This window comes from Bacillus sp. MMSF_3328, from assembly GCF_030733525.1.
Taxonomy (GTDB): Bacteria; Bacillota; Bacilli; order Bacillales; family Cytobacillaceae; genus Bacillus_AB; species Bacillus_AB infantis.
Genome location: NZ_JASHIV010000005.1, coordinates 57672 through 115342, shown reverse-complemented (window position 1 = coordinate 115342; position 57671 = coordinate 57672). Strand labels below are relative to the sequence as shown.

Here is a 57671-nt window from a genome sequence, read left to right as displayed (position 1 = left end):
TCCGCAAAGGGGACAAGATGGCTGGACTGGTAGTCGACTCGTTTATTGGACAGCAGGAGATCGTGCTTAAATCACTCGGAGGCTATCTGAATGATATTTTTGCAATTTCCGGAGCTACGATCCTTGGGGATGGACAGGTTGCATTGATTGTTGACTGCAATGCTTTAATAAATTAATAGACTGGCATGAAAGCTACTGCCAATTCAGGGAGTGTATGAAATGAGTGAAACAATGACCGCAGATTTAAAACTGATCATTTTCTTATTAAAAGATAAAGAATATGCGATACCGGTCTCTCAAGTAAGATCAATCGAGAAAGTACAGCATATTACAAGAGTGCCCGGGGCAGCCTCCTCTGTCAAAGGAGTGATCAATCTGCGCGGCGTGGTTACCCCGATCATTGACCTGAGGACAAGATTCGGTCTTGAACAGAAAGAGTATAGTGACAGCACAAGGGTCATCATCGCCTCGGCCGATGAGATGGAAGTCGGCCTCGTGGTTGACGGGGCCAATGATGTGATCGACGTATCAGAAGATTCTATAGAACCATCGCCGAACGTGATCGGCGCCGAGGAGGCGGAGTTCATAAGCGGTGTCGTCAAAGTGGAAAAACGCCTGCTGATCCTGATCGACCTTGGAAAGATTCTGGAAGGCGGAGAAATGAAGCTGGCAGGCCATGAGTAAGCAGACCGGCAGCTTCCTGCACGGCATTTCATCCCTGCACCTGGACCTGCTGAAGGAGATCGGCAATATCGGGGCAGGGCATGCAGCAACCGCGCTGTCGACTTTGCTGGATAAAAAGATTGATATGAGAGTCCCGAATGTTAAGATCGTCTCATTTGATGAAATGATGGAAATGGCCGGGGGCCCGGAAAATGTAGTGGCCAGCGTTTTTCTGAGAATCGAGGGCGATGCCCCCGGAAGCATGTTCTTCATCCTTCCGGTGGAGCAGGCCGAATCCTTCATCCGGCAGATGACTGCTGATGACAGATTTCAGCTGGCAGAACCGCCTTTTGATGAAATAGGGCTGTCAGCTCTGCAGGAAATGGGCAATATTCTGGCAGGCTCCTATTTGTCCTCACTCTCTGATTTTACAAATCTTTCACTCTATCCTTCAGTGCCTGCACTCGGAATCGATATGGCAGGAGCGATCATCAGCTTCGGCCTTATAGAGCTTTCCCAGGTGAGCGACAGTGCAATTGTCATCGAGACAACTTTGACTGAAGTGGCACCAGCTGTCACGCATACATTAAAAGGCCATTTTTTTCTGCTGCCGGACCCCTGCTCCTTTGAAGTGATTTTCAGCTCTTTGGGAGTATTGGGCGATGAATGAAATTGCCAGCATCATCAAGGTCGGTATAGCAGATTTGAAAATCGCATCTATGCCTGACATACTGCGCACCTCGGGACTTGGCTCCTGCGTAGGAGCAGCGGTATATGACCAGTCATCAGGCCTCGCGGGAATGGCACATATCATGCTTCCTGATTCTTCCCTTGCGCGAGCCGGTTCAATCAATAAGCTGAAGTACGCCGATACAGCGATCGAAGAACTCGTAAGGCAGATGGTCCGGCACGGGGCAAGTCCGGGATTTCTCAGGGCCAAGATTGCCGGAGGGGCGCAGATGTTCCAATTTTCTTCAGGAAGCGACCTTATGAGAATCGGGCCGAGAAATGTGGAAGCAGTCAAAATAGCCCTGCAAGTGCATAATATCAGGCTGATTGCAGAGGATGTCGGAGGAAACAGCGGAAGGACAATAGAATTCAACACGAAGACGTCCATGCTGCAGATCAAAACGGTCAACAAAGGGGTCACTGAGCTGTAGGGCAGCCCTGCTCGAACATGAAAACAATTCTAATAGCTTCATCCCCGGGCACAATCCATCTCCAGAAAAAAGTCAGCCATTTGAATGGGGCTGATTTTTTTCCGCTTTTGGCCCAGTGAAAAAGCGGGATGAGCTGACTGAGGATATATAGGAAATGTTTCCTGAATCTGAGAATTTCAACTGCTGCAATATTAATAGGAAAGCAATTTTGATATAATTTACAAATACTACACCGGGCTTGCGCTTAAGGAGGTATACGTACGAATGCATGGACAATCATCTGATGAACAAGCATATTGGGCATTATGGCAGCAAAGCCGTGATGCTGAGGCCGGCAATTCCCTTGTAAAAAGATATATGCCTCTAGTGAGCTATCATGTTCAGAGAATCTCTGCCGGCCTCCCGAAAAATGTTTCCAGGGATGAGCTGAGGAGCCTCGGCTTGATGGGGTTGTATGATGCGCTTGAAAAGTTCGATCCCACAAGGGACCTGAAGTTTGATACGTACGCTTCCTTCCGGATCAGAGGATCGATTATAGATGGCCTGAGAAAAGAGGACTGGCTTCCAAGGAGCACAAGGGAAAAAGCAAAAAAGATCGAAGCTGCAGCGGAAAGGCTGGAGCAGCATCTAATGAGAAAGGCGACGGCGGCTGAAATCGGGAAAGAAGTGGACCTGCACGAAGATGAAGTGCAGACGGTCATGAGCGAGCATTTTTTCGCAAATGTCCTTTCAATGGATGAACAGCCTCAGGATCAGGATGAGAAGGATGGAGCAACCTATATCCTTAAAGACCATCGCGCAGTGGTCCCGGAGGAGAAGGTGGCAAAAGATGAACTCCTGTCAGAGATGTCCGATGCGGTTTCCTGCCTGAATGAAAAAGAACAATTGGTCATCAGCCTTTTCTATAAAGAAGAGCTGACACTGACAGAGATTGGCCAGGTGATGGGGCTTTCCACTTCAAGGATATCCCAGATCCATACGAAAGCCATATTCAGCTTGAGGCATACACTTCAAAAGATCATGTAAATGGCTTGGCCCGAGGGTATCATGCACTGCTGATAACAGCAGGAGCGATCTGAAGGGAAGTGTCCGATATGAGTTTGAAGCTGATTGAAATGCAGGTTGCCCTTCCAAGGATGCAGGATGCATCCAAGATCCAGGAGCAGCTGCAGCAGAGAGGACAAATGATGAACGACCAGGCGGCAAGGGCTGTGCAGAAGCAGGAGGAGAAGGACAGGAAGTCGGTCGTGAAGAAGCATTCCCGGCTTCAGGCCGGCTGGCAGAAGGAACGGAGCCCAAACAGCGGCGGATCGCTGCCTGAAAAGGAAAAGGAAGAAAAGGATGAAATCGTAAAAGAGGTTCATCCCTACAAAGGAACATCAATTGATTTTAGAAGATAGAGGGATTCAATGACTATTTTTCTGCTGGCAGTCAGTTTGATTATCAATCTGATTCTCATTTTTGCAGTAGCACTATTGTATATGCGCCAAAATCGCCTTTTTGAAATGGAGAAAAGGCAGGGGCAGTCATTCAGGGAAGTGGAAGATGCAATAAACGCTTTCATAGTAGAAATAAAAGAAGATAACGACAAGCTGCTGAGGAACATTCAAAAAAGCTCACAGCCTGCAGGGGATGTTCATTCTAAAACAAATGGGACTGCGGCTGCCCAAGCTGCAGATGCCGGTGCGGGCAGAGTGAAAGGTCCTCCCGCACCCAATCTGAGAAAAGGTTCCTCGATGCAGAAGAAGGCTGCCCAGGCGTACAGCCAAAAGAAGGAGCCGATGCCGGAGGATTATATGCTTTTCCCCGAGGATATTGTCGAGCTCGGAGAAGCCTCCCGGAGCGGGGCTGAACCTTCCCCGGCAGAACCTGAAGAAAGCGGACAGGCAGGCGGATCCATCCTGGAACAGGCCCAAACCCTTCACGATCAGGGGTTTGCCGAAGAGGAGATAGCCAGGAAACTTGGCAGGGGGAAAACTGAAATATCATTATTATTGAAATTTCGTCAAAATCGGCAGGAATAACTTGATTGTAAAAGTCACTTGTGCTATATTTACTCATGGTGTTAATACACACGCCTATGGATTCAGGCAATTGGTGCTGTTTTGTACAGTTTTTGACTGAAGATGATATGGGCGGAGGCAAACAAACCATTAGGAGGAACTAACATGTCAGTAATTTCAATGAAACAGCTGCTTGAAGCTGGTGTACACTTCGGTCACCAGACTCGCCGCTGGAACCCTAAGATGAAGAAATATATCTTCACTGAGCGTAACGGCATCTACATCATCGACCTTCAGAAGACGGTCAAGAAAGTAGAAGAAGCTTATAACTACGTGAAAGAACTTGCTGGTAACGGCGGAACAATCCTTTTCGTTGGTACAAAGAAGCAAGCTCAGGATTCTGTTAAGGAAGAAGCTCTCCGTTCTGGTATGTACTTTGTAAACCAGCGCTGGTTAGGCGGAACTTTAACTAACTTTGAAACAATCCAGAAGCGTATCACTCGCTTGAAGGACATCGAAAGAATGTCTGAAGACGGAACTTTCGAAGTGCTTCCTAAGAAAGAAGTTGTACAGTTAAGAAAAGAACAAGAACGTCTTGAAAAATTCCTTGGCGGAATTAAAGATATGAAGACTCTTCCAGACGCTCTATTCATCATTGACCCGCGCAAAGAGCGCATTGCAGTTGCAGAAGCTCACAAGCTGAACATCCCTATCGTCGGCATCGTTGATACAAACTGCGATCCGGACGAAATCGATGTTGTTATCCCTGCAAACGATGATGCTATCCGCGCTGTTAAGCTTCTGACAGGTAAAATGGCTGATGCTATCCTTGAAGCTAAGCAAGGGGAAGAAGTAACAACTGCTTAATGTCTGTAAAGGTGATAATAGGGAGCACCCTTTATCACCTTTTTTTAAAGAAAATATGAAAATTACATATATTTAAGGAGGATTTCACTATGGCAATTACTGCTCAACTCGTTAAAGAATTGCGTGAAAAGACTGGCGCTGGAATGATGGACTGCAAAAAGGCGCTTCAGGAAACAGATGGTGATATGGAAAAAGCAATCGATTTCCTTCGCGAAAAAGGTATCGCTAAAGCTGCTAAAAAATCTGACCGCATCGCGGCAGAAGGGACAACTTACATCCTTGCACAAGGCAATGAAGCTGTCATCCTTGAAGTGAACTCTGAAACAGATTTCGTTGCAAAAAACGAAGGCTTCCAGGTTCTTGTAAAAGAATTGGCAGAGCACCTGCTTAAAAACAAGCCTGCTTCTGCTGAAGAAGCTGCTTCACAAACAATGGAAAACGGTGCGACTGTAGAAGCGCACATCAATGCTGCAATCGCTAAGATCGGAGAAAAGCTTTCCCTTCGCCGTTTTGAAGTGAAAAGCAAGACTGACAGCGACGCATTCGGTGCTTACCTGCACATGGGCGGACGCATTGGCGTTCTGACTGTTCTTGAAGGTTCAACTGATGAGCAGGCTGCTAAAGACGTAGCTATGCACATTGCTGCATTGAACCCTAAATATGTGTCACGCGATGAAGTTTCTGCTGAAGAAGTAGAGCGCGAGCGCCAGGTTCTGACTCAGCAGGCTTTAAACGAAGGCAAGCCTGAAAACATTGTTGCAAAAATGGTAGAAGGCCGTTTGAGCAAATATTTTGAAGACGTTTGTGTCCTTGACCAGGCATTCGTTAAGAATCCTGACCAAAAGGTTCGCGACTTCGTAAAATCAACTGGCGGAACTCTTAGCGAATTCGTTCGCTACGAAGTAGGAGAAGGCATTGAAAAGCGCGAAGACAACTTTGCGGAAGAAGTTATGAACCAGGTGAAAAAATAATAGATAAAAGCCGTTGAATCTGCTTTTATGAAGGTAATCGGGGAACACATTGTGTTCCCTCTTTTTCAAGAAATCATGTAATTCCAATACATATGGAGGTTCTTATGAGCAGCCCTAAATACAAACGAGTTGTCTTAAAATTAAGCGGTGAAGCTTTAGCAGGAGAGCAGGGCTTCGGCATTAATCCTTCTGTCATCAAGTCGGTTGCACAGCAGGTGAAGGAAGTTTCCGATCTTGGGGTCGAAGTGGCGGTCGTCGTAGGCGGCGGCAACATCTGGCGCGGGAAGATCGGGGAAGAGATGGGGATGGACAGGGCGAATGCAGACTATATGGGCATGCTTGCAACTGTCATGAATTCCCTTGCCCTTCAGGACAGCCTTGAAATGCTGGATGTTGAATCACGCGTTCAGACATCCATCGAAATGCGCCAGGTTGCAGAGCCTTATATCCGCAGGCGTGCAATCCGCCATCTGGAAAAAAAGCGTGTCGTAATCTTCGCAGCCGGTACTGGCAACCCGTATTTTTCAACAGATACTACAGCAGCATTGCGTGCTGCTGAAATCGAAGCAGAAGTTATCTTAATGGCGAAAAATAATGTAGATGGGGTATACTCCGCAGATCCTCGGCTAGATGTAAATGCGGTTAAATATGAAGAATTGTCTTATCTGGATGTCCTGAAAGAGGGGCTTGCCGTAATGGATTCAACAGCTTCCTCCTTATGCATGGACAATAATATTCCGCTTATTGTATTCTCAATTATGGATAACGGCAATATTAAGCGTGCCGTATGCGGTGAAAAAATCGGAACGATCGTCAGGGGGAATAAATAATGCCAAAACAAGTTATTTCAAACTCGAAGGAACGTATGACAAAAGCAATCCAGGCGTATTCACGGGAGCTTGCAAGCATCCGCGCAGGCCGGGCAAGCGCTTCGCTGCTTGACAGGATCACTGTGGATTATTATGGGGCGCCTACACCGGTCAACCAGCTTGCTGGAATTTCCGTGCCTGAGGCCCGCCTTCTCGTCATCCAGCCTTATGATAAGAGCATTCTTGGAGAAATCGAAAAGGCGATCATTAAATCTGACCTTGGCCTGAATCCTACGAATGACGGGAATCTGCTTCGCCTTGCCATCCCTGCCCTGACTGAGGAACGCAGGAAAGAGCTTGTGAAGGTAGTCAAAAAAGAATCAGAAGATGCAAAGGTCGCAATCCGCAACATCCGCCGCGATGCCAACGATGATCTGAAGAAGCTGGAGAAAAACGGCGAGATTACTGAAGATGACCTTCGCGGCTACTCAGATGACATCCAGAAGATGACAGATGAGCATATCACAAAGGTCGACAGCATCACAAAAGACAAAGAAAAAGAAATTCTTGAGGTTTAATTCTTTTTCCGGTGTTATATCAGCTAAATATACAAGAACCCTCTATGTATATAGGGGGTTTTTTTGCTCATATGGCGATATGGAGCATAATTATGGCATCCTGCCATAATGTGCTGCTTCTTGTATTCTTATTTTTATTATGTTTACATATTCTTTTTTATAGAGATATCTTCATTTATTTTTGGTATGATAAGAACGTGCGGATTTTGGGAACAGGCAAATCGTACATTTTGGGGAAAGATCTTTTTTCGGAGGATAAGAGAAACGCATTTTGAAGGAGCCGTCTTATGTTAAATAAAATTAAAAAATGGAAGAACCAAGCACCTTCTTCCGATCTCCGAGAGCGCATAATAAAAATAAGGGAACAAAAAGTACCTTCTCATGTAGCGATAATAATGGATGGGAATGGCCGCTGGGCCAAAAAGCGGGCCCTGCCGAGAATAGCAGGGCACCATGAAGGGATGAAGGTGGTCAGGAGGACGACTAAGCTTGCCAACGAGCTCGGAATCAAGACTCTGACCCTTTACGCTTTTTCGACTGAGAACTGGAAACGGCCGAAGCTTGAAGTCGATTATCTCATGAAGCTTCCGGAAGAATTCCTGGGAACTTTCCTTCCAGAGCTGGTTGAGGAAAATGTCCGTGTCCAGATGATAGGCTATAAAGATAAGCTTCCGGGCCATACACTCAGAGCGATTGAAAAGGCAATGGAAGAAACAAAGGACAATGATGGCCTCATTCTGAACTTTGCTCTCAATTACGGCAGCCGGGCAGAAATACTCGAAGCCGTCAAACGGGTCTTAAATGATTGCCAAAGTGGCATAATGGAAGAAAGCGAACTGAATGAAGAAGCTTTTTCAGCCTACCTAATGACTGAAGGGCTGGAAGATCCCGATCTTCTGATCCGGACAAGCGGAGAAATCCGCCTGAGCAATTTCATGCTGTGGCAGCTGGCTTATACGGAGTTCTGGTTCACAGATGTATTATGGCCGGACTTCACTGAGGGAGAATTGCTCGAGGCCATTGAGGTGTTCCAAAACCGTCAGAGGCGGTTCGGAGGAGTATAATAAAGGTGTTGAAAACTAGATGAAGCAAAGAATCATAACAGCGATCATTTTTGGAGCTATACTAATCCCTGTTGTCATATACGGAGGGACACCGGTTGTGCTGCTTGCCTATGTGCTTGCCGCCGCGGCTTTATTTGAAGTATTGAAAATGCGCAGGCTTAAGATGTTATCAGTGCCCGGCATTATTACACTTGCTCTATTATGGGGGCTGATGCTTCCTGATGGTGCACAGGAATGGCCGGCATTGCAGTTTGCTGCCGGATCAAAGACAGAAATCGGGATGCTTGCTGTCCTGCTTTTGCTGACCTATACCGTGGCATCAAAGAACAGATTTACTTTTGATGATGCAGCCTTTTCAATTCTTGCATCCATATATGTGGGGATTGGCTTTTACTATTTTATTGAAACACGTGAAGCAGGCATTTTATTTATCTTTTTCTCTTTATTCATTGTATGGGCAACAGATTCCGGTGCCTATTTTATCGGGAAAGCCATGGGGAAAAACAAGCTGTGGCCTGAAATCAGTCCGAATAAAACGGTGGAAGGCTTTATAGGCGGGGTCGTATGTGCGGTCGCCGTTGCAGTTCTGTTCGTCCTGCTGACTGATATAGACGCGACACTGCTGCAGCTTACTTTCATCACGATTGTTCTGTCTATCTTCGGCCAAATAGGAGATCTGGCAGAATCGGCGCTTAAAAGGCATTATGAAGTGAAAGATTCCGGGACAATCCTTCCCGGGCACGGCGGCATCCTGGACAGGTTTGACAGCCTTTTATTCGTATGGCCGCTTCTGCATTTCTTCCAGCTGCTTAACTAGCCGGGAGAGTCTAGCTTGTTGAAACAATAGGAGTTGAACAATAGTGAAATATATTAGTTTAATGGGGGCAACCGGTTCTATCGGCACCCAGACCCTTGATGTCATAAGGGAGCATCCAGAGCAATTCAGGCTGGCCAGCATGAGCATCGGCAGAAACCTTGAACTTGGCAGGAAAATTATTTCGGAATTCAAACCTGAGCTGGTAGCGGCTGCAGAGAAGAATGATGCAGACACACTCGCAGGCGAGTTCCCGGGAATTAAGTTTGCTTATGGCCAGGAAGGGCTTATAGAAACAGCCGTACATCCAAAAGCAGATGTCCTCGTTAACGCTGTCCTTGGCAGCGTCGGCCTTCAGCCGACACTTCAGGCCATTGAAGCAAAGAAAACAATTGCGATTGCCAACAAGGAAACACTTGTCACTGCAGGCCATATCGTCATGGATGCAGCCAGGAGAAACGGTGTGGAGCTTCTTCCTGTCGACAGTGAGCACTCCGCTATCTTCCAGGCGCTTCAGGGGGAAAAAGAGAAGAATATCGATAAACTCATCCTTACAGCGTCCGGGGGAAGCTTCCGAGATAATACAAGGGAAGAACTCAAAGATGTGACTGTTGAACAGGCTTTAAACCATCCAAACTGGTCTATGGGAGCTAAAATAACCATTGATTCTGCAACAATGATGAATAAAGGTCTTGAAGTGATAGAGGCCCATTGGCTGTTTTCTATAGCATATGAAAAAATTGAGGTCCTTCTTCATAAGGAAAGCATCATCCATTCTATGGTGGAATTCCATGACAGCTCTGTCATCGCCCAGCTGGGGACGCCGGATATGAGGGTGCCGATACAGTACGCCCTGACATATCCGGACCGCCTTCCCCACCGGACCGGCAAGAAGCTTAATCTGGCAGAAATCGGACAGCTTCATTTCCAGGAGATGGATTACAGCCGATTCCGCTGCCTGCAATTCGCATTTGATGCCGGCAGGCGGGGAGGCACACTTCCTGCTGTCCTGAACGCAGCTAACGAAGCGGCGGTTGCAGCTTTCCTGGAAGGTAAAATCACTTTCCTCCAGATAGAGGATTTAGTCGAAAAGGCTATGGAAAAGCATGCTGTTTCAGATAACCCGGGCCTCGAGGAAATCCAGGAAGTTGATCGTCAGACAAGGCAGCTGGTAAACTCGCTTCTATAAGCTGGTGTTCAGTACAGGAAAGAGTAGATCCAAAGAGGGTTTTGGCGCTTGAAGATTGCCGGCTTTCCGGCTCCATGCGCCATCCGCTTGCGGGAAAGCCGGCTGGCGAAAAGTCAAATAAAAACCTATCAGCCTGTTACCCTTGAAGCCTGCAGGATGAGGGCCAGGCAGACTATCCCGCACGGCGCGGGCAGCTTTCGCTTTTCTTACTGAACAACCTCTAAAAAAAGGTGGTTATATTTTTGGATACTGTGATAGCCTTTATTATCATTTTCGGAGCCCTTGTTTTTTTCCATGAGTTGGGGCACTTTGTATTCGCCAAAAGGGCCGGCATTCTTTGCCGTGAATTTGCCATAGGTTTCGGCCCCAAGGTGTTCTCCCATAAAAAAGGAGAAACTGTCTACACCATCCGTCTGCTTCCGATTGGGGGATTTGTCAGGATGGCAGGGGAAGATCCTGAAATGGTGGAAATCAAACCGGGCTATCGTGTTGGTTTGATTTTGGATAATGACGAACGGGTCAGCAAAATCATCCTTAATAATAAAGATAAATATCCGGATGCAAGGCCGATTGAAGTGGAATATGCCGACATCGAGCATGATCTTGTCATCCGCGGCTATGCCGAGGGTGAAGAGGAAGAAAGGCTTGTTTCATATCCGATCAACAAGGATGCTCTCCTTGTCGAGGATGGTGTGGAAACGCTCATCGCCCCGTATGACAGGCAGTTTGCTTCCAAGACGCTCGGACAGAGGACCATGGCCATATTTGCCGGACCGATGATGAACTTCATCCTTGCATTTGTCGTATTTGTACTGATCGGTCTTCTTCAAGGGATGCCGACAAACGAACCTGAGCTTGGCCGGCTGACGCCTGATGGAGCTGCGAAGGAATCTGGCCTCCTTGAAGGAGATCAGGTCCAGAGCATCAATGGCGCTGAAATCTCTAGCTGGAACGATGTGGTGGAAATCATCCAGAAGAGTCCAGGTAAAGAGCTGGATTTCATCCTGAGCCGCGACGGAGAAGAGCTTGAAATCCCTGTAACTCCTGAGGCAAGGGAAGTTGAAGGGGAAAAAGGCAAAGAAACCATTGGCATAATCGGCGTGTACAGCCCGATGGAGAAATCTCCGCTGAAAGCCATCGCTTATGGTGCAGAAGAAACATACACATGGACGAAAGAAATTTTCGTCATGCTTGGTAAGCTTGTCACAGGCCAGTTCTCCATTGATGCTTTATCAGGCCCTGTCGGCATTTATGTATCAACAGATACAGTGGCTAAATCAGGCATCTATTATCTGATGAAATGGGCAGGAATACTGAGCATCAACCTTGGAATCATGAATCTGCTCCCAATTCCGGCACTTGATGGCGGAAGGCTTATGTTTTTTGCAGTGGAAGCATTGCGGGGCAAGCCGATCGACCGCAACAAGGAAGGGATGGTCCATTTTATCGGATTCGCCCTCCTTATGCTGCTGATGCTTGTTGTCACATGGAATGATATCCAGCGTTTCTTCCTGCAATAGAATAAAATAAACATCTGCGGCTATCTCCAGAACCGGCGATAGCCCAGTTTTTTCTCCGGATACCCGGGAAACAGGACAAGCCCTTACACTGATTAAGAATCAATATATGAAACGAAGAGGTGCTGATTATGAAGCAAAGCATGACACTTATCCCAACTTTAAGAGAAGTACCGGCAGATGCCGAGGTCAGAAGCCACCAGCTTCTCCTCAGGGCAGGATTCATCCGCCAGAACGCAGCGGGTGTATACAGCTATCTGCCAATGGCACGAAAAGTGCTGCAGAAAATCGAGGCCATCGTCCGGGAAGAAATGGATGACGCAGGGGCGAGCGAACTGTTGATGCCGGCGCTCCAGCAGGCTGAGCTGTGGCAGGAATCAGGAAGATGGTATACATACGGGCCAGAGCTTATGAGATTAAAGGATCGTAATGACCGGGAGTTTGCTTTGGGTGCAACCCATGAAGAAGTAATCACCAGCCTGGTACGTGACGAAGTAAAATCATATAAAAGACTGCCATTGACGCTTTATCAGATCCAGACAAAATTCAGGGATGAACAGAGGCCGCGTTTCGGAATTCTGCGCGGGCGCGAATTCATCATGAAAGATGCGTACTCTTTCCATTCTTCACAGGAAAGCCTTGATGAAGTTTACAGCAGGCTCTTTACAGCCTACTCTAATATCTTTACACGCTGCGGACTGAACTTCAGGGCAGTTATTGCTGATTCTGGCGCTATGGGCGGAAAAGATACCCATGAATTCATGGTGCTTTCCGATATCGGGGAAGATACGATTGCTTATTCCGATGCTTCGGATTATGCTGCCAATGTTGAAATGGCACCAGTCATCAACGCCTATGCGAAAAGTGATGCCGCTCCAAAGGAATTGGAAAAGGTCCAGACGGAAAATCAAAGGTCGATTGAAGAAGTGTCTTCATTCCTGAATGTGTCAAGCGAGGAATGCATTAAATCCCTTCTTTTCAAGGTTGATGACAAATATGTGCTGGTTCTTGTCCGCGGTGACCACGAGGTAAACGATATTAAACTGAAGAACCTCTTCTCAGCTGCTTCGGCTGAATTGGCTTCTCCGGAAGAAACACGCAGCATCCTTGGCTGTTCTGTAGGATCACTGGGCCCAATCGGCGCTAAAGATGTTGAAATTGTTGCAGACCATGCTGTGGAAGCAGTAGTGAACGGCGTATGCGGTGCGAATGAAGAAGGATTCCACTATATCAATGTCAATGCCGGACGCGATTTTGAAGTCTCTCAATTTGCCGATCTCCGCTTTATCCAGGAAGGCGACCTCTCGCCGGATGGAAACGGCAAAATCCTTTTTGCAAAGGGCATTGAAGTCGGCCATGTCTTCAAACTTGGCACCCGCTACAGTGAAGCAATGAATGCCGTTTACCTTGACGAGAACGGCCGTACCCAGCCGATGATCATGGGCTGCTATGGCATCGGGGTATCCCGTATCCTTGCAGCAATCGCCGAACAGTACAACGATGACAAAGGCTTCATATGGCCGGCAGATCTCGCGCCATTCAAGGTTCACGTCATTGCCGTTAACATGAAGGACGAAGCTCAGGCAGGCCTCGGAGAAGAGCTTTACAAAGAACTCCGTGGAAATGGCTATGAAGTACTCTTTGACGACAGGCCCGAAAGAGCCGGCGTAAAATTTGCCGACGCCGACCTCATCGGACTTCCAGTCAGAATAACAGCCGGCAAAAAAGCCTCCGAAGGCATCGTCGAAGTAAAAGTAAGAAGCACAGGCGAAATGGAAGAAATCCACAAAGACCAGCTATTAGAGCATATTGCGTCCATCCTTACTTCACAAAAGTAATTTAAGACTATAGACGGATCCCGCTGCGGGGTCCGTTTTCATTTGGGGAAAATAGTTAGTGAAAGATTCATTTCTATGTAGGATATTAAAAGTTATTAGAACTGCAAAAAAAATATAAAAGCCTGTTGATTGGAGTGGAAGGCACGAAGACTCCTGTGGGAAATAGCGGCAAGGCTGAGACCCCGCAGCGCGCAAACGTGAGGAGGCTCAGCGTCGCCCCGCGGAAAGCGGAGTGCCTGGAACGGAAATCAACACCCCATATAAAAGCAGAAACAATTTGCAGGAATAGAGCATAGGAATTTGGTTTTTAGAAATTTAATACGCAAAAAAAGTTCAAAGCCCCTGTTGAATAGAGTGAAAGGCACGCAGACTCCTGTTTGGAGATAGCGGCAAGGCTGAGATCCCGCAAGAGCTTGCTCTGAGGAGGCTCAGCGTCGCCCTACGGAAAGCGAAGTGGCCTGGAACGGAAATCAACACCCCATTCAATACCGGAAACAAATTGCAGGAATCCGAGCAGGAGGAATTTGATTTTTCAAAAATTAATACGCAAAAAAAGTTCAAAGCCCCTGTTGATTGGAGTGGAAGGCACGAAGACTCCTGTGGGAAATAGCGGCAAGGCTGAGACCCCGCAAGAGCCTGCTCTGAGGAGGCTCAGCGTCGCCCCACGGAAAGCGAAGTGCCTGCAACGCAAATCAACAGACTCATATACAGCAGGCATTTTTCTGCAAATCACAACCAAATTACTCCAGGGGTTAGATATCATTGTTCTAATTGATAATGTAAAAGACTTTAAAAAGTAGACATGCCAAATTAAAACCAACTTCATTTTCACACTATTTCTTTTTCAAAACACACCCACTCTTTATGGTATAATGACTAATGTTTCTAACCAAAAAAACAATCACAAATAGAAAATAGATTTTAAGGATAGGAGAGAGAACGATGAGCGATGCCACAGGCAAAAAAGAGCGATTCCACCTCTTGCTCCAGCAGCTTCAACTCACAGAAGATGCCTTTGTAAAGCATTTCGAAAATGCGCAAATAGACAAAGTAGTAATAGAAAAGCAAGCGAAGAAATGGCATTTCTACTTCATGTTTGACAGCATCCTGCCATGCAGTGTCTTCAGCCGGTTTTCTGTCCAGCTTGAAAAAACATTTTCACATATAGCAAACACTTCTTTTACGATAGAAGTGGCAGACCAGAACTTCACACAAGAGCTTCTCCTGGATTACTGGAAAAGCTGCATCCAGGAAATCGAGGGGATATCACCTCCGCTGATCAAGCTTCTGAATGAACAGACGCCGAAGGTTCAGGGAACGAAGGTCATATTGAATGTCCGCAATGAAATGGAAGGGCTGGCGATCAAGCGGAAGTATGCCGGCATGATAGCGAATGTCTTCCAGACATTTGGCTTTCCCATGCTGACAATCGATACAGAAATAAATGCCGATTCCTCATCAAACGCCGAATATGAGCAATTCCTGAAGGCAAAGCAGCAGGAAGATCAGGAACGGGGCCGCCAGGCAATGATCGATATGCAGAAAAAAGAAGCCGAGGGAGATTCAGGCTCCGGCGAACTGCAGGGACCGCTTTCTATCGGCCTTACCATCAAGGACGATGCCGACTTCAGGCGTCTTGAGGAAATTGTCGATGAAGAGCGCAGGGTTGCGGTTGAAGGCTTTATTTTTGCAGCTGAAACGAAGGAGCTCCGAAGCGGCAGGACCTTACTGACCTTTAAGGTCACAGACTATACAAGCTCCATCATGGTCAAAATGTTCTCGCGCGATAAAGAAGATGCAGCCCTGTTCCAGCATGTCCAAAAAGGCATGTGGGTGAAGGTGCGCGGAAGCATTCAGAACGATACTTTTGTTCGCGACCTGGTCATGATCGGAAACGACATTAATGAGATTAAGCCGGTCCTGAGAAAAGACACGGCACCGGAAGACGAGAAACGGGTCGAGCTTCACCTTCATACGCCTATGAGCCAGATGGACGCAGTTTCATCGGTAAGTGCGCTGGTATCACAGGCGAAAAAATGGGGCCATAAGGCGATTGCCATTACAGACCATGCCGTGGCGCAGTCATTCCCTGAGGCATTTGGTGCCGGAAAGAAAAATGATATTAAAATCCTTTACGGAGTCGAAATCAATCTGATTGATGACGGCGTTCCGATTGCCTATAATTCTGCCCCGATCCCTCTGGCAGAAGGTACGTATATCGTCTTTGACGTCGAAACAACAGGGCTTTCCGCTGTTTATGACACGATCATCGAGCTTGCGGCTGTCAAAATACATGACGGCGAAATCATAGACAGATTCGAATCATTTGCGAACCCGCATCATCCTCTGTCAGCGACAACGATAGATTTAACAGGCATCACGGATGACGATGTCAGGAATGCCCCAGAGGTAGAAGAGGTGCTCCGCAGGTTTAAAGAGTGGTCCCAGAATGATATCCTGGTTGCCCATAACGCTTCATTTGATATGGGCTTTTTGAATACAGGGTATAAAAGATATGGTCTCGGCAAAGCCGCCAACCCTGTCATCGACACTCTGGAACTAGCAAGATTCCTGCTTCCTGAGATGAAGAACCACCGCCTGAACACATTGGCAAAGAAATTCGATGTTGAGCTCACACAGCATCACAGAGCCATTTATGATGCTGAAGCTACAGGTTATCTATTGATCAAGATGCTCAAAGAGGTTATGCAAAAAGGCATTGAATATCATAATCAGCTTAATGACAATATGGGCAAGGGCAATGCCTACCAAAGGGCGCGTCCGTACCATTGCACACTGCTGGCCCAAACAGAGGCGGGCCTTAAGAATTTATTTAAACTTGTATCCATTTCACATATGAACTATTTTTACCGGGTTCCGAGGGTTCCCCGTTCATTGCTTGAAAAGTACAGGGAAGGTATCCTTGTCGGCTCTGGATGCGACCGCGGCGAGGTTTTTGAAGCGATGATGCAGAAGGGGCCGGAAGAAGCTGAAGATCTGGCTTCCTTTTACGACTATCTTGAAGTCCATCCAAAAGCTGTCTATGCACACCTGATTGAATTGGAGCTGGTCAGGGATGAAAAAGCACTGGAAGAAATCATTTCGAATATCGTGAAGCTTGGTGAAAAGCTGGACATCCCTGTCGCAGCTACCGGGAATGTCCATTACTTGAATCCTGTTGATAAAATATACAGGAAGATCCTGATCAATTCACAGGGCGGCGCCAATCCGCTGAACCGCCACCAGCTCCCGGATGTACATTTCCGGACAACCAATGAAATGCTCGACGCCTTCTCCTTCCTCGGCAAGGAAAAGGCAAAGGAAATTGTTGTCGAAAACACGAATAAAGTTGCCGACATGATAGATTCCATTAAACCGATCAAGGACGACTTGTACACTCCGAAAATCGATGGTGCGGATGAAGAAATGCGCAATATGAGCTATGACATGGCAAGGCGGATTTACGGGGATGAACTGCCGGAAATCGTCGAGGCCAGGCTTGAAAAAGAGCTTAAGAGCATCATTGGACATGGATTTGCCGTTATTTATCTCATCTCTCATAAGCTAGTAAAAAAATCGCTGAATGATGGGTATCTCGTTGGTTCGCGGGGATCGGTCGGTTCTTCTTTTGTCGCAACCATGACCGAGATTACGGAAGTAAACCCGCTGCCGCCGCATTATGTCTGCCCGGCCTGCAAGCATTCCGAGTTCTTTAACGACGGCTCTGTCGGATCGGGCTTTGATCTTCCTGACAAAAACTGCCCGACCTGCGATATTCCCTACCGCAAAGACGGCCATGACATCCCGTTTGAAACGTTCCTTGGATTCAAAGGGGACAAAGTCCCTGATATTGACTTGAACTTCTCAGGCGAATATCAGCCGAGGGCACATAATTACACAAAGGTATTGTTCGGTGAAGACAATGTTTACCGTGCGGGAACGATCGGCACTGTAGCAGATAAAACGGCTTACGGATATGTTAAGGCATATCAGCAGGACAACAACCTGCAGATCCGCGGTGCAGAGATTGACCGCCTTGCATCAGGATGCACAGGCGTAAAAAGAACGACCGGCCAGCATCCGGGGGGTATCATCGTTGTCCCTGACTATATGGATATCTTCGATTTCTCGCCGATCCAGTTTCCGGCCGATGACAGAACATCTGAATGGAAGACGACCCATTTTGACTTCCATTCGATTCATGATAATCTCCTGAAGCTCGATATACTCGGGCATGATGACCCGACTGTCATCAGGATGCTCCAGGATCTGAGCGGGATCGACCCTAAGACAATACCGACTGATGATCCCGAGGTCATGAAGATTTTCTCCGGAACTGAATCATTGGGCGTTACTCAAGATCAGATCATGTGTAAAACAGGGACGCTTGGCATACCGGAATTCGGGACGCGCTTTGTCCGCCAGATGCTTGAGGATACAAAGCCGACCACCTTCTCTGAGCTTGTCCAGATATCAGGCCTGTCGCACGGGACGGATGTATGGCTCGGCAATGCACAGGAGCTTATCCATAACAGCATCTGTACTCTGAGTGAAGTAATAGGCTGCCGTGATGACATTATGGTCTATCTGATCTATCAGGGGCTGGAGCCTGCCTTTGCCTTTAAGATTATGGAGTCGGTCCGTAAAGGAAAGGGACTCTCTGATGATATGGAAGAAGAAATGCGAAAAAATGAAGTGCCGGAATGGTATATTGATTCCTGCAAAAAGATAAAATATATGTTCCCGAAAGCACATGCTGCCGCCTATGTGCTGATGGCTGTCCGGATCGCTTATTTCAAAGTCCACCATGCCCTCCTTTACTATGCGGCTTACTTTACGGTCAGGGCTGAAGACTTTGATGTGGAAGCAATGGTCCGCGGATCCCAGGCGATCAGGGCGAAGATCGAGGAAATCAATGCAAAAGGACTTGACGCATCTCCAAAGGAAAAGAACCTTCTTACCGTCATGGAGCTTGCTCTGGAAATGAACGAACGCGGCTATAAATTCTCGAAAGTGGACTTATACCGTTCGGATGCAACTGATTTCATCATCGACGGCGATTCTCTCATCCCGCCATTCAATGCAATACCGGGGCTTGGCACAAATGCAGCCCTTAACATTGTAAAGGCAAGGGGAGAAGGGGAGTTTCTTTCTAAAGAAGATCTCCAGCAAAGAGGAAGGATTTCCAAAACAATCCTTGAGTACCTGGATAATCACGGCTGCCTGGAGTCGCTCCCTGATCAAAACCAGCTGTCATTATTCTAAACCAGACGTTTGGCTGCTGACTCTGCTGGCATGGCAAACCCTTGCCAGCACGGCTATTCCATTTGCATAAAAAATTTGGTTATGGTATAGTTTTATTGGAAATACTAAGGATAACTCTCGAAAAAGAGTGGGGCAACCCACTCTTTCGTGTTGTGTACGCTAATTTCTGAACGCTTCTCCAGGCATCTGCTCTGTGAAAGAAGCATGTTCCGGCTGAAAGCCCCCCCCTTAGAGGGGGGTCTCTTTAAATGCCGGGGCCGGGCTTTTTACAGGCATGGGCCTGAGCATCCCGGGATATTACATACGGGTTTAAGGATGCCTTAACACCAAAGGAGGGAAATTATGAGCAAAGTGACTGAAACCGTCGAAGAGCTGGTCACCCCTATTGTGGATGAACTCAATCTGGAGCTGGTTGATATTGAATATGTGAAAGAAGGAAAAGAGTGGTTCCTTCGCGTATTTATTGATAAGGAGCAGGGTGTCGACATTGAAGAATGCGGCCTTGTCAGCGAAAGGCTCAGCGAAAAGCTCGACGAACTCGATCCTATTCCTTATAACTATTTCCTGGAAGTCTCATCGCCGGGTGCTGAACGCCCTCTGAAAAAAGAGAAGGACTATAAAAGTGCAATCGGAAAAAATGTCCTCATTAAAACGTATGAACCAATAGATGGCGAAAAAACGTTTGAAGGTAAGCTCACTCAATTTGATGGTGAGACAGTGACTGTGGAAGTCAGGGTCAAAACAAGAATAAAAACAATTTCCATTCCTTATGAAAAAGTGGCCAATGCCCGTTTGGCAGTTACTTTCTCATAAGGAAGAAACGAGATTTAGGAGATTAAAGGGGGATACAATCTCATGAGCAGTGAATTGCTGGATGCTCTGACGTTGCTGGAAAAAGAAAAAGGAATTTCTCGGGATATCATTATTGAGGCCATTGAAGCTGCCTTGATTTCAGCTTACCGCCGAAACTTCAACCAGGCGCAAAATGTCCGCATCGATTTGAACCTTGGAAGCGGAACGATGAGGGTTTTTGCCCGCAAGGAAGTAGTAGAGCAGGTCTTTGACCCGCGTCTTGAAATCAGCCTTGATGAAGCCAAGGGCATCAACCCGAATTATCAGGTTGAAGATGTGGTTGAATTAGAGGTCACTCCGAAGGACTTCGGCCGAATCGCTGCACAGACTGCGAAGCAGGTTGTAACACAGCGTGTCCGTGAGGCAGAGCGCGGGATCATCTATTCAGAATTCATCGACCGCGAAGAAGACATCATGACCGGGATCGTACAGAGGCAGGACCCTAAATTCATTTACGTCAGCCTCGGCAAGATCGAAGCCATCCTTCCGGCCAATGAGCAGATGCCGAATGAACAATATAAGCCTCATGACAGGATCAAGGTTTTTATCACGAAAGTTGAGAAAACGACTAAAGGGCCGCAGATTTTTGTTTCCCGGACGCATCCTGGCTTATTGAAGCGCCTGTTTGAAATTGAAGTGCCTGAAATTTATGACGGCACCGTTGAAATTAAATCGGTTTCAAGGGAAGCGGGAGACCGTTCCAAGATCTCAGTTCATGCTGACAACAGCGAAGTCGATCCGGTTGGATCCTGCGTAGGTCCAAAAGGGACTCGTGTACAGGCAGTCGTCAATGAGCTGAAAGGCGAGAAGATCGACATTGTTAAATGGTCGCCGGATCCGGTTGTCTTTGTAGCCAATGCATTGAGCCCTTCCAAGGTGCTGGATGTTATTGTGAATGAAGAAGATAAGGCAACAACCGTAATCGTGCCGGATTACCAGCTTTCGCTTGCAATCGGGAAGCGCGGGCAGAATGCGCGCCTTGCTGCCAAGCTGACCGGCTGGAAAATCGACATTAAATCTGAGACTGAAGCCCGTGAATCAGGCATTTTCCCTCGTGAAGAGTCACTTCTTACTTTTGATGAAGAAGATTACGCTGATGATGCGGATTATGATACTGATACAGACTTCACTGCGGAAGAAGAGGCAGATTTTGAATCTGATTATGACGCAGATGAAGACAGGGAGTAAGAAAGGGTGAATGATCGTGAACAAGAATAAAAAGGTTCCCATGCGTAAATGTGTCGCTACCGGTGAAATGAAGCCGAAAAAAGAACTGGTTCGCATCGTTCGCTCTAAGGAAGGCGAGGTCTCTTTGGATCTGACCGGGAAAAAGTCAGGCCGGGGAGCTTATCTTTCCAGAGATAAAGAAGCAGTCTTATCAGCACAAAAGAAAAACATACTCTCAAATCATCTGGATGCAGCAGTGGATGATTCTATATATGAAGAGCTTTTAGAGCTCATAGAGAAGGAGAAACGACTATCCTGATGAACTCAAATCAATGGATGTCATTGCTTGGCTTGGCCAATCGAGCACGCAAGATCATATCGGGTGAAGAGCTCTCCGTCAAAGAAATAAGGGGCGGCAAGGCGAAGCTCGTGCTGCTGTCAGCAGATGCGTCTGCGAATACAGCAAAAAAAGTGACAGACAAATGTAAATCCTATAACGTTCCATATAAAATAGTGGAAAATCGTCACCTTCTTGGTCAAGCGATCGGAAAAGAAGCACGTGTAGTTGTGGCTGTCCTTGACAGCGGGTTTGCAAAAAAACTGTTGACGCTGCTCGATTAATTCTACCGGGGGTGAAAATATGAGTAAAATGCGCGTCTATGAATATGCAAAGAAATTCAATATTTCAAGCAAAGACGTTATTACAAAATTGAAAGACATGAACGTGGAAGTTTCAAACCATATGACAACGATTGAAAACGATGCTGTTAAAAAGCTGGATGAAATTTTCGGCAAAAAGGCCGACACTAAACCAGCCAGGCCTAATCAGTCAGCAGGAAATCAAAAGCCGCAGCAGAACAGCCAGCCAAGGCCAAAAGCTTCAGGCGAGCAGAACAGCAATAGCAGCAGCCGCGACAAAGCAAGGCCATCTGCACCGGCAAACCGTTCAGGCGGCGGCAATCAATCCAAGTCATTTGGAAACAATAACAACAATAACAGCAGCCGCGGCAATAACAACAATAACCGCAATAAGAACAACAACAATAACAATAATAAAAACCGCAACAACCGCAATAACCAGAATAAAGGGAAGCAGCATACTAACCATGCTCCTCAGCCCCGCAAAGAAAAAGAACTTCCGGCTAAAATCACCTTCAGTGATTCATTGACTGTGGCGGAGCTCGCTAAGAAGCTTCACCGTGAACCTTCAGAAATCATCAAAAAGCTCTTTATGCTTGGCGTAATGGCTACGATCAACCAGGATCTTGACAAAGATGCCATCGAGCTGATTGCCGGTGAATACGGCGTGGAAGTAGAGGAAGAAATCCTCATCGATACAACTGACCTTGAGGTTTACTTCACAGAAGATGAAAGTGCTGAACTGTCTGAAAGGCCGTCTGTCGTAACGATCATGGGCCACGTTGACCATGGTAAAACGACTCTTCTTGACAGCATCAGGAACACAAAGGTGACTGCAGGCGAGGCTGGCGGAATCACCCAGCATATCGGTGCTTATCAGGTAGAAGAAAACGGCAAGAAGATCACTTTCCTTGATACACCGGGACACGCCGCGTTTACGACTATGCGTGCCCGTGGAGCAAAGATCACGGATATTACAATCCTGGTTGTTGCAGCTGACGACGGAGTTATGCCTCAGACTGTAGAAGCAATCAACCATGCAAAGGCAGCCGAGGTGCCGATCATCGTTGCCGTCAACAAAATGGATAAGCCTGCTGCCAATCCTGACCGCGTGATGCAGGAACTGACAGAGCACGGACTTGTGCCTGAAGCGTGGGGCGGAGAAACGATCTTTGTTCCGCTTTCAGCCCTGACAGGAGATGGAATCGACTCCCTGCTTGAGATGATCCTTCTTGTCAGCGAGGTTGAAGAATACAAAGCCAACCCTGACCGCAATGCAGTCGGAACGGTCATTGAAGCACAGCTTGACAAAGGCAGGGGTTCAGTTGCTACCCTTCTTGTCCAGAATGGAACACTTAAGGTCGGCGATCCAATCGTAGTCGGCACGACGTTTGGACGTGTGCGTGCAATGGTCAATGATCTTGGCCGCCGCGTCAAAGAAGCAGGTCCATCCACACCGGTTGAAATCACTGGTCTGAATGATGTGCCGCTTGCAGGCGACCGCTTTGTCGTATTCAAGGATGAAAAAACAGCCCGCCAGGTCGGCGAAGTGCGTTCACAGCAGGCGATCCAGGCCCAGAGAAGCGAAAAGACGCGCGTCAGCCTTGATAACTTGTTTGAACATATGAAACAAGGGGAAATGAAAGATCTAAACATCATTATCAAAGCGGATGTTCAAGGGTCCGCCGAGGCGCTTGCAGCTGCCTTGAATAAGATAGATGTTGAAGGTGTCAATGTAAGGATCATTCATACAGCAGTCGGTGCGATCAATGAATCAGACATCACCCTTGCCGCTGCTTCAAATGCCATTGTCATCGGCTTTAACGTAAGGCCTGATAATAATGCGAAGCGTGCAGCAGATACTGAGGAAGTGGATGTTCGCCTCCACAGAATCATCTACAAAGTGATCGACGAGATCGAATCAGCCATGAAAGGCATGCTTGATCCGGAATTCGAAGAGAAAGTCATCGGCCAGGCTGAGATCCGCCAAACCTTCAAGGTATCAAAGGTTGGAACGATTGCCGGCTCCTATGTTACAGATGGAAAAATCACACGTGACAGCGGCATTCGCCTCATCCGAGACGGAGTGGTCATTTTTGAAGGCGAAATCGATGCCCTCAAACGCTTTAAGGATGACGCGAAAGAAGTCAGCCAGGGTTACGAGTGCGGAATTACCATCAAAAACTTCAATGATGTAAAAGAAGGCGACGTTGTCGAAGCATATATCATGGAAGAAGTGGAACGTTAATGGTAGTTGGCCTTGCAGCCTGCGAATGCATGATTTATGATGCACATTCTTTAAAAGAAAAAAGGGCTGTTCTGCAGAGAATCATCATGCGGCTCAGGCAGAGGCATAATCTGTCTGTTGCTGAAGTTGATTTCCAGGATACGTGGCAGAGGACCAAAATTGCCGTTGCGGCAGTTGCTTCTGCCCGTGTCTCCGCTGAAGCGGAGCTGCAGAACGCTCTCAAGCTAATCGATTCGTTTCCGGAAATAGAACGGACAATCACAGATATAGAGTGGCTTTAACAAGAGGTGATCATATGAGCCATAGAGCAAACAGAGTTGGAGAACAAATGAAGAAAGAGCTTGGAGAGATCATTGGCCGAAAGATCAAGGATCCCCGCATTGGCTTTGTGACTGTAACTGATGTTGCTGTTACCGGAGACCTGCAGCAGGCAACCGTGTATATCTCGGTTCTCGGCGATGAAGAGAAAAGGGAAAACACGCTCAAAGGACTTGCCAAAGCAAAAGGGTTCATCCGTTCAGAAATTGGACAGCGCATCCGGCTTCGCAAAACACCTGAAATCATCTTTGAGTTTGATGAATCAATCGATTATGGAAATCGCATTGATACACTTCTTCATAAAATCCAGGAAGAAGGCCAATCTAAAGAAGAACAGGATAAAGAATAAGCTTCCGGAAAAGGATAGACTCTGGTCTATCCTTTTTTTGGCTGTCCAGGCCGGGGAGCCAGCGTACATATAGTATTGGAGGGGTATGGAAATGGAAGGAATCATACCGTTATTTAAACCTAAAGGGATGACATCCCATGATTGTGTATTCAAGCTGCGCAAAATCCTGAGGATGAAAAGGATCGGCCACACCGGCACACTTGATCCGGATGTGACGGGAGTCCTTCCCATCTGCATTGGCAGGGCCACAAAAGTCGCGGAATATATCACCGATGCAGGAAAGGCTTATGAGGGCGAAGTCACACTCGGCTTTTCCACTTCAACAGAAGACGCATCTGGTGAAAAAATTGAAGAAAAACCTGTTGCCGGTAGAGTTACAAGAGCACAAGTCATCGATGTCCTTGAGAATCTAAAGGGTGAGATCACACAGACGCCGCCTATGTACTCTGCTGTAAAGGTGAATGGCAAAAGGCTTTATGAATATGCCAGAAAAGGAATCGAGGTAGAGAGGCCGACACGAAAGGTCAGCATCTACTCAATCGAGCTGCTGAGCGAGGAGCAGGAATTTGAAGGGCCCAATCCTTCTTTCCGCTTCCGGGTCGAATGCAGCAAAGGGACTTACATCCGTACGCTTGCTGTAATGATCGGTGAAGCGCTGGGTTATCCTGCCCATATGTCGGGCCTTGAAAGAATCCGCTCAGCCTCTTTTGCGAAAGAAGAGTGCCTGACATTCGAAGACATTGAAGCTCTTCAGGAAAGCGGTGAGCTTGCAGCAAAAATCAGGCCGCTCGAAGAGGGGATTTCTCATTTGCCGAAATACACGATTAGTGATACAGTTGCAGAGAAAGTAAAAAATGGAGCACTTCTGAATATACCGGATTTCCTGGAGAAAGAAACAGGCCCGATTGTCGTCCAGACAGAGGCAGGGACTGCCCTGGCCATCTATCTTCACCATCCGGCAAAGCCCGGACTTATGAAGCCGTCAAAAGTGCTTAGAAACGAAGCATAGTATCCAGCAATAGAAAAAGGTGAGTATCATCAATGGAAGTCATTGCTATTAAACATCCCCATCAATTTGCCAGAACGGATTTTCCCGGGCTGTCCATGGCCCTGGGTTATTTTGACGGGGTTCATCTCGGACATCAGAAAGTCATTCTTGAAGCGAAAAAAGCGGCAGAGCAAAAAGGGCTGAAAAGCGCAGTCATGACCTTTGATCCCCACCCTTCTGTCGTACTGGGGAAAAGCGTACAGCATATAGAGTATATAACGCCTTTTGAAGATAAAATCAAAGAGATATCGAAGCTTGGCGCCGATTATTTATTTGTCGTCGAATTCAGCAGCAGCTTTGCCAGCCTGCTTCCCCAGGAGTTTGCTGACCAATACCTGATCGGCCTCAATGCCAGGCATATAGTGGCTGGTTTCGACTACAGCTATGGCAGGATGGGCAAAGGCACAATGGAGACCCTTCCGTTTCATTCAAGGGAAGAATTTACATACACCGTGGTCGACAAGCTCACAGACGGCACGGAAAAAATCAGTTCCACCCTCATCCGCCAGAAAATCAGAGAGGGGCATACAGAAGAACTTCCGGGACTGCTGGGCAGATATTATACCACGCGCGGCACTGTCATCCATGGAGATAAGCGGGGCAGGACGATCGGCTTTCCAACCGCAAACATCGACATCGGAACCAGCTATATCTATCCGCCGACAGGGGTGTATGCCGCCAGGATGCGGGTTGATGGGAGCTGGGTAGAAGGCGTCTGCAATGTCGGCTATAAACCGACATTCAATAAGCCGGCTGCCGACCGGCCCTCAATAGAGGTCCACCTCTTCGATTTCAGCAGGGAAATTTACGGCTCTGAAGTAGAGATAGAATGGCACCGCTATTTGCGTTCAGAGAGGAAGTTCTCAGGCGTAGATGAACTGGTTGCCCAAATTTCGAGGGATAAAGACGCAGCTGTCGGCTACTTTGAAAATAATGAAGGTTTAACTTGATTTTTGTCCTGAAAAGCTGTATTCTTATAAACGTACCAAAAATAAGAACCTTTGCTTGGCAAGTCGAGTCACCGACGCTTGCTCAGTGACAGGGGATAAACATTAGGAGGTGAACAGGATGGCAATCACTCAAGAACGTAAAAATGAACTGATCAATGAGTACAAAACTCATGAGAACGATACTGGATCTCCAGAAGTTCAAATCGCTGTCCTTACAGAATCAATCAACAACTTAAACGATCACTTACGCACTCACAAGAAAGACCACCATTCACGCCGCGGTCTTCTTAAGATGGTAGGTAGACGCCGTAACCTATTGACTTACCTGCGTAACAAGGATGTTACTCGTTACCGTGAGTTAATCACTAAGCTTGGTTTACGCCGATAGTATTGAAAGCGGGATTTTTTCCCGCTTTTTTATCGTCTTTAAGTGATATTTACAGAAAGCCGGCTTATAAAAAAGCAGGCTTTCTGTATACATAGATTGATTTTTTACATAGAAATTGTGCATACTAAATACAACTATGTCTTTTTTTGATTTATAAAAGAATTTTACGATGGTTTAGGCTAATACAATAATTCGCTAAACCTCTAAAAAGTTTACACGCAGAGAGGGGTTTATAAAGCAATGGGACAAGATAAGAAGATTTATTCCTTGGACTGGGCCGGACGTACGCTTACAGTGGAAATCGGGCAGCTTGCAAAGCAGGCCAATGGAGCAGCGCTGATCCGTTATGGAGATACAGCAGTCCTCAGTACAGCAACAGCATCAAAAGAGCCAAAAAACCTTGACTTCTTCCCGCTGACAGTCAATTACGAAGAACGCTTGTATGCAGTTGGGAAAATACCTGGAGGCTTCATTAAACGTGAAGGCCGTCCAAGTGAAAAGGCCATTCTGGCCAGCCGCCTGATCGACAGGCCGATCCGCCCGCTGTTTGCTGACGGTTTCCGCAATGAGGTCCAGGTTGTAAGTATGGTAATGAGCGTTGATCAGGACTGCTCTTCCGAGATGGCCGCTATGTTTGGTTCATCTTTGGCACTGAGTGTTTCTGATATCCCGTTCGGCGGCCCGATTGCGGGTGTCACAGTAGGGCGCATCAATGGCGAGTTTGTCATTAACCCGACTGTGGAGCAGCAGAATGAGAGCGATATGCATCTTGTTGTAGCAGGTACAAAGGATGCCATCAACATGGTTGAAGCCGGTGCAGATGAAGTGCCGGAAGAAACAATGCTTGAAGCCATTATGTATGGCCATGAAGAAATCAAACGCCTGATTTCCTTCCAGGAACAGATCGTTTCCGAAGTCGGAAAAGAAAAAACAGAAATCAAATTATATGAAATAGATGCTGACATTGAATCCAAGGTCCGCGAAGCAGCCGAAAAGGACATGGTTTCAGCGATTCAGGTGCAGGAAAAGCATGCGCGTGAATCGGCCATTAAAACGGTGAAAGATGCAGTATTGGCACAATATGAAGAGCAGGAAGCAGACGATGAGACCATCAAACAGGTGAAAAAGGTGCTGGACAAGCTTGTCAAAGCTGAAGTCCGCAGACTGATCACTGAAGAAAAGGTTCGCCCGGACGGCCGCGGCCTTGATGTAATCCGTCCCCTGTCTTCTGAAATCGGCCTGCTGCCGCGCACACACGGTTCAGGGCTGTTTACAAGGGGACAGACCCAGGCTCTGAGCATCTGTACGCTTGGCGCACTCGGTGATGTTCAGATCCTTGACGGACTTGGCATCGAAGAAGAGAAACGCTTTATGCACCACTATAATTTCCCTAACTTCAGCGTAGGGGAAACTGGGCCGATGAGAGGTCCGGGACGCCGTGAAATCGGGCATGGAGCTCTTGGTGAACGTGCTCTTGAGCCGGTTATCCCGAATGAAAAGGATTTCCCTTATACAGTCCGCCTGGTTTCAGAGGTTCTTGAATCGAACGGCTCTACTTCCCAGGCAAGCATCTGTGCGAGCACACTTGCGATGATGGATGCCGGTGTTCCGATTAAGGCTCCTGTAGCAGGCATCGCCATGGGGCTTATCAAGTCAGGCGACTATTACTCAATCCTTACTGATATCCAGGGGATGGAAGACCATCTTGGAGACATGGACTTTAAGGTGGCAGGTACATCCAAGGGTGTAACAGCTCTGCAGATGGATATCAAGATTGAGGGGCTTTCCCGCGAAATCCTTGAAGAAGCGCTCCAGCAGGCGAAAGCAGGCAGGATGCAAATCCTCGACTCTATGCTTGCAACCATTGCAGAGCCGAAGAAGGAACTTTCCAGATATGCGCCTAAGATCCTGACGATGACAATCAATCCGGACAAAATCCGCGATGTTATCGGGCCAAGCGGAAAGCAGATCAATAAGATCATTGAAGAAACTGGCGTCAAAATCGACATCGAGCAGGATGGAACTGTCTTCATTTCTTCTGTAGACCAGGAAATGAACGACAAGGCCAAGAAGATCATCGAAGACATCGTCCGCGAGGTTGAAGTCGGCCAGATGTACCTTGGTAAGGTCAAGAGAATTGAAAAGTTCGGTGCCTTTGTTGAAATCTTCAACGGAAAAGACGGACTGGTTCATATTTCCGAGCTTGCCGAAGAGCGCGTAGGCAAAGTGGAGGACGTCCTGTCACTTGGAGACGAATTGCTTGTAAAAGTAACAGAAATCGACAAGCAGGGCAGAGTCAACCTTTCCCGCAAAGCAGTTCTGAAGGAACAGCGCGAAAAGCAGGAGAAGGCACAGGATTAATTTTTACCGGTTCATCATAAGATGAAGGCTTGGCCGGCATGCCGGGGACGCAGACGAATTGCAGCTTCCTGCCGGCTTTGGCTTCAGCCGGATTTTAAAGCCAGGGAGATCCCTGGCTTTTTCTATACATACAGAACCATGGCATCTGCAGCCCTCAGTATATTTCCAGCCGCTGTTCTACCCTGTCCACCCTTCACATAAAAATTAGTGAAGGAGGGCTGAGAAAATGAAGAAATTAGCTGGTATGCTGCTGATCGGTGCTTTTTCACTGATGCTGGTCAATAACCCTTTTACAGATCTTTATGTATCGCAGCTGAAAATGGATAGCCTTGCTGTCACAGCAGAGTCAGATTCTCTTATACAAAGGATAGAGAAGGAATCTGAGAACTATTACATAGCTCCACAAGATGCCAGGATCGACCCGGTCTGGAAGGCTATACCCGGCTACAATGGGGTAAAGGTTGATGTAGAGGCATCGTATAAAAAAATGAAGGGCGAGAAGAAATTCGATCCCGACAAATTGGTGCTGGAGCAGATTGAACCAGAAAAGAAACTGGGTGATTTGCCTCCTGCCCCCATTTATAAAGGAAATCCCGACAAACCTATGGTATCTTTCATCATAAACGTTGCATGGGGAAACGAGTACTTATCGGGGATGCTTGCCACTTTGAAGAAACATAAGGTAACAGCCACTTTTTTTCTTGAAGGAAGATGGGTCCAGCAGAATCCTGAGCTTGCCAAGATGATTACCGAAGCAGGGCATGAAGCCGGGAATCATTCCTTTACCCATCCGGATATGAAAACCATATCCTCGGCCCGCATCAGGGAAGAGATTGAAAAGACCAACCAGGTCATTAAAGCAACAACCGGACAAGAAGTCACCTGGTTTGCTCCCCCAAGCGGAAGCTACCGGGATGAAACGGTCAGGATTGCAGCTGAAAAGAAACTGAAGACGGTCATGTGGAGCCTCGATACAGTCGACTGGCGGAAGCCTTCCCCGGAAGAGCTGCTGAACAGAGTGGTCCCAAAGGTGCATAATGGAGCAATCATTTTAATGCATCCAACCGATTCTACAGCTAAGTCACTCGACAGTATGATCACGCAAATCAAAGGAAAAGACTTTGATATTGCCTCAGTTTCAAGATTGTTAAGCGAAGAGCGTATTATGGATAAAAAGTGATAGATAAACAGGATTTTGGAAAAAATAACAATAATGAGCTATACTAACTAAACCGCGCTAAATGCACCAGGATAGAGAACAGGAGGAGTTGCTTTGATAAAGAAATATACATGCCAAAATGGTGTAAGAGTAGTTCTGGAAAATATACCGACGGTCCGTTCAGTTGCAATCGGTGTCTGGATCGGGACCGGTTCAAGGAATGAGCATCCCGGCAATAACGGAGTTTCTCATTTTCTGGAGCATATGTTCTTTAAAGGGACAAAAACAAGGACAGCCAGGGAGATAGCAGAATCCTTTGACAGCATTGGCGGCCAGGTTAATGCATTCACATCAAAGGAATACACATGCTATTATGCCAAGGTTCTTGATACACACTCAAAATTTGCACTTGATGTACTGGCAGATATGTTCTTTAATTCCACCTTTGTGGATGAAGAATTAAATAAAGAGAAAAATGTTGTGCTCGAGGAAATCAAGATGTATGAAGATACGCCAGATGATATCGTCCATGATCTTCTTGGAAAGGCTATATATGAGAGCCATCCGCTTGGCTACCCGATCCTCGGGACTGAGGAAACATTGGAGACCTTTAAAGGGGACACATTAAGGGAGTACATGCATGAAACTTATACGCCTGAAAATGTTGTCATCTCCATTGCCGGCAATATCTCCGATTCTTTCATCCAGGAAGTGGAGAAGCTGTTCGGCTCCTATGAAGCCGGGAAGCAGGAAAGAAATCAGGAAATGCCTGTTTTTCATTCAAACCGGGTCTCACGGAAAAAAGAGACTGAACAGGCTCATCTATGCTTAGGCTATGAAGGGCTTCCAGTCGGCCATAAAGATATGTACAGCCTGATTCTTCTGAACAATATCCTTGGCGGAAGCATGAGCAGCCGCCTGTTCCAGGACGTTAGAGAACAAAGAGGACTGGCATACTCTGTCTTTTCTTATCACTCTTCATTCCAGGATACGGGAATGGTTACGATTTACGGCGGAACCGGAGCCAAGCAGCTGGATGTACTGTTTGAAACAATCCAGGAAACGCTTGCTACATTGAAGAGGGACGGCATCACTGAGAAAGAGCTGAAAAACAGCAAGGAACAGATGAAGGGAAGCCTGATGCTGAGCCTTGAAAGCACAAACAGCCGCATGAGCCGCAATGGCAAGAACGAACTGCTGCTCGGAAGGCACCGTTCACTCGATGAGATAGTCGAACAAATTGATAAAGTCTCAGAAGCGGGAGTCAACGAAATGGCAAACTCCATCTTCTCAGACCAATTCTCTGTTTCATTGATCAGCCCTGACGGCGTACTGCCAAAGAATCTGGCTTAAATAGAGAAGTGACTTGAACCCGGCGTGAGTGCCGGGTTTTTGTTATGTTTTGGCCAAAGCTCAGATGGAACTTTGGGGAAACTGGATAGAGGAGGCATCAACTGCTGCCAATTGAGCCCCTATGAGTGATTGGTGGAATAGAGGGTGCCAGTGAGCGGTCAACTAAGGCCCTCTGTGAGCCAGTTTGCTGGATAGAGGGTGCTAGTGGGACCGACTATGGCCTTCTGAAAGTCATTTTGCGGAATAGAGGGTGTTAGTGAGCGGTCAACTAAGGCCCTCTGAGAGCCAGTTTGACTGGATAGAGGGTGTTAGTGCGGTTGACTAAGGCCTTCTGAGAGCCAGAATGCCTGATAGAGGGTGTTAGTACGGCTGACTAAGGCCCTCTGAGAGCCAGTTTGGCTGGATAGAGGGTGTTAGACCGGCCGACTAAGGCCTTCTGAAAGTCATTTTGCTGGATAGAGGGTGTTAGTGGGACCGACTAAGGCCCTCTGAAAGTCATTTTGCGGAATAGAGGGTGCTAGTGCAGCTTACTAAAGCCTTCTGAGAGCCACAATGCTTGATAGAGGGTGTTAGTCCGGACCGACTAAGGCCTTCTGAAAGTCATTTTGCGGGATAGAGGGTGTTAGTCCGGCCGACTAAAGCCTTCTGAAAGTCAATTTACAAAATAGAGGGTGTTAGTCCAGCTGACTAAGGCCCTCTGAAAGTCATTTTTCAGAATAGAGGGTGCCAGTGCCTCCAGCAAAAACCCTCAACCTTGCCCCCCTATGTTTTTATCAATCGAAAAGATGGAATGCTTCTAAAATCAATTTCCTGCCGTAAATATATATTGAGGACAAAGACTGGGGGGATTTGCGTGAGACTCAGTGAGCTGAGCGGGAAGGAAATAGTTGATGCGAAAAAAGCTGAGCGCCTTGGAGTGCTGGGCCAGACTGACCTTGAAATAAATGAAAAGGACGGACAAATCAAGGCCCTCCTCATTCCGTCGCTGAAATGGTTCGGCCTGAAGCGTCAGGGAGGGGAAATTACAGTGCCCTGGCAGCATATCAAGAAAATCGGCAATGATATGATTATCATTGATATGCCTGAAGATGACAGCTGATCAGCAGAACAAGGCGTGGCGGCCGTTAGTGAAGCATGCGGCTGCTGGCAAAAGGGGTGCGGAATGATCTTTCATTCTGCACCCCTTTTGTTTTGCCATTATGGACTTTTGATAGTGTTCTCTCAGACAAGCGTCCTCCGCATTGGTTTAGGTTTATGTTCAGCATTATCTGTCCGCCCATATTTCTGCCTTAAAAAACTCACCTTATCTGGGTTGCTGTCATAGGATGTTGGAGTAGTTATGTATGAGACTTTAGATTCCTGTAAGATTCTTTAGAAGAAGGTGAATATTTCATGCTGACAGGGATGCAAATAGCAGTGATGGGCGGGGATGCCCGGCAGCTGGAGATCATCAGGAAGCTGACAGAACTGGATGCCAGGCTCTTGCTGATTGGCTTTGAGCAGCTGGATCATGCTTTTACCGGAGCATCGAAGGAGAAAGTGGATGAAGTAGATTTTTCAGCTCTGGATAGCATAATCCTGCCTGTGCCAGGCACCAATCTGGAAGGGCAGGTTGAGACTATATTTTCAAATGAGAAAGTGTTTTTAACAGAAGATATGATCGCCCAAACACAGCCGCACTGCACCATATATTCCGGCATTACAAATTCCTATCTGGATGCTATCACCAGTCAGAATGACAGAAGGCTGGTGCAGCTGTTTGAGAGGGACGACATTGCCATCTATAATTCGATTCCGACTGTTGAAGGGACGATCATGATGGCCATCCAGCACACTGATTTTACCATTCACGGATCCAATGTGGTGGTGCTTGGCCTGGGCAGAGTCGGTATGAGTGTGGCAAGAACCTTTCACTCTTTAGGGGCAAAGGTAAAGGTTGGCGCAAGAAAAAGCGAGCATATTGCGAGAATTACTGAAATGGGGCTCACTCCGTTCCATTTGGATGATATTCAGTCATTTGTCAAAGATACGGACATTTGCATTAACACCATACCGCATCTGATTGTCAGTGCTTCGGTCATCAGCAAGATGCCGGTCCATACCTTGATCATTGATCTGGCATCAAAGCCTGGCGGGACAGATTTCCGCTATGCCGAAAAGAGGGGCATCAAGGCATTGCTGGCCCCGGGACTTCCAGGAATTGTTGCCCCGAAAACAGCAGGGCAGATTCTGGCCAATGTGCTGGCCCTTCTGCTGGCCGATGACATTCAAAATAAAAGGGGGCAATACCATGACGCTTAAAGGTAAAAAGATCGGGTTTGGCCTTACTGGTTCACATTGTACTTATGATGCTGTATTCCCTGAGATTGAAAAGCTTGTCAATGCAGGAGCAGAGGTGCTCCCGGTTGTCACCGGCACTGTTCAGAATACTGAAACGAGATTTGGTGCGGGGGAGGATTGGATTGCGAGAATCGAGAACCTGACTGGCAATAAGGTGATCGATTCGATTGTAAAGGCAGAACCCCTCGGACCGAAGATACCGCTGGACTGCATGGTCATTGCGCCATTGACAGGAAACTCCATGAGCAAGTTCGCCAATGCGATGACAGATTCCCCGGTCCTGATGGCGGCAAAGGCAACGCTCAGGAACCAGAGTCCTGTTGTAGTCGGCATCTCCACAAATGATGCCCTTGGGCTGAACGGAATGAATCTGATGAGGCTGATGGCAGTGAAGAATATTTACTTCATCCCATTCGGACAGGATGATCCAGTTAAGAAGCCCAATTCCATGGTTGCCAGAATGACCCTGCTTTCAGAAACGATTGAAGCGGCCATCACGGGAAAACAGCTCCAGCCGGTCATTGTTGAACGCTATAAAGACGGCAACTGATCTCTGCACCTTCCATCATAAAAAAGTTTATTTCTTTAACGGGTGAATATGTTAAAATGAAAATATTAAATATGAGTTTGTCCAGCTATTCAATCATTGGACCATCATCTCATATACTGGAAGCATAGTGAATGCTATACTACAATAAGAATGGCGGTGGCGAAGAAATCAACAGCTGCCGTCCTCTTATATTGCCTGTAAAAGAAAAAGCAGCCTAAAATCGATTAATCATTTTGTATGCTGGAAGGGGAAGTTTTGGATGGAGAACAAAAAAGGATTTCACGTTGCAGTCGTCGGAGCTACCGGAGCTGTTGGACAGCAGATGCTGCAGACTTTAGAAAGCAGAGATTTCCCTGTATCGAAATTAACTTTACTATCTTCTGCCCGCTCAGCCGGCACAAAGGTAAGTTATAAAGGAAATGAATATATAGTGGAAGAAGCGAAGCCGGAGAGCTTTGCCGGTGTAGATATCGCATTATTCTCAGCAGGCGGCGGCGTTTCAAAAGAGCTCGCTCCGCATGCTGTTGAGCATGGCGCCATTGTGGTTGATAATACAAGCGCATTCCGCATGTCGGAAAACGTGCCGCTCGTTGTCCCTGAGGTGAATGAAGAAGACCTTAAGAAGCATAATGGGATTATCGCCAATCCGAACTGCTCTACCATTCAGATGGTTGCAGCCCTTGAACCGCTGCGGAAGAAGCATGGCTTGAGCAAGGTCATTGTTTCTACGTATCAGGCTGTTTCCGGTTCTGGCGCTGCGGCAGTTGAAGAGCTGTACAGCCAGACTAAGGCGATCATTAATAATGAAGAGCATGAGCCGAAGATCCTTCCGGTCAAAGGCGACAAAAAGCATTATCAGATTGCCTTTAATGCCATCCCTCAAATTGATATGTTCCAGGATAATGGATTTACATTTGAAGAAATGAAAATGATCAACGAAACAAAAAAAATCATGGATATGCCTGATCTTCAGGTGGCGGCTACCTGTGTCCGCCTGCCTGTAGCAACCGGCCACTCGGAGTCAGTATACTTTGAGCTGGAAGCCGGAGGTGTGGATGCACAGGAAATCAAAGACATCCTTAAGGATGCCCCTGGTGTTGTGCTTCAGGATGATCCTGAAAACCAAATCTACCCGATGCCTGCAGATTGTGTAGGCAAAAACGATATCTTTGTCGGCCGGATCCGCAAGGACCTTGACAATGACAAAGGCTTCCACATGTGGGTAGTCTCTGATAACCTGTTGAAAGGCGCTGCCTGGAATTCTGTGCAGATCGCTGAAAGCTTAATCAAACTGGAATTGGTGAAATAAGTGGAAACGGATATTTTTGAGGTGTTACGATGAAGATAATCGTCCAGAAGTTCGGAGGCACATCCGTACGGGATGACAGCAGCCGGGCGCACGCAAAAAGGCATATTAAAAAAGCTTTGTCGGAAGGCTATAAAGTAGTGGCTGTTGTTTCCGCAATGGGGCGGCAGGGAGATCCGTACGCAACTGATACCCTCTTATCGCTGATCGGCGGGAGCGGCAGCAAAATCAGCAAGCGGGAAAATGATCTTCTTTTATCATGCGGCGAAACCATTTCGAGCATTGTGTTCACCAATATGCTGAAGGAAGAAGGCATCGAGGCATCCGCATTGACGGGTGCACAGGCCGGCTTCAGGACCAACAGCGATTTCACGAACGCGAAGATCATTGAAATGAAATGCGACAGATTGCTCAGGGAGCTTGAGGAATCCGATGTCGTCGTAGTGGCAGGCTTCCAGGGAGCAGCCAAGAATGGCGATATCACGACCATCGGCAGAGGCGGGAGCGATACATCAGCCGCTGCTCTCGGGGCTGCGCTTCAGGCAGAGTGGATTGATATCTTTACAGATGTAGAAGGCATCATGACGGCCGACCCGCGCATCGCCGAGAATGCAAGGGCGCTTTCAGTGGTCACCTATACAGAGGTCTGCAATCTTGCCTATCAGGGAGCCAAGGTCATCCATCCCCGTGCGGTGGAGATCGCCATGCAGGCCAAGGTGCCGATCAGAATCAGGTCCACTTATTCCGACGGACTTGGAACACTGGTCACAAGCATCAATAAAAACAGCCGCGGCAGCGATATTAAAGAGCGCCCTGTAACCGGCATCGCGCATTTGTCCAATGTGACGCAGATCAAGGTCTTTGCCAAAAAGGACCAGTACAACCTGCAGGCAGAGGTCTTCAAAGCAATGGCCAATGAACAGATCAGCGTCGATTTTATCAATATTTCGCCGAACGGCGTTGTATATACCGTTTCTGAGGATATGGCTGACAAAGCGGTCAAAACGCTTGAGCAGCTGGGCCATGAGCCGGTGCTTGAGCGGCATTGTGCCAAGGTTTCCGTTGTGGGAGCAGGAATGGCGGGAGTACCGGGTGTCACTTCAAAGATTGTCACGGCACTTTCAGAGGAAAGCATCAGAATCCTCCAGTCAGCGGACAGCCATACAACCATCTGGGTGCTGGTCAAGCAGAAGGATCTTGTCAAGGCAGTCAATGCCCTTCATGATGCCTTTCAGCTTGAGCATGAGTCCTTAGAATTCGAACAGACAGATATATAGGCAGGGAGTTGTAAAGAATGGTTCTATTTGGAAGAGTTTCTACAGCAATGGTGACGCCTTTTGATAAAAAAGGCCATGTGGATTTTACAAAAACAACGCAGCTTATCAACCATTTAATCGAGAACGGAACAGATTCCCTCGTGGTTGCCGGCACAACAGGGGAATCGCCGACACTGACAAAAGAAGAAAAGCTGGCTCTGTTCAAGCATGTCGTCAAAGTGGTCGACAAAAGAATCCCTATCATTGCAGGAACAGGCAGCAATGATACGTATGCTTCTGTTGAGATGACAAAGAAAGCGGAGCAGATCGGTGTGGATGCCGTTATGGTCGTTGCTCCGTATTATAATAAACCAAACCAGGAAGGATTGTACCAGCACTTCAAAACGGTTGCTGAAAGCACATCCCTGCCTGTCATGGTTTACAATATCCCGGGAAGGTCTGTAGTCAATATCGCGCCGGAAACAGTGATCAGATTGTCACAGATTCCTAACATCAAGGCTGTCAAAGAAGCGAGCGGCGATTTGAACAGCATGACAGCGATCATTGCCGGCACTGATGAAGACTTCCTTCTTTATTCTGGAGACGATGGATTGACGCTTCCAGCGATGGCGATAGGCGCAGCAGGAGTGGTTTCTGTAGCTTCTCATGTGATCGGGATTGAAATGCAGAGCATGATCTCTTCTTTCCTTGAGGGAAATGTCGGAGAAGCTGCTGCCAAGCATCAGAAGCTCCTTCCGCTCATGGAAGGCCTCTTTGCCGCACCAAGTCCGGTCCCAGTCAAGACTGCGCTTCAGCTGAAGGGCATCGACACAGGTTCAGTAAGGCTGCCGCTTGTTCCTCTTACCGAACAGGAAAGAGCCGCACTGCTCAACTTGTTCCAAAACTAAATAAAACGATCCCTATCAGGCCGGAGAGCATTGCTCCCGGTCTTTTCCTATAGAGATGACCGCTGCCCCCAATACGAAAAAATAAAATTGGTTGTCATAAAATTCATTAATCAAGTATAATGGGTGTAACTGAACTCGTCCGATTATGCAATACATTTTTTGAATATTCTTTCATAGATAAAAGCGGCCTTGAATAGGGGCTGCTTTGCCATAAAGCAGGCCAGCTGTGAGGAAGGCCAGAAACCAGTGTGGGCTGCTCCGGATTCAGGAAGGAAGAGTGATGGCTTATCCTAGGAAATAGGTTTGCCTGTCAGATCCGTTCCTAAGCCGGTCCCGGCTTTAGGCCGCCATCATGTTTTTTTGCTGAACCATGCAGTCAGTATACATAAAAGTTTTAAGGACGTTTTCTGTTTATAAGCGTGTTAAGCTATACAGCTATATATATTAAAAAGGCTCGCCCCTGTCCGGGGCACAGCCGAAACAGCATTGGAGGAGCTTTTAGGTGAATAATAGAAAAAATGAAAGCATCAGGCTGATCGCCCTCGGCGGCGTCGGGGAAATCGGCAAAAATATGTACCTTGCAGAAGTGGATGAAGATCTGTACGTCATCGACGCAGGGCTAATGTTTCCGGAGAACGAAATGCTTGGGATTGATATTGTGATTCCCGATGTTTCCTATCTGGTACAGAATAAAGACAGAATCCGTGGCATTTTCCTGACACATGGACATGAGGACCACATTGGGGCTCTTTCTTATGTGCTTAAAAAGGTATCTGTCCCCGTCTATGGCACAAAGCTGACCCTTGCTTTGGCCAAGGCGAAGATGAAGGAGCAGGACTACAGGGGCAAAGCAGAACTGATTGAAATCAATTCCGATTCAGTGCTTGAATTTGAACATTCGAGTGTATCATTTTTCCGGACCAATCACAGCATCCCTGATTCAGTCGGAATATGCATCCATACTTCAGAGGGAAGCATCGTCTACACTGGCGACTTTAAGTTTGACCAGGCTGCTCCTGAATTGTACAAAGCGGAGATTGGAAAAATGGCCGGAATCGGCGACAATGGGGTATTATGCCTTCTGTCAGACAGTACAGATGCAGAAAGGCCCGGATACTCAACATCCGAGGCAGTCGTGCAAAAAGCGATGGCACATGCATTCTATAGCGCAAAAGGAAGGGTCATCGCAGCCTGCTTTGCTTCTGATTTAATTCAGATACAGCATATATTCGATGCGGCAGAGGAAAGCGGCAGGAAAGTTGCTGTGGCAGGGAAGAGCATCCAAAAGGTATATGACCTGGCAGTCCAGCTCGGTTATTTGGCTGTCAAAGATGATATCCTCATACCTTTATCAGAGCTTGGCAGCTTCAGGGACCATGAAGTGGTCATCCTGACGGCCGGCTCCCAGGGCGAGCCGATCGAGGCGCTGCAGAAAATGGCGAAAAGGACCCACAGGCAGGTAACGATCCAGGAAGGTGACACCGTCTACCTCGCTGCTGCCCCGATCAGAGGGGGAGAAGTGTTCATCTATAAGACGATGGATATGCTTTACAGGGCCGGAGCGACCGTGATCACCGGAAAGAACAGTGCCACTGCATCAAGCCATGGAAGCCAGGAAGAATTGAAATTCATGATCAATCTGATGAAGCCGAAACATTTCATCCCTGTGCATGGAGAATATAAAACCCTGAAATCGCATGGAAAGCTAGCAGCAGAATGCGGAATCAGCCAGGACTCGATCCTCATTCCTGAAAAAGGGGATGTCTTTGAAATCAAGGATGGCAGAATCAAGCAAAGCGGCCGGGTGCCGGCTGGAAATGTACTCATTGACGGGATCGGCGTTGGTGATGTCGGGAATATCGTCCTGAGGGACAGAAGGCTGCTTTCACAGGACGGGATCTTGATCGTTGTCGTGACGCTGAACCGCCATGATAAGCAGATAGCGGCAGGGCCTGAAATCATTTCACGCGGTTTTGTATACGTGCGGGAATCTGAAAAGCTGCTGGTTCAGGCAGCCGATATGGTCAAGGAAATCGTCCATCGCGGCTCCCAGAAAGAAAGTTTTGACTGGGCTGCTGTCAAACAGGATATGCGCGATGAGCTCAATCAATTCTTCTACGAAAAAACAAAGCGCCGTCCGATGATCCTGCCGATCATCATGGAAGTGAAGCAATAGATTACAGCATATGTTAAGAGGCTATGAAGCAGCTGCTTCATGGCCTTTATTTTGATTAAAACTGTAAATCCTCCCGCGGGAAAGAATTGCCCGTTTTTTGGCTGTGCCGGAATGAAAAAGGCATTGGCGTCCATACTAACGATATTAAGCCTTGAAAGGAGAATACAGGATGGATGAGAATTTTTTTCAAAATGCCAATGAAGGCGGAGGAAGTCCGGAACAGCCCAAGGAAGATAAACCATCAGCACTGATGGAAAAAATACAGCAGCTGGGCCAGACGAATGTGCCCCAGCTTTCACAGGATACAACCATTCATTGTTTGACGATCGTCGGACAAATCGAAGGGCATCTTCAGCTGCCGCCGCAAAATAAAACGACGAAATATGAGCATCTGATCCCCCAGATTGTAGCAATAGAGCAAAACCCAAAAATTGAAGGGCTGCTGGTGATCCTGAATACAGTGGGGGGAGACGTAGAGGCCGGGCTGGCCATTTCTGAAATGCTTGCTTCCCTTTCTAAGCCGACCGTATCAATCGTACTTGGAGGCGGGCATAGCATCGGTGTTCCGATTGCTGTATCCTGTGACTATAGTTTTATAGCGGAAACGGCAACAATGACGATCCATCCGATCCGCCTGACTGGATTGGTCATCGGGGTCCCGCAGACTTTTGAATATCTGGACAAGATGCAGGATAGGGTCATCAATTTTGTGACAGGGCATTCAAAGGTGTCTGAGCAGCAATTCAAGGACCTGATGTTTGCAAAAGGAAATCTGACCAGGGATATTGGAACGAATGTAGTCGGTGCAGATGCGGTATCCTACGGCTTGATTGATGCAGTCGGCGGTGTCGGGCCGGCCCTTAAGAAGCTGAATGAGCTGATTGACCTGAACAAAGGCAAGGAAGAGGGGCTGGTGCAATGATTTTATACACATCGATGCCCCAGGAGCTGATTTTCCAGCCGGAAGAAAGCGCATTTGCCAGACAAAAATTCCTTTCTTTTGAAGGGATACCTGTGCTTGCCGAAGCTGTCGGTGATATGCCCCAGCAATATACAGTGATAAGGGTCATGAGCACAGACCCGAATCATTTTCTGGATGATAGATGCATGCCCGGTTCTAAAATTACAATAGTATAACCCAAAATCCGGGCTATATGCTATAATATTGTTATACTACTAAGAGCAGCCATATGGCTGCTTTCCTTGTCATGCTGCGGCTTTCAAGGAAGCAGCGGTGCGGCCGGATTGCCGGGATGGAGAAAGGGCAGTTCCGTTTATGCTCCGCCTTTTTAGGGCTCGGCAGTCTGCCGGGTTTTCTTTGTTTTAAGATGAGTGGCGGACGTCTGCCGCATACCGGCTGAGGCAATAATGAATCAGGATAGAAATCTGCAGTACAGGGTGATGAAATGGCAAAAAGAAAAAGAAGGCAATCGAAGAGCAAAGAAAAACTGAAAAAAACTGTGCAATATGAACTGACTGGATTGATAATGATTGCTCTGTCAGTGATTTCAATAGCAAAACTCGGTGCGGTCGGGACATCGATCGTCATGTTCTTCCGTTTTTTCATGGGAGAATGGTACATACTGGGACTTCTGGGGATGGCTGTGTATGGAGGATATCTGATGTGGAAAAGGGAACGGCCGTATCTTTTCCATACTAAGCTGATGGGGCTGTACCTGGTCATCGCGTCCATGCTGCTTCTCAGCCATGTGACACTTTTCCAGCTGCTTTCAAACGGCGGCAAGTTTGAAGATCCAAGCGTCATCGGCAACACATGGGAGCTATTCTGGATGGAGGCAGGCGGCGAAACGAGCACGACCGATCTCGGCGGCGGCATGGTTGGCTCGGTGCTGTTTGCGATGTCTTACTTCTTGTTTGATGAAGCCGGCACAAAGCTGATTGCTGCTTTACTGATTATAATCGGGCTTGTGCTGCTGACCGGAAAGACCTTTGGGGAAGCCGCAGGCAAGCTGTTTATCTCCATTTGGGGCTTCATCAAAAAGCAATGGGAAGCGTTTTTGGAAGATATGAAGGAATCGAAGCGTAAATTCCGTGAAAGAAGCGATGAGCGGAGGCAGAGGCAGGAAGAGCTGCGCCAGTCAGCCGAAGAGCGGGAGCCTGAACCGTCCGCCAATATTTCCCAGCCGCCGCTGCCGGCTGAAGAAGAGCCTTCGCCTGAACCGATCATTTCAAGCTTCGCTGAGCGGGCTTACCAGCAGCAGCCCGAACCCGTGCCGGAAGCAGCAAAACGGAAGTCCAAGCCGGGCGGCGAAGAGGCAGCAGAGGAAGAGTCTGCACCAGCCATCACTTTTACAGAGGTGGAAAATGTGGACTATGAGCTTCCTCCGCTGAGCCTTCTTACTCTGCCGAGGCAGGCGGATCAAAGCGGTGAGTATGAACAGATACATGCCAATGCCGCCAAGCTTGAGCGCACCTTCCAGAGCTTCGGGGTCAAGGCCCGGGTTACTCAGGTCCATTTAGGGCCGGCAGTAACCAAGTATGAGGTCCATCCCGATGTGGGCGTGAAGGTAAGCAAAATCGTAAGTTTAAGTGATGACCTGGCCCTTGCCCTTGCAGCAAAGGGAATCAGGATCGAGGCCCCGATCCCTGGCAAATCGGCGGTGGGGATTGAAGTGCCGAATACAGAGGTTGCCATGGTGTCTCTGCGTGAAGTGCTGGAGTCCAAGCAGAACGACAGGCCGGACAGCAAGCTGATGATCGGCCTTGGCCGCGATATCACAGGCGAAGCTGTCCTGGCTGAGCTGAATAAGATGCCCCATTTGCTTGTTGCCGGGGCAACGGGCAGCGGGAAAAGTGTCTGCATCAATGGCATTATCACAAGCATCCTGATGCGCGCCAAGCCGCATGAAGTGAAATTGATGATGATCGACCCGAAAATGGTCGAGCTGAATGTGTATAACGGTGCGCCCCATCTGCTGGCACCTGTTGTCACCGATCCAAAGAAAGCGTCACAGGCGCTGAAAAAAGTGGTCAGTGAGATGGAAAGGCGCTACGAATTATTTTCCCATACAGGGACCCGGAACATTGAAGGCTATAATGAGCATGTTAAACGGCATAATGCAGAAGAAGAGGCACAGCAGCCCCTCCTGCCTTATATCGTCGTCATTGTGGACGAGCTGGCAGACCTGATGATGGTGGCATCCTCGGACGTTGAGGATGCCATTACAAGGCTCGCACAGATGGCGAGGGCCGCAGGGATCCATTTGATCATCGCGACCCAGCGTCCATCTGTAGATGTCATCACAGGTGTCATCAAGGCGAATATTCCTTCAAGGATCGCTTTTGCAGTATCCTCCATGACTGATTCCAGGACCATCCTGGACATGGGAGGAGCAGAAAAGCTCCTTGGACGGGGGGATATGCTGTTCCTTCCTGTCGGCGCTTCTAAGCCGGTCAGGGTCCAGGGCGCTTTTCTTTCCGACGAAGAAGTTGAAGAGGTAGTCGATTTCGTCATTTCCCAGCAGAAAGCGCAGTATCAGGAAGAGATGATCCCCGATGATGTGCCGGAAACGGCGTCAGAGGTTGATGATGACCTTTACGAAGAAGCGGTGGAGCTAATAGTGGAGATGCAGACTGCATCCGTCAGCATGCTTCAGAGGCGCTTCAGAATCGGCTATACCCGGGCGGCAAGGCTCATTGATGAAATGGAGCTGAGGGGGATTGTAGGACCATACGAAGGCAGCAAGCCTAGGGCGGTCCTGGTTGCCAAGGCATCAGAGGAAGCAAGTTCATAATCGGAAAAAAACCGGTCGGGGAGACCGGTTTTTTTTTTGAGCTGAAAAAAAGATAGCAGAACAGAAGCGAATAAGGTTATACTATTAAAAGCGCTTTCATAGTATTGGAGGGCCGGCACTATTTTTATAGTCAGCGAGTCTTGCGTTATGGAAGAAATTTCAATTTAGTTAGGGAATAAATAACAGGAAAGCGCTTAAAAAAGAATGGTTTTTCCTAGTATTTCCGTTTCTGAATCGGGGGATTTTTAAGTGTTTTCTGATAAAGGGATCTAAACCACCTTTTTTCGACAAATTCTCGAAATTCTATTTATTTATTAAATAAAAAGTGTTATAGTATTTTCGATTAGTAGGAATCATTAAACATCAGAGGTCTGATGTCTTGAGAAAAAAGGTTGGAGGAACCCTGCATGTCAATTAAGTCAGATAACCGGCATCTATACCTGCAAGTCATCGATCGATTAAAGCAGGACATTGAAGAAGGGCTCTATAAAGAAAGAGAAAAGCTTCCTTCTGAATTTGACCTTGCAAAGCAGCTTGGAGTAAGCAGAGCTACACTGCGTGAAGCGCTCCGTATTCTTGAAGAAGAAAACGTGATTATCCGCAGGCATGGTGTAGGAACCTTTGTGAATGCAAAGCCTCTCTTCACTTCAGGAATCGAGCAGCTTAACAGCGTGACCAATATGATTCTGCAGGCAGGGATGAAACCAGGAACCGTATTCTTAAGCTCAGTCACTCAGGGGCCGACCGAAGAGGATGTGCGTCGTTTCTCATGTTCGGCGGAGGAAGGGATTGTGGTTATCGAAAGGGTCAGGACAGCGAATGGGGAGCCTGTAGTCTACTGTGTGGACAAGCTGCCGGAAAAGATACTCCCGGAAAGCTTCACGCATGACCAGGAATCGATTTTTAATGTGCTCGAAGAAGAAGCCAATAAAAAAATCACCTATGCCGTTGCCCAGATTGAACCGATCGGCTACCACGAGAAGATTTCCCCGATTCTAGAATGTGAACCGGAAACTGCACTGCTTGTGTTAAAGCAGATGCATTACGACGAAATGGATGAACCAGTCCTTTACTCGGTGAATTATTTTAAGGCCGACAAGTTCAGCTTCCATGTCCTTCGCAGGAGAATATAATTTTTTTGCGGAAGTGAAAGCGAAAACAAATCTGTTTTTCAGAATATTCCTGCTAAAATTTCAAACAAATTCCTTGGGGGGTACAAACCTTGAAAAAGCGTAAATTTGGTTTGGCGCTGTCACTTGTTCTTGCAGCCGGCACGATTCTTGGTGCTTGCGGAAACAGTGAAGAAAAAGACGATGCAGCTGGTGATGGCGGCACAGACAAAGAAAAAGCATTCTCTGTTGCAATGGTAACTGATGTCGGCGGTGTTGATGATAAATCATTCAACCAATCTGCCTGGGAAGGTCTTCAGGCATTTGGTGAAGAAAACGGCCTGGAAAAAGGCAAAGGCGGCTTTGACTATCTTCAGTCACAATCAGACGCTGATTACGCAACAAACCTGAACAACCTTGTTCGCCAAGACTTTGATGTTGTATTCGGTATTGGATTCATGATGCAGGGAGCTGTTGATGAAATCGCTCAGCAGCAGAAAGATGCCCACTTCGCGATCGTTGATGCAGAAGTACAGCAGCCTAACGTTGCAAGCATCCTTTTCAAAGAGCAGGAAGCTTCTTTCCTTGCTGGGATTGCAGCTGGTCTAACAACTAAATCAAACAAAATCGGCTTCATCGGCGGTATTGAAGGAGCAGTTATCGAGCGCTTCGAATCCGGCTTCCTTGCAGGTGTACAGGCGATCAACCCTGAAGCACAAGTAGATGTACAGTACGCTGGCGCATTTGATAAAGCTGAACTTGGCCAGACAATTGCTGCTAAGATGTACTCTTCTGGAGCAGATGTTATTTTCCACGCTGCCGGAGGAACTGGTAACGGACTATTCAAAGAAGCACGCGACCTTAAGCAGAAAGATCCTTCTAAAGAAATCTGGGCAATCGGCGTTGACTCCGACCAGACAGCTGAAGGTGTTGTCGGCGACCATAACGTCATCATCACTTCTGCACTTAAGCGCGTTGACAATGCAGTGAAAGACCTTTCAACAAAAGCTATGGAAGGCAACTTCCCTGGCGGCGAAATCACTACTTACGGTTTAGCTGAAGACGGTGTAGGCCTTGCAGAAATCAATGACGAAGTTTCTGTGAAATCCGACATCGAAGCTGCTGTAACTGAGTGGCAGGATAAAATCAAGAGCGGCGATGTTGTTGTACCTGGTACAAGAGCTGAGCTTGAAAACTTCAAGGCTGAATAATACAAAAAGGGAATAAGGGGGTTGTAAGGCCCACTTATTCCTTTTTAATGCAAATTGCAGGCTGGAACATTAATTGAAGAGCAGAATGATTCTGCCTTTCACTTAGTGTTTTAGATATCTTCTCTGAAATATAGATGTTTAAGAAACCTTGAAAACCGGAATGCAAAGCCGCAGGCCGGAGGAATCGGCACCTGCCGGATTTTTTTACAGCTTCTAAGGTATGACCTCTTACTACTATATTTTCTATTAATTTGTGCGAGGAGTGGAAGAATGGAATACGTTATTGAAATGCTCAATATCCGCAAAGAATTTCCGGGCATCGTCGCAAACGACAATATTACTCTTCAATTGAAGAAGGGTGAGATCCACGCTCTCTTAGGTGAGAACGGGGCAGGAAAATCAACGCTGATGAACGTGCTGTTTGGCCTGTATCAGCCTGAAAAAGGTGAAATCCGCGTCAACGGAAAGCCGGTCAGCATCACTAACCCGAACATAGCCAATGACCTTGGCATCGGCATGGTCCATCAGCACTTCATGCTGGTCGACACGTTTACTGTCACTGAAAATATCATTCTCGGAAAAGAAACAACAACCGCCGGGAGAATCGATATTAAAAAAGCTGAACAGGAAGTAAGGGAAATCTCTGAGCGCTACGGCTTATCCGTAGATCCCCAGGCAAAGATATCCGATATTTCTGTAGGGATGCAGCAGCGTGTTGAAATCCTGAAGACGTTATACAGGGGAGCTGAAATCCTGATTTTTGATGAGCCGACCGCTGTTCTGACTCCGCAGGAAATCGGCGAGCTGATCCAGATTTTCCGGACATTGATCAAGGAAGGCAAATCTATTATCCTGATCACGCACAAGCTGAAAGAGATCATGGAGGTCTGCGACAGGGTTACAGTCATCCGCAAAGGTGTCGGCATCGGAACAGTCAACGTAAGCGAGACAGACCCGAATGCGCTGGCAAGCCTGATGGTCGGACGTGAAGTCACGTTCAAGACAGATAAGAAGGCTGCAGATCCAAAAGAGGTTGCATTTGAAATCAATGGGCTTACGGTTAAAGATTCGAGGGGCGTCCCTGTTGTAAACAATCTCAATTTAAAGATAAAAGCAGGCGAAATTGTCGGAATTGCCGGTGTTGACGGCAATGGACAAACAGAGCTGATCGAAGCGATCACCGGACTGAGAAAAGCAGAGGACGGCACCATCAGCCTGAACGGAAAAAATATCAGAAATCTGTCTCCAAGGAAAATCACTGAAAGCGGGATCGGCCATATTCCTCAGGACAGGCATAAGCACGGACTTGTGCTGGATTTTCCGATTGGCGATAATATCGTGCTGCAGACATACTACAAAAAGCCTTTCTCCAGGTATGGTGTATTAAACTTTAAAGAGATTTACGATAAGGCCCGCAAGCTGATAAAAGAATATGATGTCAGAACGCCGACTGAGTATACAGAGGCAAGGGCATTGTCAGGCGGAAACCAGCAAAAAGCGATCATCGGCCGTGAAATTGACCGCGACCCTGATTTGCTCATCGCTGCCCAGCCGACAAGGGGCCTTGATGTAGGGGCCATTGAATTCATCCATAAGCGCCTGATTGAGCAGCGTGATAACGGCAAAGCCGTTCTGCTTCTTTCTTTCGAGCTGGATGAAATCATGAATGTCAGCGACCGGATTGCCGTTATTTATGAAGGTGAGATTGTAGCGGTCGTAGATCCGGCTGAAACGACAGAGCAGGAACTGGGGCTGCTGATGGCAGGGTCGAAAAGAAAGGAAGCGGGTGAAAAGTCTAATGTCTAGTCGTTTGAAAAATATAATGATTCCTTTAATAGCGGTTCTGCTGGGAGTTATTGTCGGCACCATCATCATGATTGCGACAGGCTATGATGCGGTTGCCGGTTATACAGCATTGTGGAACGGAGCATTTGGCGAAGTGTATTACACTGGTGAGGTCGTCCGCCAGGTAACGCCATATATATTGGCCGGTTTGGCTGTAGCGTTTGCATTCAGGACAGGGCTGTTCAATATAGGTGTCGAAGGGCAGCTGATTGTCGGATGGCTTGCGGCTGTCTGGGTCGGGCTTGCCTTCGATGATCTCCCTAAGTTCATTCATCTTCCGCTTGCTGTACTGGCAGCAGCGGCAGCAGGTGCACTTTGGGCATTCATCCCTGGCTTGCTGAAGGCTAAGTTCAAGGTTCACGAAGTTATCGTGACCATCATGATGAACTATATTGCCTTGCATGTAACAAACTATATTGTTCGTTCAGTATTGACTGACAATGCGGACAGAACTGAAAATATCGCAGAGTCAGCTTCTCTGAGATCACCATTCTTTGAAAGCATCACTGACTATTCAAGGCTTCACTGGGGAATTTTGATTGCACTCGTTTGTGTGTTCATCATGTGGTTCCTGCTGGAGAAGACTTCCAAAGGATATGAATTGAAGGCAGTAGGCTTTAACCAGCATGCATCCCAGTATGCCGGAATGAATGTAAGCTCTAATATTATTTTATCAATGGTCATTTCAGGTGCTTTTGCAGGGCTTGCCGGTGCAATGGAAGGTCTGGGCACCTTTGGCTATGCAGCAATCAAAGGCGGGTTCACCGGCGTCGGTTTTGATGGAATCGCAGTTGCGCTCCTAGGGGCAAACGGTCCGATCGGAATCGTGTTTGCCGCTATCCTGTTCGGCGGCCTTAAAGTAGGGGCACTGAATATGCCTCTTGAGGCCGGAGTGCCGAATGAACTGGTAGATATCATCATCGCGCTGATTGTATTCTTTGTAGCAGCCAGCTACATGATTCGCATCGTCATTGATAAGTTTGGCAAGAAGGGGGTGAAATAAGTGGGCTTTATGGATATTTTGCTGATCATTGTTCCTTCCACGCTATTATGGGCGGCACCGCTTATTTTCACTGCATTGGGCGGAAATTTCTCTGAGCGCTCCGGTGTTGTCAACATCGGACTCGAAGGATTAATGGTTATAGGAGCGTTCACTGCAATCGTATTTAACCTGACATTTGTTGATTCACTGGGAAAAGCAACTCCATGGCTCGCTTTGGTCGCAGCGCTGGTTGTCGGCGGACTGTTCGCCCTCATCCATGCGGTAGCTTCCATCACATTCCGGGCTGATCAGACTGTTTCCGGGGTAGCCATCAACCTGCTGGCAATCGGACTTGCATTATTCCTTGTCAAGTTCATCTATGATAAAGGCCAGACAGATATCATCCAGGTGGGCTTCAGCAAGGTCGATATACCATTATTAAGCGATATACCAATCATAGGGGAAATCCTTTTCTCCAATACCTATTATACATCCTTTGTTGCTATCATCATCGCTTTCATTGCATGGTATGTGATGTTCAAAACGCCATTCGGCCTCCGTCTGAGATCAGTCGGTGAACATCCGATGGCTGCTGATACGATGGGCATCAATGTAACAAGAATGCGTTATATCGGCGTAGTCATCTCAGGTGCGCTTGCAGGTGTCGGCGGCGGAGTTTATGCACAGTCGATTTCTTCTGACTTCGGGCACGCTACCATCAGCGGGCAGGGCTTTATGGCTTTGGCAGCACTGATCTTCGGTAAATGGCATCCGCTTGGAGCAATGGGCGCTGCTTTGTTCTTCGGCTTTGCCCAGAGCTTGAGCATTGTAGGCTCCAGCCTGCCGCTGCTTGAGAACATTCCGAATGTTTATCTGCTGATTGCGCCTTATGTCCTGACCATCCTGGCATTGACAGGCTTCATCGGCCGCGCAGATGCACCGAAGGCACTCGGTACTCCATATATAAAAGGAAAAAGATAATCATACTGAACCCGGTCATGCAGGCCGGGTTTTTCAATTGTTTTGATAGATTGCCATTTAAGGAAAAAATTAACTGAATAGATTGACTCTTGGAAAAACCTGCCTTAAAATTAAATAGTTAATATTCTATCATTTCTGATCGGGGCCGTCATATGCCAAAATCCTTGTTTTTCGATGATTATCATACAGATAAGATTGTTTCCTATAGCAGATGGTTCTTTCTCCTTCTGGTCCTCTTCATAAGCCATTCACCAGCTGCTCCATTTCAGGCAGAGAAGACAGCGCTTCCGGCAGTCCTTGCCGTATTTTCCTTCATCTATATTACAGCTGCCCATATATGTACAAGCTTTATAAAAAACGGAAAAGCAAGCAGGCGCCTTGCGGCTGTATGGACTGGCTGCGACCATATTGCTGCAGCTGTCCTGTATATGATTTCTGGAGACGGGGCTGCCGTCTTTTATCCACTGGCCATCCTGCTTACCGTGACTGCAGCCATCAGGATGCGCACTAAAGGTGCACTGTTTTCAGCATTGTTCTTTTCAGCTTCTATTCTGGCCGGGACAGATTTAGGGCAAGATGCAGAACACCTTCTTCTTCCATTGGGGAGCCTCTGGATAACCGGAATTCTGGCCGGTGGTGCCGCTGTCAGGGAAACGAGGCAAAAGTCTCAGATCGAAAAATTAAAAAGAATGGTGTACACAGATTTCCTAACCGGGCTTGCCAATAGAAGAGCATTCCATGAGCACCTGAACCTTATAGAAAAAACAGCGGAACCCTGCTTCATCCTTTTAGCTGATGTAGATAATTTCAAAGGTATCAACGACTATTACGGCCATCTTGAAGGCGATGAAGTGCTGAAAAAGCTGGGCCGCACTTTCATGAGGGCTGAAAAGCTGAACGGCTGCAGAATTTACCGCTATGGAGGAGAAGAATTTGCCTTCCTTATCCCTGGGAACCGCGAGGAAAAGGTCATTAACATCCTGACGGGCCTTCTGGACAGTGTGGCTCAGGAGGTTATGGCCGGAGGGAAACAGCCTGTCACAATGAGCTTTGGCGCCAGTTTCTTAAGCAGCGGAAATACAAAGCTTGCACTTGAAGAAGCCGATGCCCTGCTTTACCAGGCCAAAACCAGCGGGAAAAGCAGGGCCATTTTCAGCAGCGGCCTTATCATGAAGAATACGCTGCCATCAAAAAAAATCATGAGTGCCAATAGCGGATAAGTATAATCTAAGAGCAGTCTCCATAAAAGGGGCTGCTTTGTTTATCACAAAAATACCCTCTTTGGCATACCTTCCCTGCGCATCAATCATTTGCTATCTCAATTTAGGAAACGTTATAGTTAGAATATGTTTTATTTTTATGGAGAAGATTAAAAAATAACCTGAGCAGCGTCTACATAAGATAAGAAAAGCGCAAGCGCCTTGCTCACCCCCGACAAGCACAAGACGAACCTCCCGGAAAGGCGTTCTTTGCCTTTTTGGGAGGATTGGCTTGTGACCTCGAGGGGGTAGGCGCTGGAGCTAGACAGTAATCAAATTAGAAAAAAATATACTATCTTATCTTTTGGAAAAGCAGGAATTTAGGAGGATGTATATGGCCGTTATGGATGAAATCGTAAAAAAGATGGAAGGGTATGACCTCCATATAGTCAAGACCGGCAAATTCAAAACCAATACACTGATTTGGAAAATGAAAGCTCCTCTTCAAAAAGAAGATGCGACTCTAAGAGCACTTTTCCCGTATGTCCTGCAGAGCAGTTCAAGCAGATTTCCAGCCACAGGGCTTCTCCGCTCGCATCTTGATGATTTATACGGCGCCAGTCTGTATGTGGATTTGGCAAAAAAGGGCGAGTACCATGTTGTTACTTTTTCAATGGATATCGCCAATGAGAAATTTCTTTCGGATCCGGCACCATTGTTAAGGAAGGCTTTTGAATTCCTTGCTGAAATCCTGCTGAAGCCAAATGCGCAGGATGGGAAATTCAATGAGGAAACAGTCAGACAGGAAAAAAGGACGCAAAAGCAGCGGATTCAATCTGTGTTTGATGATAAAATGAGATATTCCAATTTCAGGCTTGTTGAAGAAATGTGCAAAGGGGAGCCTTATGCCCTCCATGTAAACGGAGAAATGGACGAAGTCGACAGCATCACCCCTGAAAAGCTTTACCAATATTATGAACGGGCATTTGCAGAAGATCAGCTCGATTTTTATGTGATCGGTGACGTTGATCCTGGCGAAGTTGAAGCGATGGCAGGGGAGTATCTCAAGTTCTCTCCGAGAGAGCCTAAGCAGCTTCCGCGCGGTTCTTCCGCTGAAGGTGGGGATGTAAATGAAGTCAAAGAAATCCAGGATGTAAAACAAGGGAAGCTCAACATAGGCTACCGGACCAATATCCTCTATGGAGATAAAGATTACTACGCCCTCCAGGTTTTCAACGGCATTTTCGGCGGCTTTTCACATTCGAAGCTGTTTATCAATGTCAGGGAAAAAGCAAGCCTTGCCTATTACGTCGCCAGCAGGCTTGAAAGCCATAAAGGATTGATGATGGTCATGTCCGGCATCGATAATAAAAACTATGACCAGGCAGTCGGCATTATAAAAGACCAGATGGAAGCCATGGTAAACGGCGACTTTACGGAAGAAGAAATGGCACAGACAAAGGCAGTGATCAAGAATCAGCTGCTTGAAACGATCGACACTGCCAGGGGGATGACAGAGATCCTTTATCATAACGTAGTTGCCGGCCAGGAAATTTCCCTTGACCTGTGGATGGATGAGATGGACAAAGCCACGAAAGAAGATATTGTCGCCGCAGCAAAGAAAATCAGCATGGATACCGTATATTTCTTAACAGGAACGGAGGCGGGCGAATAAATGGAAACGATCGTTTTTGACCAATTGAAAGAAAAATTATATTACGAAAAAATGGCCAATGGCCTTGATGTCTATATACTGCCAAAGCAGGGCTTTAACAAAACTTATGCCACCTTTACAACCAAATACGGCTCAGTGGACAATCACTTTGTCCCGCTTGGACAGGAGGAGTTTGTGAAGGTTCCTGATGGCATCGCCCACTTCCTTGAGCATAAATTGTTTGAAAAAGAGGACGGCGACGTTTTCCAGCAGTTCAGCAAACAGGGCGCTTCTGCCAATGCTTTTACCTCTTTCACAAGGACAGCATATCTGTTTTCCAGCACCTCAGACGTTGAACGGAACCTGGAGACACTGATTGACTTTGTCCAGGATCCTTATTTTACGGAAAAGACCGTAGAAAAGGAGAAAGGCATCATCGGGCAGGAAATCACCATGTATGATGACAATCCGGACTGGCGCCTTTATTTCGGCCTCATCCAGAATATGTATCAGAATCATCCTGTAAAAATTGATATTGCCGGAACAGTGGAATCAATCTCCCATATTACCAAGGATCTATTGTATGAATGCTATAACACCTTCTACCACCCGAGCAATATGCTGCTGTTTGTTACCGGTCCGGTTGATCCTGAAGCGATTATGGGGCAGATCAGGAGCAACCAGGAGAAAAAGGAATATAGTGACCAGCCGGCAATCGAACGCAGGTTTGAGCAGGAAATGACCGGTGTTGCGGAGAAGAAGCAGGTTCTGAAGATGAATGTGCAAAGCTCTAAATGCTTATTGGGCGTCAAAGCGCTTAATGTGAAGCAGGAAGGCGCTGAAATGCTGAAGAATGAGCTGACGCTGAATGTTATGCTGGATATCCTGTTCGGCAAAAGCTCCAAAAATTACGAAACGCTGTACAGGGAAGGGCTTATTGATGAAACCTTCTCGTATGATTATACACAAGAGCAGGGATTCGGCTTTGCGATGCTTGGAGGGGACACAAGCGATCCGGATCAGCTTGCCGGCACATTGAGGAGCATGCTGGTTGAAGCAAAGACTGGCGATGTATTCAGCCAGGAAGCGCTGGACAGAACGAAAAAGAAAAAAATCGGAGCATTCCTCCGTTCCGTCAATTCGCCCGAATATATCGCCAACCAGTTCACCCGTTATGCTTTCAATGAAATGGACCTGTTCGAAGTGGTGCCTGAAATCGAGAAAATCAGTTTAGAACAGCTGAAAGAGACAGCAAATGTTTTTCTGTCCGAGGACAGATTTACTGTCTGCCAGGTTGTTCCCAAATAAAAAGGAAAGCGCCGGTTTCCGGCGCTTTCTGTCATTGTGGAAAAGGGAGCGGAACAGAAAATGAAGAAATTTACGTTGGTGACCGGTGCGAGCGGAGGCATAGGAAGGGCAATTGCCCTCAAGCTGGCTGAAGAGGGGCACTCGCTTTACCTGCATTATAACAGGAACATAGAGGCCATAGAGAAGCTGCTGGGAGAGCTTGCACAATTCGAAGGGGAATATATCCCGGTCCAGGGTGATCTGGCAGATCCTCTCGGCTATAAGAAAATCGCCGGCAGCATCTTTTCCCTGGATGCGATTATCCATAATTCCGGGGCAGGCTTTTATGGATTACTGGAAGATACAGACGACCAGATTCTCGAACAGCTGATGCGGGTGCATGTGCTGTCTCCTTATGCGCTTACCAGGGAGCTGCTGCCCAAATTGATCCAAAAGCGCCAGGGCAGCATAATCATGGTTTCGTCCATCTGGGGCCAGGCAGGTGCCGCCTGTGAAACAGCCTATTCAGCAGCAAAAGGTGCGCAGATCGCGTTTGTGAAAGCCTTGAGCAAGGAGGTCGCCCTAAATGGGGTGAGAGTGAATGCGATAGCCCCTGGTGCTGTAAAAACACCGATGATGGAATCATTCAGTGAATCGGAAATAATGGAGATAGAGGAAGAAATACCGATGGGGCGGATGGCAGCACCAGAAGAGGTTGCGAATGCAGCAGCTTTCCTGCTTTCTGAAGGGTCTTCCTATATCACTGGCCAGGTGCTGGGAATCAATGGCGGCTGGTACACGTAAAATTATAGACAGATGCATATTTTGCCCCTCCTGTAAGCAAAATAACTTTGTACTATACTACAAGGAGGTACGAACAATGTCTGTATTGGATAACTGGAATCATTGGAAGGATTTCTTGGGAGACCGTCTTCACCATGCCCAGAATGAAGGCATGAACAAAGATGTAGTCAATGACCTTGCTTATCAGATTGGCGACTATCTTGCAAAACAGGTTGATCCGCAAAATGATCAGGAAAAGGTGTTGGCTGATCTATGGTCAGTGGCAAGCCAGGAAGAGCAGCATGCCATTGCCAATATGATGGTCAAGCTTGTTCAGAACGACGGAACACAGCAGCAATAGAACTTTCCATACAGGTTCATTCCAAAGAGAGGCAAACCCTCTCTTTTTTTCTTTGCAGTCAATGAAAAAAATGAGGAATGATTCGAAAGACATTGGTTTTTTCTTTCATCTTCAGGGAAAATCATTTATTATAGAAGCTAGACAAAATTATGCAGGAAAATGTCGGATTTGGCACGATCTGGGAGGTTTACCTATGGAAAAAACGGAATGGTACCTGGAATATGAAATTCAAAAAAACCGGCCTGGGCTGCTTGGTGACATTTCTTCGCTCCTTGGAATGCTTTCCATTAATATCGTCACCATCAATGGAGTGGATGAAGGGCGAAGGGGATTGCTGATCCTTGCAAAAGATCATGAACAAATCCAAAGACTAGAGTCTATTTTACATACAATGGACACAATAAAGGTAATAAAGCTCAGGGAACCGAAGCTGAGGGACAGGCTGGCGGTGCGCCATGGCCGATACATACAGAGGGACGCAGACGATAAGAAAACGTTCCGTTTCGTCCGGGATGAGCTGGGGCTGCTCGTCGATTTCCTGGCAGAGCTGTTCAAGCAGGAAGGACATAAGCTGATTGGCATCAGGGGCATGCCCCGCGTCGGCAAAACAGAATCGATCGTGGCATCAAGTGTCTGCGCCAACAAGAGATGGCTGTTTATGTCATCGACATTGCTTAAGCAGACGATCCGGAATCAGCTGATTCAGGATGAATACAACGAAAATAATCTGTTTATCATTGATGGGATCGTTTCAACCAGAAGGGCAAATGAAAGGCATTGGCAGCTGGTGAGGGAGATCATGCGCCTTCCGGCAGTCAAGGTCGTTGAGCATCCGGATATTTTTGTGCAGAATACAGAATATTCGATGGAGGATTTTGATTATATTATTGAACTGCGCCATGATCACAATGAAGAGATCAAGTATGATGTGGTTGAGAATAATGATATGTTCTCCGGGACTGATTTTGGAGGATTTGATTTTTAGTAAGGTGGAAGGTGTTTGTATTGACAGAACTAGGCAATCATTTAAAAGAGGCGAGGATCGAAAGAGGCATGAGCCTTGATGATCTTCAGACAGCGACAAAGATTCAGAAGCGCTATCTCGTAGGCATTGAAGAAGGAAACTACAGCATGATGCCGGGCAAATTCTATGTCCGGGCATTCATCAAGCAATATGCCGAGGCTGTCGGCATAGATCCGGAAGAACTTTTTGAGCAGTATAAGAATGACATCCCTGTCACCGCTGCAAGTGATGACATACCGGAAAAGCTATCAAGGGTTCAGACCAGGAAAAATATTTCAGGCAGCAGCTCCAGGCTGGCGGACCTGCTCCCGAAAATACTGATTGGCGTCTTTGTTGTCGGCGTTATTGCGCTTCTCTATTATTTCATCGTTATGGCAAACAACGGGAAAGATGAGGGTGAGCCGGCCGATAATGGCAATACGCAGGGTGTTGAGTACGGCCAGTCGGATGATCTTGCAAAAGAAGAGCCTAAGGAAGAGGATGGCCAGGAAGAAGGCGGCGGTGCTGCTGAGGAAGAAGAGCCGGCTGAAGAAGAAAAGCCGGAACCGCCTGCACAGGAAGTTGCTGTCGTCGAGTCAGCTGGCAATGATACCGTATATGAAGTGAAAAATGCTGATCAATTCGTGCTGAAAGTGGTCAGCACGGGCGAAACCTGGGTGAGCATCAAGAATGGCAAAGGCTATTCTTTCTTCGAGGGAATGCTTTTAAAAGGTTCTGCCGAAAGCCAGACAATCGATTTGTCGAAAGAGCCTGAGGCTGTACTCGTAGTAGGAAACACCTCCCAGACTGAATTGTATATCAATGACCAGAAGCTGGAATATGCTATTCCTTCTTCCCAGAGTGTAAAGCAGGATATTACCATCCGCTACACAAAAACGACAGAATAGCCATCCGTGTGATGGCTATTTTTTCTCCCGGCGGCCAAAGAAAGAAGGTTCAGCCCGATAAAAAAGTGAAAAAATTGCTATATTTATTTTTTTGCTGTAAAACTATAGAGTAAGACTTTTCTGGGGGCATGGATGTTTTCTCCGCCTTTAGCGCAAGTCTGCCGAAACTACATAGCTTTTTGGAGGTACATAATGAACTTGCCTAATAAAATTACCGTATCAAGGATCTTCTTGATTCCGCTTTTTTTAATTGTGATGCTTGTTCCCTTCTCATGGGGGGAGGCAGCCTTTTTAGGGGCTGAAATGCCTGTCACGCATCTTGTCGGGGCCTTGATTTTCATCATTGCTTCTGCGACAGACTGGGTTGATGGCTATTACGCAAGGAAGCTGAACATGGTCACCAATCTCGGAAAGTTCCTTGATCCGCTCGCAGATAAGCTGCTTGTATCAGCAGCCTTGATTGTCCTGGTCGACCTTGAACTGGCAG

The 57671-nt window shown here is 47.2% G+C and carries 53 protein-coding genes (2 of these 53 cut by a window edge); all 53 read left to right on the top strand.

What is annotated here, in order from left to right; all coding sequences use genetic code 11:
• Nucleotides 1–176 carry the end of a chemotaxis protein CheA gene (locus RBB45_RS11250; RefSeq protein WP_306009593.1) on the top strand. 1849 nt of this gene lie to the left of the window's left edge, so 176 of the gene's 2025 nt are visible here — the last part of the coding sequence; its start codon lies off the left edge, out of view; the stop codon is at nt 174–176.
• 43 nt (nt 177–219) lie between these two features.
• Nucleotides 220–684 (top strand): chemotaxis protein CheW, encoded by a 465-nt coding sequence (locus tag RBB45_RS11245; RefSeq protein ID WP_009795879.1) that lies wholly within the window; start codon nt 220–222, stop codon nt 682–684.
• On the top strand, nt 677–1333 hold the full coding sequence (locus RBB45_RS11240) for a chemotaxis protein CheC (RefSeq protein WP_009795878.1): 657 nt from the start codon (nt 677–679) through the stop codon (nt 1331–1333). The genes RBB45_RS11245 and RBB45_RS11240 overlap by 8 nt, the downstream gene beginning before the upstream one ends.
• On the top strand, nt 1326–1823 hold the full coding sequence (locus RBB45_RS11235; protein ID WP_009795877.1) for a chemotaxis protein CheD: 498 nt from the start codon (nt 1326–1328) through the stop codon (nt 1821–1823). Before RBB45_RS11240 ends, RBB45_RS11235 begins: the two co-directional genes overlap by 8 nt.
• Before the next feature lie 264 nt (nt 1824–2087).
• Nucleotides 2088–2849, top strand: coding sequence for a FliA/WhiG family RNA polymerase sigma factor (locus RBB45_RS11230; protein WP_253616649.1), 762 nt, complete (start codon nt 2088–2090; stop codon nt 2847–2849).
• A gap of 68 nt (nt 2850–2917) precedes the next feature.
• Entirely contained in the window at nt 2918–3223 is a 306-nt protein-coding gene (locus tag RBB45_RS11225) for a hypothetical protein (protein WP_009795874.1), read from the top strand.
• A gap of 9 nt (nt 3224–3232) precedes the next feature.
• Entirely contained in the window at nt 3233–3847 is a 615-nt protein-coding gene (locus RBB45_RS11220) for a hypothetical protein (RefSeq protein WP_306009592.1), read from the top strand.
• A 144-nt stretch (nt 3848–3991) separates the two neighbouring features.
• Complete coding sequence (rpsB, locus tag RBB45_RS11215; RefSeq protein ID WP_009795872.1) at nt 3992–4693, top strand: 30S ribosomal protein S2; 702 nt, start codon at nt 3992–3994, stop codon at nt 4691–4693.
• 89 nt (nt 4694–4782) lie between these two features.
• Entirely contained in the window at nt 4783–5664 is an 882-nt protein-coding gene (gene tsf / locus RBB45_RS11210) for a translation elongation factor Ts (RefSeq protein ID WP_009795871.1), read from the top strand.
• A gap of 104 nt (nt 5665–5768) precedes the next feature.
• A complete protein-coding gene (pyrH, locus tag RBB45_RS11205) occupies nt 5769–6494 on the top strand; it encodes a UMP kinase (RefSeq protein ID WP_009795870.1) in 726 nt (241 codons plus the stop codon).
• Nucleotides 6494–7051, top strand: coding sequence for a ribosome recycling factor (frr, locus tag RBB45_RS11200; RefSeq protein ID WP_009795869.1), 558 nt, complete (start codon nt 6494–6496; stop codon nt 7049–7051). The genes pyrH and frr overlap by 1 nt, the downstream gene beginning before the upstream one ends.
• A 287-nt stretch (nt 7052–7338) precedes the next feature.
• Nucleotides 7339–8115 carry an undecaprenyl pyrophosphate synthase gene (locus tag RBB45_RS11195; RefSeq protein WP_129611765.1) on the top strand — a complete coding sequence of 259 codons (777 nt, stop codon included), beginning with the start codon at nt 7339–7341 and terminating at the stop codon, nt 8113–8115.
• Nucleotides 8116–8134: 19 nt separating this feature from the next.
• A complete protein-coding gene (locus RBB45_RS11190; protein WP_094767432.1) occupies nt 8135–8932 on the top strand; it encodes a phosphatidate cytidylyltransferase in 798 nt (265 codons plus the stop codon).
• A gap of 43 nt (nt 8933–8975) precedes the next feature.
• Nucleotides 8976–10118, top strand: coding sequence for a 1-deoxy-D-xylulose-5-phosphate reductoisomerase (locus RBB45_RS11185; protein WP_129611764.1), 1143 nt, complete (start codon nt 8976–8978; stop codon nt 10116–10118).
• 242 nt (nt 10119–10360) lie between these two features.
• The gene (gene rseP / locus RBB45_RS11180) at nt 10361–11638 is read left to right on the top strand and encodes an RIP metalloprotease RseP (protein ID WP_094767430.1); all 1278 of its coding nucleotides are present in this window, start codon (nt 10361–10363) and stop codon (nt 11636–11638) included.
• A gap of 128 nt (nt 11639–11766) precedes the next feature.
• Nucleotides 11767–13473, top strand: a complete 1707-nt coding sequence (locus tag RBB45_RS11175; protein ID WP_009795862.1) for a proline--tRNA ligase — start codon at nt 11767–11769, stop codon at nt 13471–13473.
• 942 nt (nt 13474–14415) lie between these two features.
• Nucleotides 14416–18738: a PolC-type DNA polymerase III gene (locus RBB45_RS11170; RefSeq protein ID WP_101547505.1), complete on the top strand. Its 4323-nt coding sequence runs from the start codon at nt 14416–14418 to the stop codon at nt 18736–18738.
• A 339-nt stretch (nt 18739–19077) separates the two neighbouring features.
• Nucleotides 19078–19551: a ribosome maturation factor RimP gene (rimP, locus tag RBB45_RS11165; RefSeq protein WP_170939423.1), complete on the top strand. Its 474-nt coding sequence runs from the start codon at nt 19078–19080 to the stop codon at nt 19549–19551.
• A 42-nt stretch (nt 19552–19593) separates the two neighbouring features.
• Nucleotides 19594–20778 carry a transcription termination factor NusA gene (gene nusA / locus RBB45_RS11160; protein ID WP_094767427.1) on the top strand — a complete coding sequence of 395 codons (1185 nt, stop codon included), beginning with the start codon at nt 19594–19596 and terminating at the stop codon, nt 20776–20778.
• A gap of 16 nt (nt 20779–20794) precedes the next feature.
• Nucleotides 20795–21076: an RNase P modulator RnpM gene (gene rnpM, locus RBB45_RS11155; RefSeq protein WP_035403514.1), complete on the top strand. Its 282-nt coding sequence runs from the start codon at nt 20795–20797 to the stop codon at nt 21074–21076.
• Nucleotides 21076–21378 carry a YlxQ family RNA-binding protein gene (locus tag RBB45_RS11150; RefSeq protein WP_009795854.1) on the top strand — a complete coding sequence of 101 codons (303 nt, stop codon included), beginning with the start codon at nt 21076–21078 and terminating at the stop codon, nt 21376–21378. The genes rnpM and RBB45_RS11150 overlap by 1 nt, the downstream gene beginning before the upstream one ends.
• Before the next feature lie 19 nt (nt 21379–21397).
• Nucleotides 21398–23644 (top strand): translation initiation factor IF-2, encoded by a 2247-nt coding sequence (gene infB / locus RBB45_RS11145; RefSeq protein ID WP_306009591.1) that lies wholly within the window; start codon nt 21398–21400, stop codon nt 23642–23644.
• Nucleotides 23644–23925: a DUF503 domain-containing protein gene (locus RBB45_RS11140; RefSeq protein WP_009796000.1), complete on the top strand. Its 282-nt coding sequence runs from the start codon at nt 23644–23646 to the stop codon at nt 23923–23925. Before infB ends, RBB45_RS11140 begins: the two co-directional genes overlap by 1 nt.
• A 14-nt stretch (nt 23926–23939) precedes the next feature.
• Complete coding sequence (gene rbfA, locus RBB45_RS11135) at nt 23940–24311, top strand: 30S ribosome-binding factor RbfA (protein ID WP_022543722.1); 372 nt, start codon at nt 23940–23942, stop codon at nt 24309–24311.
• Nucleotides 24312–24402: 91 nt separating this feature from the next.
• Nucleotides 24403–25320, top strand: a complete 918-nt coding sequence (gene truB / locus RBB45_RS11130) for a tRNA pseudouridine(55) synthase TruB (protein WP_094767426.1) — start codon at nt 24403–24405, stop codon at nt 25318–25320.
• Between the two features lie 32 nt (nt 25321–25352).
• Nucleotides 25353–26309: a bifunctional riboflavin kinase/FAD synthetase gene (ribF, locus tag RBB45_RS11125; RefSeq protein WP_306009590.1), complete on the top strand. Its 957-nt coding sequence runs from the start codon at nt 25353–25355 to the stop codon at nt 26307–26309.
• A 118-nt stretch (nt 26310–26427) separates the two neighbouring features.
• Complete coding sequence (gene rpsO / locus RBB45_RS11120; RefSeq protein WP_009795996.1) at nt 26428–26697, top strand: 30S ribosomal protein S15; 270 nt, start codon at nt 26428–26430, stop codon at nt 26695–26697.
• Between the two features lie 240 nt (nt 26698–26937).
• The gene (gene pnp / locus RBB45_RS11115; RefSeq protein ID WP_306009589.1) at nt 26938–29058 is read left to right on the top strand and encodes a polyribonucleotide nucleotidyltransferase; all 2121 of its coding nucleotides are present in this window, start codon (nt 26938–26940) and stop codon (nt 29056–29058) included.
• A 226-nt stretch (nt 29059–29284) separates the two neighbouring features.
• Nucleotides 29285–30238 (top strand): polysaccharide deacetylase family protein, encoded by a 954-nt coding sequence (locus tag RBB45_RS11110; RefSeq protein ID WP_306009588.1) that lies wholly within the window; start codon nt 29285–29287, stop codon nt 30236–30238.
• A 93-nt stretch (nt 30239–30331) separates the two neighbouring features.
• Nucleotides 30332–31570 (top strand): M16 family metallopeptidase, encoded by a 1239-nt coding sequence (locus RBB45_RS11105; protein ID WP_101547508.1) that lies wholly within the window; start codon nt 30332–30334, stop codon nt 31568–31570.
• A gap of 853 nt (nt 31571–32423) precedes the next feature.
• The gene (locus RBB45_RS11100) at nt 32424–32669 is read left to right on the top strand and encodes a YlmC/YmxH family sporulation protein (protein WP_306009587.1); all 246 of its coding nucleotides are present in this window, start codon (nt 32424–32426) and stop codon (nt 32667–32669) included.
• A 293-nt stretch (nt 32670–32962) separates the two neighbouring features.
• Entirely contained in the window at nt 32963–33871 is a 909-nt protein-coding gene (gene dpaA / locus RBB45_RS11095; RefSeq protein WP_306009586.1) for a dipicolinic acid synthetase subunit A, read from the top strand.
• Nucleotides 33861–34460, top strand: a complete 600-nt coding sequence (locus tag RBB45_RS11090) for a dipicolinate synthase subunit B (protein WP_009791644.1) — start codon at nt 33861–33863, stop codon at nt 34458–34460. Before dpaA ends, RBB45_RS11090 begins: the two co-directional genes overlap by 11 nt.
• 259 nt (nt 34461–34719) lie before the next feature.
• Nucleotides 34720–35769, top strand: coding sequence for an aspartate-semialdehyde dehydrogenase (gene asd / locus RBB45_RS11085; RefSeq protein ID WP_009791642.1), 1050 nt, complete (start codon nt 34720–34722; stop codon nt 35767–35769).
• 29 nt (nt 35770–35798) lie between these two features.
• On the top strand, nt 35799–37043 hold the full coding sequence (dapG, locus tag RBB45_RS11080) for an aspartate kinase (protein ID WP_009791641.1): 1245 nt from the start codon (nt 35799–35801) through the stop codon (nt 37041–37043).
• Between the two features lie 17 nt (nt 37044–37060).
• Entirely contained in the window at nt 37061–37930 is an 870-nt protein-coding gene (dapA, locus tag RBB45_RS11075; protein WP_094767423.1) for a 4-hydroxy-tetrahydrodipicolinate synthase, read from the top strand.
• 502 nt (nt 37931–38432) lie between these two features.
• Nucleotides 38433–40106 (top strand): ribonuclease J, encoded by a 1674-nt coding sequence (locus RBB45_RS11070; RefSeq protein ID WP_009791638.1) that lies wholly within the window; start codon nt 38433–38435, stop codon nt 40104–40106.
• Nucleotides 40107–40275: 169 nt separating this feature from the next.
• Nucleotides 40276–41028 (top strand): ClpP family protease, encoded by a 753-nt coding sequence (locus tag RBB45_RS11065; protein WP_022543728.1) that lies wholly within the window; start codon nt 40276–40278, stop codon nt 41026–41028.
• On the top strand, nt 41025–41243 hold the full coding sequence (locus tag RBB45_RS11060; RefSeq protein ID WP_009791636.1) for a YlzJ-like family protein: 219 nt from the start codon (nt 41025–41027) through the stop codon (nt 41241–41243). The genes RBB45_RS11065 and RBB45_RS11060 overlap by 4 nt, the downstream gene beginning before the upstream one ends.
• Before the next feature lie 269 nt (nt 41244–41512).
• Entirely contained in the window at nt 41513–43861 is a 2349-nt protein-coding gene (locus tag RBB45_RS11055; RefSeq protein WP_224952340.1) for a DNA translocase FtsK, read from the top strand.
• Between the two features lie 407 nt (nt 43862–44268).
• On the top strand, nt 44269–44994 hold the full coding sequence (locus RBB45_RS11050; protein ID WP_009791684.1) for a GntR family transcriptional regulator: 726 nt from the start codon (nt 44269–44271) through the stop codon (nt 44992–44994).
• An 89-nt stretch (nt 44995–45083) separates the two neighbouring features.
• Nucleotides 45084–46181 (top strand): BMP family lipoprotein, encoded by a 1098-nt coding sequence (locus RBB45_RS11045; RefSeq protein WP_306009585.1) that lies wholly within the window; start codon nt 45084–45086, stop codon nt 46179–46181.
• Nucleotides 46182–46451: 270 nt separating this feature from the next.
• Nucleotides 46452–47987, top strand: coding sequence for an ABC transporter ATP-binding protein (locus tag RBB45_RS11040; protein WP_094767421.1), 1536 nt, complete (start codon nt 46452–46454; stop codon nt 47985–47987).
• Nucleotides 47980–49029 carry an ABC transporter permease gene (locus RBB45_RS11035; protein WP_094767420.1) on the top strand — a complete coding sequence of 350 codons (1050 nt, stop codon included), beginning with the start codon at nt 47980–47982 and terminating at the stop codon, nt 49027–49029. The genes RBB45_RS11040 and RBB45_RS11035 overlap by 8 nt, the downstream gene beginning before the upstream one ends.
• Complete coding sequence (locus RBB45_RS11030; protein ID WP_009791679.1) at nt 49030–49989, top strand: ABC transporter permease; 960 nt, start codon at nt 49030–49032, stop codon at nt 49987–49989. It begins immediately after the preceding gene.
• Nucleotides 49990–50141: 152 nt separating this feature from the next.
• Entirely contained in the window at nt 50142–51209 is a 1068-nt protein-coding gene (locus RBB45_RS11025) for a GGDEF domain-containing protein (RefSeq protein ID WP_009791678.1), read from the top strand.
• Between the two features lie 373 nt (nt 51210–51582).
• Complete coding sequence (gene yfmF / locus RBB45_RS11020; protein WP_306009584.1) at nt 51583–52863, top strand: EF-P 5-aminopentanol modification-associated protein YfmF; 1281 nt, start codon at nt 51583–51585, stop codon at nt 52861–52863.
• Nucleotides 52864–54150, top strand: coding sequence for an EF-P 5-aminopentanol modification-associated protein YfmH (gene yfmH, locus RBB45_RS11015; RefSeq protein ID WP_306009583.1), 1287 nt, complete (start codon nt 52864–52866; stop codon nt 54148–54150).
• Between the two features lie 60 nt (nt 54151–54210).
• Nucleotides 54211–54933 (top strand): elongation factor P 5-aminopentanone reductase, encoded by a 723-nt coding sequence (ymfI, locus tag RBB45_RS11010; RefSeq protein ID WP_094767526.1) that lies wholly within the window; start codon nt 54211–54213, stop codon nt 54931–54933.
• A gap of 76 nt (nt 54934–55009) precedes the next feature.
• Complete coding sequence (locus tag RBB45_RS11005) at nt 55010–55273, top strand: DUF3243 domain-containing protein (protein WP_094767417.1); 264 nt, start codon at nt 55010–55012, stop codon at nt 55271–55273.
• A gap of 193 nt (nt 55274–55466) precedes the next feature.
• The gene (locus RBB45_RS11000; protein ID WP_022543732.1) at nt 55467–56258 is read left to right on the top strand and encodes a YmfK family protein; all 792 of its coding nucleotides are present in this window, start codon (nt 55467–55469) and stop codon (nt 56256–56258) included.
• A gap of 20 nt (nt 56259–56278) precedes the next feature.
• Nucleotides 56279–57184, top strand: coding sequence for a helix-turn-helix domain-containing protein (locus RBB45_RS10995; protein WP_022543733.1), 906 nt, complete (start codon nt 56279–56281; stop codon nt 57182–57184).
• A gap of 192 nt (nt 57185–57376) precedes the next feature.
• Nucleotides 57377–57671, top strand: partial view of a CDP-diacylglycerol--glycerol-3-phosphate 3-phosphatidyltransferase gene (pgsA, locus tag RBB45_RS10990; protein WP_009791529.1) — the 5' portion only. It continues 284 nt past the right edge of the window; the window shows 295 of its 579 coding nt (coding positions 1–295); it begins with the start codon at nt 57377–57379; the stop codon falls past the right edge of the window.

Coding starts and splice junctions, on each gene's coding strand:
- RBB45_RS11245 (WP_009795879.1), top strand. CDS start 220: ATGAGTGAAACAATGACCGCAGATTTAAAACTGATCATTTTCTTATTA.
- RBB45_RS11240 (WP_009795878.1), top strand. CDS start 677: ATGAGTAAGCAGACCGGCAGCTTCCTGCACGGCATTTCATCCCTGCAC.
- RBB45_RS11235 (WP_009795877.1), top strand. CDS start 1,326: ATGAATGAAATTGCCAGCATCATCAAGGTCGGTATAGCAGATTTGAAA.
- RBB45_RS11230 (WP_253616649.1), top strand. CDS start 2,088: ATGCATGGACAATCATCTGATGAACAAGCATATTGGGCATTATGGCAG.
- RBB45_RS11225 (WP_009795874.1), top strand. CDS start 2,918: ATGAGTTTGAAGCTGATTGAAATGCAGGTTGCCCTTCCAAGGATGCAG.
- RBB45_RS11220 (WP_306009592.1), top strand. CDS start 3,233: ATGACTATTTTTCTGCTGGCAGTCAGTTTGATTATCAATCTGATTCTC.
- rpsB (WP_009795872.1), top strand. CDS start 3,992: ATGTCAGTAATTTCAATGAAACAGCTGCTTGAAGCTGGTGTACACTTC.
- tsf (WP_009795871.1), top strand. CDS start 4,783: ATGGCAATTACTGCTCAACTCGTTAAAGAATTGCGTGAAAAGACTGGC.
- pyrH (WP_009795870.1), top strand. CDS start 5,769: ATGAGCAGCCCTAAATACAAACGAGTTGTCTTAAAATTAAGCGGTGAA.
- frr (WP_009795869.1), top strand. CDS start 6,494: ATGCCAAAACAAGTTATTTCAAACTCGAAGGAACGTATGACAAAAGCA.
- RBB45_RS11195 (WP_129611765.1), top strand. CDS start 7,339: ATGTTAAATAAAATTAAAAAATGGAAGAACCAAGCACCTTCTTCCGAT.
- RBB45_RS11190 (WP_094767432.1), top strand. CDS start 8,135: ATGAAGCAAAGAATCATAACAGCGATCATTTTTGGAGCTATACTAATC.
- RBB45_RS11175 (WP_009795862.1), top strand. CDS start 11,767: ATGAAGCAAAGCATGACACTTATCCCAACTTTAAGAGAAGTACCGGCA.
- RBB45_RS11170 (WP_101547505.1), top strand. CDS start 14,416: ATGAGCGATGCCACAGGCAAAAAAGAGCGATTCCACCTCTTGCTCCAG.
- nusA (WP_094767427.1), top strand. CDS start 19,594: ATGAGCAGTGAATTGCTGGATGCTCTGACGTTGCTGGAAAAAGAAAAA.
- RBB45_RS11150 (WP_009795854.1), top strand. CDS start 21,076: ATGAACTCAAATCAATGGATGTCATTGCTTGGCTTGGCCAATCGAGCA.
- infB (WP_306009591.1), top strand. CDS start 21,398: ATGAGTAAAATGCGCGTCTATGAATATGCAAAGAAATTCAATATTTCA.
- RBB45_RS11140 (WP_009796000.1), top strand. CDS start 23,644: ATGGTAGTTGGCCTTGCAGCCTGCGAATGCATGATTTATGATGCACAT.
- rbfA (WP_022543722.1), top strand. CDS start 23,940: ATGAGCCATAGAGCAAACAGAGTTGGAGAACAAATGAAGAAAGAGCTT.
- truB (WP_094767426.1), top strand. CDS start 24,403: ATGGAAGGAATCATACCGTTATTTAAACCTAAAGGGATGACATCCCAT.
- ribF (WP_306009590.1), top strand. CDS start 25,353: ATGGAAGTCATTGCTATTAAACATCCCCATCAATTTGCCAGAACGGAT.
- rpsO (WP_009795996.1), top strand. CDS start 26,428: ATGGCAATCACTCAAGAACGTAAAAATGAACTGATCAATGAGTACAAA.
- pnp (WP_306009589.1), top strand. CDS start 26,938: ATGGGACAAGATAAGAAGATTTATTCCTTGGACTGGGCCGGACGTACG.
- RBB45_RS11110 (WP_306009588.1), top strand. CDS start 29,285: ATGAAGAAATTAGCTGGTATGCTGCTGATCGGTGCTTTTTCACTGATG.
- dpaA (WP_306009586.1), top strand. CDS start 32,963: ATGCTGACAGGGATGCAAATAGCAGTGATGGGCGGGGATGCCCGGCAG.
- RBB45_RS11090 (WP_009791644.1), top strand. CDS start 33,861: ATGACGCTTAAAGGTAAAAAGATCGGGTTTGGCCTTACTGGTTCACAT.
- asd (WP_009791642.1), top strand. CDS start 34,720: ATGGAGAACAAAAAAGGATTTCACGTTGCAGTCGTCGGAGCTACCGGA.
- dapG (WP_009791641.1), top strand. CDS start 35,799: ATGAAGATAATCGTCCAGAAGTTCGGAGGCACATCCGTACGGGATGAC.
- dapA (WP_094767423.1), top strand. CDS start 37,061: ATGGTTCTATTTGGAAGAGTTTCTACAGCAATGGTGACGCCTTTTGAT.
- RBB45_RS11065 (WP_022543728.1), top strand. CDS start 40,276: ATGGATGAGAATTTTTTTCAAAATGCCAATGAAGGCGGAGGAAGTCCG.
- RBB45_RS11060 (WP_009791636.1), top strand. CDS start 41,025: ATGATTTTATACACATCGATGCCCCAGGAGCTGATTTTCCAGCCGGAA.
- RBB45_RS11055 (WP_224952340.1), top strand. CDS start 41,513: ATGGCAAAAAGAAAAAGAAGGCAATCGAAGAGCAAAGAAAAACTGAAA.
- RBB45_RS11050 (WP_009791684.1), top strand. CDS start 44,269: ATGTCAATTAAGTCAGATAACCGGCATCTATACCTGCAAGTCATCGAT.
- RBB45_RS11040 (WP_094767421.1), top strand. CDS start 46,452: ATGGAATACGTTATTGAAATGCTCAATATCCGCAAAGAATTTCCGGGC.
- RBB45_RS11035 (WP_094767420.1), top strand. CDS start 47,980: ATGTCTAGTCGTTTGAAAAATATAATGATTCCTTTAATAGCGGTTCTG.
- RBB45_RS11025 (WP_009791678.1), top strand. CDS start 50,142: ATGCCAAAATCCTTGTTTTTCGATGATTATCATACAGATAAGATTGTT.
- yfmF (WP_306009584.1), top strand. CDS start 51,583: ATGGCCGTTATGGATGAAATCGTAAAAAAGATGGAAGGGTATGACCTC.
- yfmH (WP_306009583.1), top strand. CDS start 52,864: ATGGAAACGATCGTTTTTGACCAATTGAAAGAAAAATTATATTACGAA.
- ymfI (WP_094767526.1), top strand. CDS start 54,211: ATGAAGAAATTTACGTTGGTGACCGGTGCGAGCGGAGGCATAGGAAGG.
- RBB45_RS11005 (WP_094767417.1), top strand. CDS start 55,010: ATGTCTGTATTGGATAACTGGAATCATTGGAAGGATTTCTTGGGAGAC.
- RBB45_RS11000 (WP_022543732.1), top strand. CDS start 55,467: ATGGAAAAAACGGAATGGTACCTGGAATATGAAATTCAAAAAAACCGG.